Source organism: Bacillus cereus group sp. BfR-BA-01330 (assembly GCF_022663885.1).
GTDB lineage: Bacteria > Bacillota > Bacilli > Bacillales > Bacillaceae_G > Bacillus_A > Bacillus_A cereus.
Genome location: NZ_JAKUGK010000002.1, coordinates 400,373 through 458,043, shown reverse-complemented (window position 1 = coordinate 458,043; position 57,671 = coordinate 400,373). Strand labels below are relative to the sequence as shown.

The following is a 57,671-nucleotide window of genomic DNA, read 5'->3' as shown; positions in this document are numbered from 1 at the left end:
TGTTTCAATACTCACAACATTTTGCTTCGGTTGCGCTTTCGGAAACGTAACGTCTTGTTGTTCTGGTGGATCTTGCTGCTTTTTCATGTCTGTTTGCTCCTTTTCATAACCATATTGAGCTGCTTCTTTTTCTTCCGGTGTATCAAAAAAGAAGTATTTTACTTTTGACCAACTCATAATAAGATTCTCCTTCCTTTTACGCTTTTCCTACTAAAATCGTTCCCAAACGAATATATGTAGCCCCTTCTTCAATTGCAATTGTGTAATCGTTGGACATTCCCATTGATAATTCTTTACATGGCGCATGTAATAACTCTAGCTCCTGCACCTCTGTTTGCAGCATACGTAATTCCTTAAAACAGCGTCTGATTTCTTCCTCTTCTTCTGTAAATGGAGCCATCGTCATTAGTCCAACCACTTCAATTTTATCGAATTCTTGCAAACTTTGAATAAAAGAAACAACCTCTTCTATTGCCAATCCTTGCTTCGATTCTTCAGATGAGGTTTTCACTTGAATAAAGCATTTCACTTTCTTATCAGCACGTTTCTGAATTTCTTTCGCCAGCGAAAGACGATCTAACGAATGTAAATAATCAATTTCATTAATGATTTCTTTTACTTTTCTCGTTTGTAATGAGCCAATAAAGTGCCAATTAACTTTTGAACCGAAATGCTCGTATTTCTGTAAGAAACCTTCATTTCTATTTTCACCTAAATCGATAATTCCAGCTTCAATTACTTCGTTTGTTTTTTCAATCCCTACAGTTTTTGTAACTGCAACAAGTTTAATATCTTGCAACGAACGTCCAGCTCGAGCGCAAGATTCTTTAATAGCTTCATTTACAATTACTAAATTTTCTTGTACTGTCACTTGCTTCCTTCCTCCTTAAAACCTATGAAACTCAACATTCTTCCTGTCTTACCTTGATCACGACGATGAGAGAAAAATAGTTGCTCTTCACAGCTTGTACAAAGAGATGACATTACAATATGCTCTTCTTTTATGCCTGCTTGTACACATAATATACGATTAATTTCTTTTAAATTAATTGCGTACTGCCCGTCAGAAATTTTTTGATGAGGAACAGCACCGCTAACTACTTCCTGTGCTGCTGTTAATACACGATCATCCACAACATAACAACAAGATCCGATCGACGGCCCAATTGCAACATGAATTTCATCACTTGAAATACCTTCTGCATTCCACTTTTGAATCATTTCCTTTGCAATCTCTTGTACAGTGCCTTTCCATCCAGCATGCGCAAGTCCTATCATACCATGTGATGGTGCATAAAAATAGAGCGGAACACAATCCGCGTAACAAGACGTTAACAGAACATCTTCATTACTCGTATAAATGCCATCTGTTTTTGAAATGCCGTCCTCATATGAATAGACACCACTTCCCTTTTCCTGTTGCCCTACTTTTTCAACATGATGAGCATGAACTTGTTCAGAGCAAATCCAGTTTTCTAATGGTTTTTGTAACTTATTTGCTAAAATGCGTCTGTTTTCATGAACGTTCTCCACGATATCATTCACATGTAATCCTAAATTCATCGCATGAAAGGAGCCCGTACTTATCCCACCATCTTTTGTCGTAAATCCAGCAGTAATGTTTCCAAGTTCTTTCCACGCTTGTAAATACAGTATACCGTCCACATATTTAAATGGTTCTCTCATAATAAAGCGGCTCCTTTTAATTAAAATAACAGAAAAAAGCATGGTACTTCCTGTCTATTTTACCATACTTTTATTTTTTCATAATCCTAACAGAAAAAAAAGAGGAATTTGTAATATTCTTTATGAAATTGTCGGTGTTTGTATTGATTCTGTTACAGAATTAACAGGATTTACTCTTACAAGTATGACATCTTCCCCAATTTTCACAATTTCCTTCCAAGGAATTACAATCTCAACATCTTTTCCAAAAATACCTAGCATACGTGTCTGTTTGGAAATAATAACAGAACAAATTTTCCCTGTGTTCATATCAATTTCAATATCTCCAATATTCCCAATCCTTTTTCCATCTGAAATATTTATAACATCCTTCATCTGTAACTCTGAAATTCGTATCACCATTTTTATCCTCTCCCTTATATGACAAATTGGAAACTGTTTCTCATATTTACAGGAAGCCACCTATACGAAACACCATGCTAGTTTCATTATATGAACACTAATCCCCTACTATGAGCACAAACCATATTACATATAAAAAGGTCTCACCATAATTGGTGAGACCTTATCCTTGAATCGTTTTATTCATTTGTTTAATGGCTGACTTCTCTAAACGTGATACTTGCGCTTGGGAAATCCCAATTTCTTCTGCAACTTCCATCTGTGTCTTTCCTTGGAAGAAACGTTTTCTAATAATCATTTTCTCTCTATCATTTAAACGCTTCATTCCTTCTTTCAATGCTAATTCTTCAACCCACTGCTCGTCCTTTTGTTTTTCATCACTTAACTGATCCATAACAAAGATAGGATCTCCCCCATCATTATAAATCGGTTCAAATAATGAAACTGGATCTTGAATCGCATCTAAAGCAAATACTATCTCTTCATGAGTTACTTCTAGCACTTTTGCAATATCCATTGCTGTTGGTTCTTTTGAATTTTCTGCAATCAATTTTTCTCTTACTTGCAAAGCTTTATACGCAATATCTCGCAATGAGCGCGATACGCGAATCGGATTATTATCACGCAAATATCTGCGTATTTCCCCAATAATCATCGGCACAGCATACGTTGAAAATTTTACATTTTGGCCTAAATCAAAATTATCAATTGATTTCATAAGTCCGATGCAACCAACTTGAAATAAATCGTCAACATATTCTCCTCTGTTATTAAATCTTTGGATGACGCTCAGTACAAGACGTAAGTTTCCATTCACTAATTTTTCTCTTGCGCTTATCTCTCCACTTTGCATTTCACGAAATAATTTACGCATCTCTTCATTTTTTAATACTGGAAGTTTAGCTGTATCAACACCGCAAATTTCTACTTTGTTTCTCGTCAAAGTGTTCCCTCCTATCGGGAGTTGCTGTACAGTGTAAAGTATTTCCTTTGAAGGGGATTTTATGCATGTGGTTTTTTCACGATTTATTATTTAAATTATCTTTCCTAATACAACTAAATAGAATAAGACCAGCCTACATAACGGCTGGTCTTATTCTTTACACCATTTTATTAAATTCTTTTCGTAATCTTTTTATAATTCTTTTTTCTAAACGCGAAATGTATGACTGTGAAATCCCAAGCATATCAGCCACATCTTTTTGCGTCTTTTCCTCTCCTCCAGCAAGCCCAAACCGAAGTTCCATAATTTGTTTTTCACGATCATTTAATTGGTGTAATGCTTTCATTAAAAGGTGACGATCTACAGTAGCTTCTAAATCTTTTGTAATAATATCATCATCTGTACCTAACACGTCAGACAATAACAGTTCATTCCCATCCCAATCAATGTTTAGTGGTTCATCAAAAGAAACTTCCGAACGATTTTTGTTATTTCGACGTAAATGCATTAAAATTTCATTTTCTATACAACGCGATGCATATGTTGCTAATTTTATTTTCTTTTCTGGATTAAATGTATTTACCGCTTTAATAAGGCCGATTGTTCCTATACTAATCAAATCTTCAATATTTATCCCTGTATTTTCAAACTTTCTTGCTATATATACAACGAGCCTTAAGTTACGTTCAATAAGTAATGACCTTGCTGCCTGATCTCCTTTTGGCAATTTATTCAAAAGAACTTCCTCTTCTTCTTTTGTTAACGGTGGTGGCAACGCTTCACTTCCACCAATATAATAAATTTCATCGGTCTTAATTCCTAATTTCAGCAATACTTTATACCAAAGGTATACTAAATAAAATTTTAATTTCATCATATTATCCCGCCTCTCATTTATTAAGCGATCACCATTTTTTGCGAAATCAACATTTTTGGATGCACAATACATTGATACTCCCCATTAGTAGACAGCTGTTGTGTATTTAATCCAATTAATACTTTGTTTACAACAATAGAACTACCTTCATGGTCAACTTGCACACTGTCAGGCTTAATTGCCCACAAAAATTGACTCTCTACTCCTACTGCACGGAAAGGAATTAAGCGTAATTTGGTCGCCCAACCAGAATCATTTTCTGGTATTTGAGGAATTTCTGTTTTGGAATAAATTTGTTCTGTTAACCAAGATGGTAAGCAATGTTCTAATGATGAAACATGCATAATCATAACAGGTGTTTTTGTTAATGGGTCATAAAGTTGGTTCCCACTGTCAATAAGACCTGCGAGTTCTAGTTCTTCTTCGGCTAATTGAATTTTTACTTTCACAATTTGATCATAGTGTATTTTCGTGACCTCTACGCTTTCAATACGCTTTTTAGAAAAATAATAAATTACTGGAAAACCAAAAATAACAAATAACCAACTAATTGGATCACCGTAAGAAATTGACTGAGATTGAACCAATCCATTTACCATTTCATTCGTTTGCAAAAAGAAATGAGTTCCAATTAATCCTCCGCCAACCATAAAGGTTACAAAGTAAAAAGTAAAAACAGTTTGTGCATAATTTCTAAATGTCGTAAACCCAAATGCTGTATACACAATAAGTAACGAGTACAGTAGTTTCATAATTGGATGTGTCATCATAGAAGCAAAAGGAGTAAAGGCAAAAATAACAATAGTTGAACCTATAAATGCCCCTAACACAAGCCTCCATCTTTTGATTTTCTTTTTTAACACGGTAGCTGTTAATAAAAGCAAAAGAAAATCAATGCAGGCGTTTAACAACCAAACAACGTCGGCGTAAACAACCAAACAATTCACCTCTTTTTTCAAGTTGAGACTAGTATAATGCATATCCAATAGGAAAGTGTGTCAATTTGCGGAGGTGTTTTTTTGTTATTTTGTGATTTCTAGACATAATCTGTCGGTAAAAAATAAAAGTACAAATTCATAGAATGATATACTCTTATTTTCACAAACAAAATATATTGAAATATACGAAATAAAAAAAGACCTGCTTAGCAGGTCTTTTCCATAAAAAATAAAAAGGAGCATGAAAGCTCCTTTTTTTATCGTCTACGACGGTTACGTAAAAATGCTGGAATATCGATATCATCTGAATCTGAATGACGCTCATGTACAACTGGCTCTTCACGCTTCATTTCACGTTTTACTTCACGCTGTTTTGAAGGTTGAGCTACTGGTTGTTGCTGTTGTTGCGTGTGGTTCGCATTCGGACGAATAATTGGTTTTGGTGGTTGAGTTGCAATGCTATCATCAAAACCAGTTGCAATTACAGTTACAACGATATCATCTTTTAATCCTTCGTTAATAACAGAACCGAAGATCATATTTACTTCTGGATCTGAAGCTGAAGCTACGATGTCTGCCGCTTCTTGTACTTCATATAAGCTTAAGTTAGCGCCACCCGTAATGTTCATGATAACACCTTGAGCTCCATCAATAGATGTTTCTAGTAATGGGCTAGAAATCGCTTTTTTCGCAGCTTCTGCAGCACGATTTTCCCCATTACCAGAACCAATACCCATTAAAGCAGAACCTCTATTAGACATAATTGTCTTTACGTCTGCAAAGTCTAAGTTAATTAAACCTGGCGTTGCAATTAAATCCGAAATACCTTGAACACCTTGACGTAATACGTTATCAGCTTCACGGAATGCTTCTAACATTGGCGTATTTTTATCAACAATCTCTAATAAGCGATCGTTTGGAATTACAATAAGAGTATCTACATTTTCTTTAAATGCTGCAATACCAGATGCTGCTTGCGTCGCACGCTTACGTCCTTCAAAAGTAAATGGACGTGTTACAACACCTACTGTTAAAGCACCTAATTCTTTTGCAACTTGAGCAACAACTGGAGCTGCACCAGTTCCAGTTCCACCGCCCATACCGGCAGTTACGAAGACCATATCCGCACCACGAAGTGCTTCTTGGATCTGTTCTTTACTTTCTTCTGCAGCTTTTTTCCCTACTTCAGGGTTTGCGCCTGCACCAAGTCCACGCGTTAATTTTCCACCAATTTGCATTTTTGTTTCAGCTTTTGATAGATTTAATGCTTGTGCATCAGTGTTCACAGCGATAAAGTCTACACCTTGTACACCGTGTTCAATCATACGGTTTACAGCATTGTTTCCGCCACCGCCGACACCGATAACTTTTATATTCGCTAATTGATCTTGAGTAGTATCAAACTCTAACATGTCGAAATCCCCCTAGAACCTCATTTTTCGTGTCCAATTTTAATCCCATAAATAACGGAATACACGTTTTACTTTTGACATCATGCGGTCATCATTTTGATTATTATTGTTTTGATTACGAGTTTTTTGTTTCGTGGGTTGCTGTTGTACCGGCGTTGGTGCTGGTGCTGGTACTGGTTCAAAATGCTCTTGCTTTTCCTGCACATTTTTCCCACGTAATTTAGCTTTTTGATAAGAATGTTTAATTAATCCAACTCCACTTGTATATTGGGGCTCACGCACACCAATATAATCAGGAGTTGCTACACGAACATTTTCATGTAAAATATCATATGCAAGATCAAGAACACCTGGCATAGAAGCAATTCCGCCAGTTAGTACATAACCAGAAGCCACTTGCTTTACTCCTAACTTACGCACTTCATCTTGAACAAACATTAAAATTTCCTCTACACGAGCCTCTATTATATCCGATAATTCCAACTGAGAATATTGTTCTGTTTGATCACTTCCCATAATAGGAACCGTAAACATCTCTTCTTCAGATGCTGTATCATAAAAAGCATGTCCATATTTCAACTTAATTTGATCTGCATTTTCTGTTGAAGTTTTCAACCCAATCGCAATATCTTTCGTTATATGGTCTCCACCTAATGGTAATACGCTTGTCGCTTGTAACTCTCCATCTTTAAAAATAGATAAAGTTGTAGATCCTCCCCCCATATCAACAAGGGCTACTCCTCTATTTTTTTCATCTGAAGATATTGCAACTGTTGCAGCCGCTAAAGGTTGAAGACAAATATCAACAATTTCAAGACCTGCTTTTTCTACACAACGAAGTAGGTTATGTAGTAAAGTTCTCGAGCCTGTAATAAGTGTACCTTCCATTTCTAATCTTACACCGATCATCCCGCGTGGATCGTTAATCTCGTCAAGACCGTCTACGATGAACTGTCGAGGTACCACATCAATAAACTCACGTTCTGGAGCAATTGACACAACTTGTGCTGCATCTAGAACGCGTAAGACATCTTCATTCCCGATTTCACGATCTTCATTTGAAACAGCGACTACTCCGTGACAAGGAAGTAGCTGTACCTGGTTTGCATTGACACCTACTACAACTTGCTCAATGTGGATTCCCACCATGCGCTCAGCTTGTTCAATTGCTTTTTTAATTGATCGAACAGTCTCGTCTATATCAACTATCGATCCCTTCTTTAAACCATTTGATTTTACATTTCCAACACCAATAATGTTTAAGCTGTCATTAACCATTTCACCAATGATGACTTTAACATTGGATGTACCGATGTCAAGACTAACATATATTTCATTGCTGTTCATTCTTTGGCACCTCCTTCTTTATTTATACCATACAACTCAATATATGGAACAACAATCGCAACTTTACTATTTATAAGAAAAATATTCAACGTCTTTATACGTTTCCCTTTTTTAACCCTATATTTTTCTTATTTTTATTTAGCATTCAATTAAGAATATCGCAGTAAACTATGAATAACTGCTTATCTTGAAATAATTCTATTTCGAGTGTAAAGTTTACCGCCAAGTATAAGTCTACACTAAGATGTACTCATAGAAAAGTGAAACTTGTACCAATACTAGTATGAATCTAAGAATTTTTACATATTTTTCATCAAATGAACCATTCTTCTAAATTCGTATACACATAATAGAACATTCGTTTCGTTTTTTCTGCTATAAGTAACGAAAACTACCATTCTATTCTTTTTTTTCTTCCGCACCTAATTCTTTCGTATATGCACCTACTTCTAAGTCAATTAATACCTTCTTACCTGGCTCAATTGTTTTTAAAATAAGCGGATAGGCTTCCATACGTTTTGCGAAATTTTGAATTGTAGTGCTCACTTCATAACCTTCATTCATATATAAAGTAAGATGATCTTCATTCGCATTCGTTGGTGAATAGCGAATCTCCGAAATAGATTTTAAAATAGCTGGTGTTAATTTTTCTAGTTCAGCGATTAACTCCTTCATTTTCTCTTCTTTAAAAGGTTCGAAAATCGGTGCTGCAACAGGAAGTTTTCCATTAGGTAGTACATCAAGCGTTTTTCCATTCTCTAATAACGGTTGTAATTTTCCCTCTTTATTTATATAACCAATCGTTAAATATTCTTCGATATGAATATCAATATTGTTTGGAAAACGTTTTTTTACATTTACTGCTTTAATTTCTTTTCGCTTCGTTAAGTTTTCTTCAGCTTTATGTGCTGTCACTCGGAAATAACTTGTATCATATGTCACGCCTGAATCCTTCATTACTTGTTCATCCGTCATATAGTGATTTCCAAACACACTAATCTTTTTTATATTACTAAGCGGAGACCGAAAATAAATTAAAAAGAGCACTAATAAAAATAAAATTGATATGTATAAAATCAATCGATGATTAACATTTTTTTTGTTTTTTTTCTTTTGATTTTTCAATTTTGGTACACGATCTTGTAGTTTAATCACTTTACTATTATTCATGTACGATCCCCCTATGTAACATAAAGAACGGCATGTTCCTCATGCCGTTCTTATCTTCTTATTATAACATAAATGATAATGAGCGGAACGAATAACCGTTATCTTCCAATGATTTCTACTTCTGTGTGCATATCTACATCAAATTTATCCTTAATTGTATGTTTTATTAATTCAATTAAAGACAATACATCTTGCGCTGAAGCTCCCCCAGTATTAACAATAAAATTGCCATGCATTTCAGAAATTTGAGCTCCACCAATCCTATAGCCACGAAGCCCTGCTTTTTCTACTAAATCTCCTGCAAAATGTGGGATTGGATTCCGAAATACACTTCCTGCACACGGGTGATTCCATGGTTGCGTTTCACGGCGGTAATCTTTATTATTTTGCATGCTACGTACAATTTCTTCACGTTTCCCCGCCTGTAATTGAAACACCGCCTCTAAAACAATACCAGGACGTTTCGTTTGCAATACAGATGCCCGATAAGAAAACTCCAATTCTTTATTCGTTAACCAGTCAATTGCACCGTCTTCAAACAGAATGAGAGCCTTCGATAATACACTCGATATATCCGATTTATGTGCACCTGCATTCATATATACTGCACCACCGACACTTCCTGGAATACCGCTTGCAAACTCCAATCCAGCTAACCCTTGACGACTAAGTAAAGTTGACAATTTAATAAGAGGATATCCACTACCAACTCTTACCTTATGTTTTTCGACCTCTAAGTGATCTAATCCTTCTCCTAAACGAATAACAACACCTTCTATGCCTTGATCAGATACAAGAAGGTTTGAACCGCGACCAATTACAGTCCACTTCGTTTTGTATTGCTTTACTAACTGTAATGTTTTTTCAATACCGGCTACATGCTTTGGCACAATTAAAATATCCGCTGGGCCACCTATTTTCATAGTTGTATAACGTGCTAACGGCTCGTTAGCCAAAACACGACCAACGTCTGCTTCTATAAGCTCATTTACTAATTGTTCCATAGACAATCTCCCCCATATTAAGTCTCCTTATGACAATAATATGCAGGGCGTTCACCTAACGTTATCCCTCTATTTACGGGCAGTACAGCTCCTAAATCAAAATTAGGTGATAACAAAGAAATTAGGCGGAATGAGGATACCAGTAAACATCCGATTAGTGAAAGGTAATAATCAAAGAGAGAGAATCACTCCCCACTGATTAAAGCCTCACTTTATTTTTTTACAAGTTTATTCATTACTTCATACAGCTTATTTGCTGCATCTGGAATACCTAGTTGCTTAGCAGCTAGCTTCATATTTTGTAATGTTTGTGCATCTAATAAAATCTCATCAATATCACGAATAAGCGTTTCAGCTGTTAAATCTTTTTCAAGTAACATTTTTGCCGCTCCTTTATCAACAACTGAACGTGCATTCTTTTCCTGATGATTATTTGTTACATACGGACTCGGTATTAACACACTTGGTTTTCCTAACGCTGTTAATTCTGCAAGTGTTGTTGCCCCAGCCCTTGAAACAACAAGGTCTACACCAGTTAGTACCTCTGGCATATTATGAATGAACGGCTTAATAATAACATTGCTTGGGTTCCCTTTTTGCTTCACGGCTTCCATCACTTTGTCATAATGTACTTCACCTGTTACATATAGTATTTCGTAGCTTTTGTTCCCAAACTGTTCAATTGCTTCAACGAAGGCATCGTTAATCGGTCTAGCCCCACGACTTCCACCAAATATAAGTACAGACTTTTTAGGAAGAGAAAGCCCAACTGAACGTTTCCCCTTCATTCCATTTTGTTCCATTACCTCTGATGCTCGTGGATTACCTGTCATTACCACTTTTGACTCCGGAAAATGCTCTATAGCTGCTTCAAAACAAACAGCAACTTTATCAACATAACGGCTTAAAAACTTGTTCGTTACACCTGGTACACTATTTTGTTCATGTACAATAGTTGGAATACCTAATTTGGCTGCAGCGTATACAACTGGTCCACATACATATCCACCCGTTCCAATTACGATATCCGGATTAAAACGACGAATATATCGTTTACTATCCTGTACACCTTTTAGAAAACGCATTACTGTTTTCACATTATCTAATGATATTTTTCGTTTAAATCCACTTATAACAATAGATTGAAATGGTATACCTGCTTTTGGAACGATTGTACTCTCTAGTCCATTTTCCGTACCAATATATAAAAATCTTGCTTCTGGATTTAACTTTTTTATTTCTCTAATTAAAGCAAGAGCTGGATAAATATGACCACCAGTACCCCCACCACTCACTAATACACGCACTACTAACTCCTCCGCTTCTCTTTTCTTATTTCCATTATATTTATTTCTATATACATATTGCATTTTTACACACATACGAAAAACCCTGTCTTATAAACAGGGTTTAGTAGCGAGAATGGCGACTTATATTTAATAATACACCTACTGCCATTAACATTAATGTCAAACTTGATCCACCATAACTTAAAAACGGCAAGGTAATACCCGTAACAGGCATTAGTCCTGTTACAACACCAACATTAATCATTACTTGAATCGCAATCATCGCCACAATACCTACTGCTAAAAACGTACCATATAAATCTGGCGCTCCTAATGCGATACGAATCCCGCGCCATAATAATAGACTAAATAATAATAACACAAATGAACCACCAATAAAACCTAATTCCTCGGATAAGATCGCAAATATAAAGTCAGTTTGTGGTTCAGGTAAATAAAGAAATTTTTGTCTACTTTGTCCAAGTCCAAGCCCAAATAATCCACCAGGTCCAATTGCAAGTAATGATTGGATAATTTGAAATCCACTCCCGAGCGGATCTGACCACGGATCTAAATATGATGTAATGCGTTTCATTCGATACGGTGCTGATGCAATTAACCCTACAAATCCTGCTACACCAATCAAACCAAACATTGCAAAGTGAAAAACTCTCGCTCCCGAAATGAATATCATAATGATACATGTCCCAACCATTACCGTTCCTGTCCCAAGGTCTGGCTGTAACATAATCATCCCAAAAGCAAGAAACACAAAACTAAGAGCCGGTAATAAACCACGTTTAAAAGATGTAATCAATTTTTGCCGTTCTGCTAAAAACTTTGCCAAGAAAATAATCATCGCAAACTTCATAAATTCTGACGGCTGAATCGAAAATGCCCCGATTCCAATCCAACTTCGTGCTCCTCCTCGAACAAGACCTACTCCAGGAATAAGAACGAGAATAAGAAGAATGAAGCAAACTAGCAAAATCACTTTTGAATACGTGCGCCACACCCAATAATCAATTTTCATAATAAAAAACATAGCTACTACACCAAGACCCGCAAACAGTAATTGTCTTTTTGCAAAAAAGAATGAGTCCCCCATTTTATAAGAGGCCCAAACTGCACTCGCACTATAAACCATAATCATTCCGATTGTCAACAATGAAAGTGTTACGATGATGAGAATAAAATCAGGCGTTTTCTTCATTACCCACAAACACCACCTCTTTAGGCAGAACCTTTTGCCCTATGTAACAAAACATCAGTAGGTGTTAGCCTACTGATGTTTTGATTTACTTTATATAAGTTTATGCACAGCTTGTATAAAAATGTCTCCTCTTTCTTCAAATGTTTTAAATTGATCCCAGCTTGCACACGCTGGAGAAAGAAGAACGACATCACCATCTTTAGAATGAGCATAAGCTTTCACCACTGCTTCATCTAAAGTATCGACACTTTCAATTATATCTAATCCCGCTTTTTCTGCCGCTCTTACTAGTTTAGGAGCTGTTTGTCCAAATGTTACAATCGCTTTTACATTTTTGAAATACGGAATTAAATCATCGAATTCATTTCCGCGATCAAGCCCACCTGCTAGTAACACAATCGGTTGTGTAAACGCAGATAGTGCTTTCTCAGTCGCTAACATATTCGTTGCTTTTGAATCATTATAAAACTTACGGTTGTTAATCGTTGTTACATATTCTAAACGATGTTTTACACCCGTAAAACGTTTTAACACGACCGTAATTGCTTCATTAGAAGTACCTAATAATTTCGCAATACTCATCGCAGCTAAAATATTTTCTAGATTATGTTGACCAGGTAAAACGATATCGCTTACTTCAATAACTTTTTCACCTTTGAAATAAAGAGCGTTATCTTTTATACACGCACCATCTTCAATTTCTTTCGTTGTCGAAAACAGGATTTTTTGACCTTTAGAATACGCAGACAAAGCCATCACATCTGCATCATCCGCATTTATTACACTATAATCATTTTCTGTTTGGTTTTTAAAAATATTTGCTTTTGCTAAACCATATTCTTTCTTCGTCCCATGATAGTCTAAGTGGGCCTCAAATAAATTTAAAAACGCAGCAATTTTAGGTTGGAACAATTCTACTCCCATCAATTGAAACGATGAAAGTTCTGTAACTACAACTTCATTTTCTTTTGCATCCTGTGCTACTTCACACGCTACAGTTCCAATGTTCCCTGCAATTACAGGATGCTTTTGTCCTTCTTTTAGCATTTCAAATGTCAGCATTGTCGTCGTCGTTTTACCGTTAGACCCCGTAATCCCAACAAATGGTGCTTCTGAAATACGATATGCTAATTCAACTTCCGTAACAATCGGAATTTGCTTTTCTATCGCAGCAACTAATATTGGATTAGAATACGGGATTCCTGGATTTTTTACTACAAGAGAAATATTTCTCTCTAATAATTCTAAAGGATGACCACCGCATACAACGTCCATTCCTTTTGCTTGTAATTCTGCAGCAAGTACATTCTCTGCTAAAGGCTTTCCGTCATTTACAATAACATTTGCCCCTAACTTTTGTAACAATGTAGCTGCTGCATAACCACTTTTTGCAATGCCCAATACAAGAATATTCTTATTTTGAAATTCAGTTACAGTTTTCAATTACATCCACACCCCGATATAAATTCCTAACACAGCTAATAAAAATCCTGCAGACCAAAACGTCACAACAACACGCCACTCTGACCAACCACATAATTCATAGTGATGGTGTAATGGACTCATTTTAAAGACACGTTTTCCTGTTGTTTTAAATGAAATGACCTGAATGATAACCGATAAAGTTTCCATTACGAATACTCCGCCAATAATTACAAGTAGCAATTCTTGTTTTAATAAAATCGCTACAGCTGCAATGGCTCCACCTAAAGCTAATGAACCTGTATCTCCCATAAACACTTTTGCTGGATTCGCATTGAATACTAAAAATCCAAGTACAGCTCCTACAACTGCCATACAGAATATCGCTACTCCAAATTGCTCTTGTGCCACAGCAATAATACTAAATGCTCCAAATGCAATAGCAGCTGTTCCTGATAATAAACCATCTAAACCGTCAGTTAAGTTAACTGCATTTGATCCACCAATAAGCATAAATAGTACAAGTACGAAATACGCCCAACCTAATTCAAACTTAACATCCGTTCCCGGAATCATGATGTATGTGTGGAACGCTTGCCCTTTTCCAATTAAAAAGAATGCAATAGCAATAACAAGCTGACCTACTAATTTTTGCTTTGATGTTAAACCAAGATTTCTCTTCTTAACTACCTTTATGTAGTCATCTAAAAATCCAATCAATCCGTAACCAAACGTCACTAATAGTAATAACGAAACCTCTGCACCTAAATAATTAAACTTAATCGCCATAATAAGTGAAGTTACCATCATAGATACGTATATGACGATACCACCCATTGTCGGTGTCCCTGATTTTTTTTGATGTGACTTTGGTCCCTCATCACGAATACTCTGTCCGAACTTTAATTTTCTTAAAAATGGAATAAACAATGGCGAAAGGGCAACAGAAATTAAGAATGCTACCCCAGCCGTTACTAATAAACCTTGCTCAAGCACATGTAGTCCTCCTCTCACGTTGTTACTCTTCGTTGTTTAAACGCCCTGTAATTGCTTCTTTAGCAACTTCACGATCATCGAAATGATGAACTTCTTTACCAATAATTTGATACGTTTCATGCCCCTTACCAGCAATAATAATGATATCATCTGCTTTCGCTTTAGCGATTGCATGGTGTATTGCTTCTTTTCTATCAATGATCATTTCATAATTTTTCCCGCTTGCACCATGTACCATATCATCTAAAATAGCCGCTGGATCTTCACTTCTTGGATTATCTGATGTATAAATTGCATGAGTTGCATATTTTGTTGCAACACTTGCCATTATCGGTCTCTTCGTTCGGTCCCTATCGCCACCACAACCAACGATACAATACACATCACCTTTTGCAAATTGTTTTGCAGTTTTTAATACATTTTCTAAACTATCTGGCGTATGTGCGTAATCAACAATAACTGTATAATTTTGCCCTCCATCAACAACTTCAAAACGTCCTGGAACCCCAGCTAAATCCTTTATAACAGCAATGATTGTTTCTAATTTCACACCCGAAACAAGTCCTGCTGCTGTTGCTGCAAGTACGTTATATACATTAAATTTACCTATTAATTTCATCGTGACATTTACACTTTCATATGGTGTGACAAGCGTAAATGTAGTCCCGCCACTCGTCATAACGATATTTTTTGCCATAATATCACTTGTTGTATCAATACCATATGTTACAACTGTTGCTGCAGTACTTCTCATATACTCTTCTGTTACATTATCATCGCTATTCAGCACAGCGTACTTTTCACGATTATGATTATAACTATTGCCAAGCTGTGCAAATAGTAACCCTTTTGCATGTTTATATTCTTCCATCGTTTTATGATAGTCTAAATGATCTTGTGTTAAATTCGTAAACACCGCTACATCGTAATCACATCCGTGTACACGACCAAGATTTAACGCATGTGACGAAACTTCCATTACCGTGCTGTCCACACCTTGTTCAACCATTTTTGAAAACGTCTGTTGAAGTGTTAGTGCATCTGGTGTTGTATTTTTCACCTCAAATGTTTCATCACCGATTTTCATATTAATCGTTCCAATTAGCCCTGTTTTATGACCATGTGCTCGCATAATCTCATCCATAATATGCGATGTTGTTGTCTTTCCATTTGTACCTGTAATTCCGATTAAATGTAACTTGTGTGTCGGTTGACCATAAAAATAATCAGCTAAAACCGCTAACGAACGAAAAGTATTTTTCACAAGTACAACTGGAACGTCAACATCAATTGGTCTTTCCGCAACAATAGCAGCCGCTCCTTGTGCCGCTGCTTGCTTAGCAAAATCATGGCTATCAACCGTATATCCTTTCATACATACAAATAAGCTTCCCTCTTTCACTTTACGTGAATCAGCTTCTATAGATGTGATTTCTGGATTTTCTTTTGGAACAACTGGAAAATCATGCAAACATGATACAAGTGTATGCAACTTCATTTCACTAAACCCTCTCTACATTGTTTATTTATCTTTTTTCAGTAAGCAACACATTACCTCCTATATAAGGAGGTAAGTGCTACTGACCTATTTATGAATGAGACACTTACTGTCTCAAATTAAGTAACTGTTCTATAAAGAACTCACTTCCACCAATTGTACCATAAAACGTACTATGTTACCTTTAATTCCCGAAGTAAATTCTAATTTTTGAGCCTTCTTTTACTTTAGCTCCCGCTTCTGGTGATTGTTTAATTACTTTCTCTCCATCTCCACTTATATCAAGCTTCAAATCGACGAGTTGTGTTTGTAAGTCTTTCTTTTTCATTCCAATTAAATTCGGAACTTCCACAGTTGGTGTATCGCCCCATTTATATTCTTTCTCAACTTGTTCTTTTCTCGGTTTCACTCCCATAACAGGAAGCGCATCTCGAAGGATATTCCCGACAATCGGAGCTGCTACCACTCCACCAAACTGTGTAACCCCTTTTGGATTATCAACAGCAACATACACAACAATCTCTGGATCATCCGCTGGAGCAAATCCGATAAAAGATACTATATAATTATTCTCTAAATATTTACCATCTTTCACCTTTTGAGCAGTACCCGTTTTTCCACCTACACGATATCCATCAATATAAGCACCTTTACCAGAACCTTTCGCTACAACATTCTCTAATGCATAACGAACTTTTTCTGAAGTTTCCTTGGAAATAACTTTTCTTTTCTCAACAGGTGTCTTTTTACTAACAACTTGATTATTTTTCGGATCAATAAACTCCTTAGCTATATACGGCTGATACAATGTTCCACCATTTACAGCCGCCGCTACAGCTGCTACTTGTTGAATCGGTGTAACAGAAACCCCTTGGCCGAATGAAGTTGTTGCTTGCTCTACTGGACCAACTTTATCTAAATTAAATAAAATCCCACTGCCTTCACCTTGCAAGTCAATTCCAGTCTTCTGCCCAAAACCAAAATTACGAATGTATTTAAATAATCGGTCTTTACCAAGGCGATCACCAAGTTCAATAAATCCCGGGTTACATGAGTTTTGAACGACTTCTAAAAACGTTTGACTGCCATGACCTCCTGCTTTCCAGCATTTCAATCTAGCTCCACCTACTTCAGCTGCTCCATCATCATAAAACGTATCCTTCTCTAAGTCTACTAAATTTTCATTCAATGCTGCAGCTAATGTAATGATCTTAAATGTTGAACCAGGCTCATACGTACTCCATACAGGTAGATTTCTGTTATACACTTCTGGAGAGACACTTTGAAAATCCGCTGGGTCAAAACTCGGTCGACTAGACATACCTAAAATTTCACCATTTTTAGGATTCATTGCAATCGCAATCATACCGTCAGGATTATAAGTTGACTCAGCAATATTCATTTCTCTTTCCATAATCCTTGTAATACGCGCATCGATTGTTAATCCTAAATTTAAACCAGCTTCTGGCTTTTTGAAATCATCACCAACATTAGGCATCCTTTGTCCTTTCGCATCTGCAAAAAAACGCACATGACCTTTGTCCCCATTTAGCTCTTTATCATAATATTTTTCTAGTCCCATAAGACCTTGGTTATCGCTACCTGCAAAACCTAATACATGTGATAAAAAGTTTCCAAATGGATAGTACCGGATAGAATCCTCTGCGATATACACGCCCTTCAAACTTAATCCTCGTACTTCTTTCGCTTTGTCATGTGATATTTTCCTTCCGCCTTTATCTAACCTTACAATCGATTCTTTTTTTGTAATCCTTTTATAAATCTCATCTTTTTCCACACCTAATACTGCAGCTAACTTCTCTGCAGTCTCTGCTGGTTTTTCAATTTGCCTCGGTACAACAAAGACAGTTGGAGCACTTTTATTCGTGGCAAGTTCCACACCATTTCGGTCTAAAATTTTCCCACGTTCGGGTTCAAAAGTAATATTACGACTCCATGAATCTTTCGCACGATCCGTTAACATATTCCCAAGAAAAAATTGCACATATCCAAGACGAATATCGATAATAGTGAAAATAAGTATACCTGATATAAGTATAAAAATAAGTCGTTTTCTAACTGTTACATTTGATACACGCATATCGGAACAAGCCTCCCTTACGCCTAGCTTGTTCCAATATATGCTTGTACTTATTTAATTAGAACTTATTCTCTTTTACCATTACGGCTTTTCTGCTTCTTGCTGTGGTTCGAGTGGCGGTACGAGTGTGACACCTAATTCTGTACCAGGTTGTAATAATGTTCCTTCCGCCACACTTTGTTCTGTTACGTATCCTGTACCAGAAGGTTTCAAGTTAAGCTGTAATGTCTTCGCTAAATTCATAACATCACGCAGTGCCCATCCTTGTATATTTGGCATTGTAGGCTTATCTCCTACCAAGAAGACTCGGTCGCCTTTTAATGTTTGTTCAGTCGCTTTTGGTACTTGTTGCTGTACTTTCCCTTCACCTAGTACGATTGGACGAAGTTTTGCTTTATCAATCGCTTTCCCCGCTTCAGCCATCGTTTTACCAGTTACATCTGGAACAGTAGTTTGTTGTTCTTTCAGATGCTTTTTCGGATCTTTCACTTCATTTGGCTTAATCTTTAAATACTCTAAACTATTTTTTGTTACATATTTAAAAATATCAGCTAAAGGTTGTGCGCCGTTCTCATCATCTTTTAATTTCGGCTGTTTAACAGCTACATACACGACAAGTTGTGGATCGTCCATTGGTGCCATACCTAAGAATGAGAATATATAATTCTGTCTTCCTGTCATATAGCCGCCTTTTCCATCCGGAATTTGCGCTGTACCTGTTTTACCACCAACTGAATATCCATCAATTTTATAAGCTGTCCCTGTACCTTTCGGAGATGTAACAACACGTTCTAATAACTGTCTTACTTGCGCTGCTGTTTCCTTTGTAACAGGTTTTCCTACTTCTTCTGGCTTATGTTCTAATTTTACTTTGTCTGTTATCGGATCTACAATTTTATCAATTGCATAAGGTTTCATCATTTTCCCATCATTTGCAATGGCCGTTGCAGCTTGTACAAGCTGAATTGGTGTTACAGTGGAACCTTGTCCAAAAGCTGTTGTCACTTGTTGTATTTGCTGATCAAATAAAATTGTATTCGATCCTTCACCTGATAAATCAATGTTCGTTTTTTCATCTAATCCAAAACTATGAATATATTTTCGGAAACGTTCTGGACCAAGTTTTTGATCTCCTAAAATTGCAAACGCTACGTTTGAAGAACGCTCTACCCCTTCATCAAACGTGATAGAGCCCCAACCAGCACCGCCATTATGATCTTTTATTTTCCTATTTCCGACTTGATATGTCCCGGATTGATAATAATCTTGTCCTTTGTACACACCTTCATTAATAGCTGCCGCTAACGTAAAAATTTTCATTGTTGATCCAGGTTCAAATGCATTGGCAATCGCGTCATTGAAGAAATATTTAATTTGGCGATCATTAGGGTCATAACTAGGTTTAGTAGACATCGCTAATATTTTCCCAGTTTTCGGATCTGCAACAATCCCTATTAAACTTTCTGGCTCATATTGCTTACTTGCTGCTTTCATCGCGTCTTCTAAATAACTTTGGACACGTTGATCAATTGTTAAATAAGCATTATCTCCATTTTTAGGTGCCTTTACATTAACTTTTCCCCCATCAAGGGACACACCTTTACGATCACCTGTATATGCTACTTCTCCATTCGAAGCACTTAAGTATTTATCCAAGCTTTTCTCTATGCCAAATTGACCTACCGAGGTTCCATTCTCATTTGGTTTTGCATGACCTATAACGTAAGATGCAAAATCACCGTTTGGATACACCCTTGCATTTTCTGTAATAAAAGATATTCCCGGCAACTTCAACGCTTCTATTTGTTCCTTCTTTTCTTTCGTCAAATCCTTGCCTAACGTTCCAAATTCGACTTGACTTCTACCTTCCTTGTTTAAAGAAGCTAAAATATCCTCTTCGCCTTTTCCAAGTACTCCTGCAATTTTCTTTGCAGTATCTTCTTTATTCTCAACTGAGTTAGCACCTTTTAGTGCAGCTACCATTTTGTAAGAGTTTGCGTCTTGCGCTAACACATGACCGTTTTGATCATAAATGGTTCCTCGGTTCGCTTCAAGAACTCCTTTTTTACTATGCTTTTGTTTAGCAAGTGCATCTAAATCCTGATTATGAACGGTTCCTGTTGATTGTATGTAAAAAAATCGGGCTAATAACAGCAAAAAGAGCAGGAGGAAAAATATCATAAAATAACCTGCTCCCTTATTGGTATGAAATTTAGTCATATTCTTCTTCATCGTTCCTTCACACCTATTGCCTTATTTGAGGCCTTTCACATTATTCGCATTAATTTCTAGCCCATGTTTTTTTGCAACTTCAGCGATTCGTTCATAGCGACTTAACTTCTCTACTTCAGCTTGTAATTCTTGATTTTCTTTTTGCTGCTGTACAATTTTTTCTTCTATCGTCGCTGCTTCTACATTAACTTGATAAAGGCCTGCTTTATTTCCAATAAACGCGACACAGGCATACAATAAAAAGCCAATAAACGCTACATACAACAGTTTTTCGATTCTTGTAATTTTCGCTTTAACCTTCGGCTTAGCCATCTGCTGTGGGGGCGTTTGAATTTGCACCTCTTCTTGCGCTTGTTGTTTGTACTTTACAGCTAAATTAGTCATACCTCTCTCTCCCTTTTATCGTTTTTCAGCGATTCTCAACTTCGCAGAACGCGCACGATTATTTTCTTCTAGCTCTATATCAGAAGGTAAAATCGGTTTTCTTGTAATAAGCTTTAATTTCGGCTTAAATTCATCAGGAATAATCGGTAATCCTGGCGGCAATTGTGGCGTTGTACTATTTCGCTTAAACGTTGTTTTACAAATACGATCTTCTAATGAATGGAATGTTATAACACTAACCCTTCCACCTGGCTTAACCATCTCAATAGCAGATTCCAATGCTTCTTCAAATACTTTTAATTCATCGTTTACAGCTATACGAATTGCCTGAAACACTCGCTTAGCAGGATGCCCACCCGTTCTACGAGCAGGAGCCGGAATACCTTCTTTAATTAGCTCTACTAATTCTCCTGTCGTTTCAATAGCTTTATTCTCACGATAAGCTTCAATTTTTCTTGCAATTTGTTTTGAAAATTTCTCTTCACCGTATTGGAAGAAAATCCTTACAAGTTGTTCATATGACCAGCTATTTACAACATCGTACGCTGTTAATGGGGCATCTTGATCCATCCGCATATCTAGCGGTGCATCATGATGATAACTAAAGCCTCGTTCTGGTGTATCTAATTGTGGGGATGAAACACCTAAATCAAATAAAATACCGTCTACTTCTGTTATACCTATTTCCTGCAGTTTTTCAGCTAAATAACGGAAGTTACTCTTTACTGTTATAAACTGTTCACCGTATGAAGAGAACTTTTCTTTCGCGTTTTGAATCGCTATCTCATCTTGATCAAACGCTATTAATTTTCCACCTTCAGTTAATTGGGATAATAAATAAGAACTATGTCCTCCTCCCCCCAGTGTACAATCTACATATGTACCATCTGGCTTTATATCTAAGCCGTCTACTGTTTCCTTTAAAAGCACTGTTACGTGTTTAAACATTGTTGCACCTACTCTTTTTCCAATTAATTATGTTGAATGTATCCCTTCCTCTAAACACATATTTCACGCTTAGAGAATGAAATAATACGAAAGAACGACTCATTTAACTTACCAACAAAGGCAACATACTATACAAATCGCTATTTTCTTTTATTATATACTAAATTTTATCATCTTTTGCGGGAATTTAAATAAAAAACTGTCGAAAAAGCGAATAATACGTTTACATTTTGTGCTATTTTGTCATATGTTTAAGTATCCAACACAATTGCCATATTTAACACTTTTTTGATTGATAATTCAGAAAAAAATCACTTCACAGTAAATTCAACGGAATAAAAATAAAATCCTGCTCCAAAGAGCAAGATTTTATAGTTTTATAACATGATGTTTTCCGTCCCAAGAAAAAGGGTTTTCCATTACACGATCAACGAAATCCAAACCAAACTGATTTAAATAATAACATACATTCCACACACGTTCTTGCGGTGCACCTAATGGACGAAGTGCGAATTGTATACGGCGGAATTTATTTAGCTGAACCTCATACTTTTTCTCAACATTTCTTTTCAACATTCTTTCCAGCAGTTCAATTTGTTCATTAATTTTCAATTCGTTTTTCCCTGCAAACGCACCTAACCCTGGCTCTATTTTCTTTACAAATTGCTGTAAAGATGTATGAATATCGGCAATTTCTTTTTTCGCCTTTTCAAAATGATCATCAATCGGTTCCTCTATTTGATTAGACAACCAGTTTTCACGCAATTTATCGACATCATTTAAAAACGGATCACTTTCTCTCAATTGCAAATCAAATAAATCCGTCGCTATATCTCTCTCCACATAAGTAATTGTAAGACGAGGAACGACAGGTGGCATTTGAAAACCGACAGTATGGAATACTTGTTGTAATTCACTCCAATAAGCTAATTCTCCTGGACCTCCAATAAATGCGAGCGTAGGAAATACATACTCTTGCATAAGAGGACGTGTTACAACATTATTACTAAAACGTGCCGGATTTCTCTCCATCTCTTCAATCAACTCTTCGTATGAAAAGGAATGCGCCCCATCCTTTCCAACAAACTTACCTTGTTGATCTTCAAGCAATACTCGTTCATCATCTATTTCCATGAATATATGCACTGCATGAGACTTCGTTTCAATAATCGGTTTGTATCCTAGTTCTTTAATTACTTCTTGCTGATTACGAAGCCCCTCTTGTACCTCTTTATACTTACTTATAATTCGCTTGAAAAATGGAATTTCTAACTTTCTTAATTCAGGGTGATGTGAATCAACAAGGATTAAACCAGAATTAGCAAAGATTTTCGTAATAAGATGAGCAAAGAAATCTACATACGTATTCGATTTTTTCAAAGCATCATCAACAAATTTTAATACATCCTTTGTAAAATTTGTTTCTGGGTATGTTTTAAAAATCTCTTCAATCCAATTTCTACAATCTTCAACAGAAAGTTCAGACTCAGAAGCACTCGCCTTTTTCGGATTACGGTCATAAAAAATAGTTTTTTTCATCTTTTTATTTTTCGCTACAAAAGTATGGTTAATCTCATCCATATCATGGTCTTCACCCGCAATCCAGAAGACAGGGACAACTTTAACTCCTAAACTTTCTTCCTTTTCCTTTGCAAGCTGTAAAATTGAAATAACTTTATGAATTGTATAAAGCGGTCCAGTTAATAACCCTGCTTGTTGTCCAGCTATAACAACATATGTATTTTCATCTCCAAGCGCTTTTACATTTTGAAGTGTAGATTCTCCCGCTTGTAATTTTGTATTATATTCTAATAAATGCGCTACTAAATCTTGGCGGAAAAACTCCCTTTCACGCAAATCATGTAAACGTTGTTTAAAAGCATCTTCTGTTAACATATAATCAAAACATGACTGTATCTCTTTTTTACCGTTCATATAGTCCGCTACAACACCTTGTTGCGGAACAGAGATTTCTTTTATCTCCATATAATTCTTCCTTTCGTATCCAGTTCTCTCACCAATCCACATTGTAGTCAATGTTTCACGTAAAAGCAAAGAATAACACTTATACTCTTGTTTCTAACCCTTTTATTGCATCGAACAAAAATTGAAGTGTCGGAACTGGTAGTTGCTGTTTCTTAGCTTCTTCTAATACATATCCAACAATCGCATTAATTTCCGTCTGTCTATTCGCTCTTACATCCGCTAACATAGAGGATGTATTACGAGACGTTCCTTCACACACATTTCGTACCATTTGCCATACCATTTCTTTTTCTCCTCTAATAAGAAATGCGACCTCCTGAAACACTTGCTCCATCATTTGATAAAAAAAACGATTCGTGATTAATTCACCATTCTTAACTCCCAATAGTGCTGTCAATGGATTGATACATACATTTACTACTAATTTTTTGTGCATAATCTCTTCCCAATCCGTTTCTATTTGAACTGGAAAATAAGTAACAGGAAAATAACGGAATATTTTCTTGAAATGTATAGATTGACCACAAACCACTCCAAATTTTGTTACCCCTATCCCAGTATGATGAACGATATGCCCTCCCTCTTTTTTCGCACCATGTTCTACAATACCAACAGCTATATTTTCACTCCCTATTTTCAGCATCTTTTGAAGATGCGACATTCCGTTTTGCAAAAAGATTAATGATGATGCCCCTTCCACAAACGGTAGTACGTCATCTATATGATATTGCTTCACAGAAATAAATATATAATCTAAATTTTGTGCTACCATACTTTCTATCGGTAAAACAGATGGATATACTGTTTCACATCTTCCATCTCTAATACAAGTTACACCTGTTTCATTCAACTCTTCAGCCTGCTTAGCCGTTCTTGTAAACAACGTAACATCTTGGTTACTTTTTTGTAAATAAAATGTATACAATAGACCAATAGCACCTGGTCCGACAATTCCAATTTTCATTTTCACACAAGGGATTCACATTAAGCGCCCTTGCCTTCCCTCCTTTTTATATCTTTTTAAAGTACATGAGCACGCCCTATAATTTCGTTGTCCTCTGTCAAACAAATACACTCTCTTTTTTCGCTATGTATAATACTGCCTATTAATACACTTATACTCTTAGTTTAGCAAATCCTCAAAAAAATAATAAAAGAAATATACTATCTTCTTCATAAAAATAAAAAAATGAGTTATAATATTATTGTAAATATTTTTACTTTTCTGCATTCAACAAGATAACAAAAGGATGTGATGTAATGGGATTCCCAAAAGTTGAGCGCTTGCTCATCAATTATAAAACGTTAGATGAATTCAAAAAATTTAAAGGGTGCGGAGCCCAAGAACTATCTATGCTGGAAGAATTGCAAGCAAACATTATTGAAAACGACAGTGAATCTCCATTTTATGGCATTTATTATGGTGGATCACTAATCGCACGTATGAGTCTATATATGAAAAGAAACGGCGGAGAACCATTCGAAATTACAGGTCCTTACCTAGAACTTTATAAACTTGAAGTATTACCAACTTTTCAAAAACAAGGATTCGGGCAAATGCTTGTAAATCATGCGAAACAAATGCAATTTCCCATTAAAACAATAGCACGTATTCATTCAGCTGGTTTTTGGGATAAATTAAATTTCACCCCCGTATCAGTAACTGATGGTGATTTTTATATTTGGCATCCAGAAACAAATTTGAATGCGGTTACAAACGAAGAATCGGCTTAAAAAATAAAAAACAGCTGTATAACAGCTGTTTTTTATTTCTTAAGCTTCTCTAACTTCTCATTCGAGCGAGCATTGTTTCTTTCCGCTACCATTACACTTCTTTTTTGATCGATATAATCAAGTAATGTTCTATACTCTTCTTCATATACTGATAATCGCTCCAGAAGGCGCTCTCTTTCTGTTTGTAATGATTCAACTTGTTGTTGCAACACCGTTAAAGAGTTTTCATCTTTATAATTTTGCAAGAAATCAATAACATCATTCAACGTAATTGACGTAGGTTCTAACACCTTTGTCTCTTTCACTTCATAATGTTCTACTTTACGAAGTTGCTTTGCTTCCTCAATACGTTCTTTATATTGCTTTCTTACGTAAGAATTCCATCTAAACCCACATGCTGCTGGTGTACGAGATAAATTTTTTCCCACTTCCTTAAAGGCAGAAAGTTGTGTTCCACCTTCTCGAATATGCCGGAGTACTACTTCTGCCAGAAGCAAATCTTCATCATCAGTCCAAGCATCTTGTCTTGTTGTCGCCATCTCTCTAGTCCTCCCTATGCATTTTTTATTAAGCATATGCAGTTACTAGAAAAGATAGAATACAACAACTAAAGATTAAGACAAAAAAAAATAAACGCAGAAGATATCTTCTGCGTTTATTTTCCCGCAATTACTTGCTGATTACTTCTTTACCTTTGTAAGTACCGCATGCTTTACATACACGGTGAGCTAATTTCGCTTCACCACAGCTTGGGCACTCTACCATACCAGGTACTGATAATTTGAAATGCGTACGACGCTTTCTTTTTACTGTTTTAGAAGTTCTTCTAAAAGGTACAGCCATTCTTCCCACCTCCTTAAAAGAAATAGTTATTTTCATATGAAGGCCTGAACCAGTCTTCCGATTATTTGTCAAAAAACTTTGCAAGTCCTGCCAATCTTGGATCAACAGTCTTTTCTTTGTCTTCTTCCGAAATCACTTGCCAGTCTTGACCTTGCGTCGGTGCTCCACCAGAAACATCATCACTGAAAATTTGCATTGGAATCTCCAAAAGTATATTTTCCTTGATTACGGGCAGTAAGTCAAGTACTTCTCCTTCTAAAGAATGAATTTCAGCTTCAGTTTCAAATTCTTCTTGTGAAGTTTGGAACACCTCAGTTGTTTTAATGTCAAATGGTAATGTCACATCTACTAAAGAGCGAGAACATGGTAAAACCATGCTTCCAGTTATATGTAGATGAAACGTAAACTTACCGGAGCCAAAATCAACTCTTCCCGTTACATGAACAGGATTAATTTCACGAATATCTTTCTCGACCTCTTTTAGCTCACTTACATCTACCATCTCATCCAATGTCAATCCTTTATTTCTCAATTTATTCAATTGATGGATGGACCATTTCATATCATATCACCTCAAGGCAACAAACAAAATTATAGCTAGCCATTTTATATTTGTCAATGTTTTTTCTTTACACTATAATGAAGTCATCATAGTAAATAATATATAGAGTATCACGTTTTTCAAAAAGATGCTACATCGAAAGGAGAGATTACCATAAAAGCTGGTGGTATTGTTGTTGAATATAACCCTTTTCATAACGGTCATCTTTATCATGTGCAACAGACAAAAAAGTTAACACAATCCGATATAATAATTGCCGTTATGAGTGGTCCTTTTTTACAGCGTGGTGAGCCCGCACTCATTTCCAAATGGTATCGCACTAAAATGGCCTTAGCAAACGGCGTAGACCTTGTTGTAGAGCTTCCATACGTCTTTGCAACACAAAAGGCTGAAACCTTCGCAAATGGTGCTATTTCCATTTTAAATGCCCTACGTGTTTCCGAAATTTGTTTCGGTAGTGAGGATGGACAAATCGAAAATTTTTATAATACCATCTCCATACAAAAAAACGAAGAAGAGACTTTTAACTGCCTTGTAAAACAATTCATGGACGCTGGTAATAGTTATGCAAAAGCAACATCGGATGCTTTCTCACACATTTTAACATCTGAAAAAAACATAGATATGTCACAACCAAATAATATTTTAGGCTTCCAATATATGAAAGCAATTCTGTCACAAAATAGCTCTATACAAGCTCAAACTATAAAAAGATTTGCCTCTCATTATCATGATGAAACATTTAATGACCAACATATTGCAAGCGCGACAAGCATCCGAAAACAACTCTTTAGCGAAGAAGGATCATTTACAACAATTGAACCTTTTCTCCCACAGGCAACCACTTCGCTTTTAGCAAATTACAAACAAAACTACGGGATATTACATAATTGGGAACAATACTTTTCATTTTTTAAATATAGACTCATGACGATGTCTCCAGGGGACTTACGACATATATATGAAATAGAAGAAGGTTTAGAGCATCGTATTTTATCAAAAATACAAAACAGTTCCTCCTTCTATTCATTCATGGAAGCATTAAAAACAAAACGTTATACATGGACTAGATTACAAAGAGCTTGTACACACATTTTAACAAACACAACAAAAGAGGATATACGTAGCGCAAATATAGAACAACACGCACCATATATTCGCCTGCTAGGCATGTCACAAAAAGGACAAACTTACCTTTCAAAAAATAAGAAAAAAATCGAACTTCCAATCCTTACTCATACAAAAACATTCGACCATGCCGCTTTAGATATAGAGAAAAAAGCAAACTCTGTATATTTCTCCATCATGCACGAACCGTTACGCACACAACTATTAAAACAGGATATAACACACCATCCTATTCGCTATGATGAAACAACTACAAAATTCCTATAAAAAACCTCTCTATTTCAGAGAGGTTTTTTCCTTATCCATCTTTTCTAAATATGTTAACGCATCATCCAGCGTATCCACTGGTACAATTTTCATTTTTGTTTTAATATCCTTTGCAGTCTCAAGTGCATCTTTATAGTTCGATTTCTCCGCACCTTTTTCATTTGGCGCAAAGAACACTTCAGCCCCAGCATCGCTAGCAGCCACCACTTTTTGATTTATACCACCAATCGGGCCCACTTCTCCTTTTTCATTAATTGTACCTGTTCCAGCTATTTCATGTCCTTTCGTTAAGTCTTCTTCCACAAGTTGATTATATATTTCTAATGTGAACATTAAACCTGCGGATGGTCCACCAATTTCATTAGAATTAATTTTCACTTTCGGATCGACCACTAGTTCTCTTTCCGTAACGATAGAAACACCTATACCGACACGTCCATTCCCATTAGGAATCGTCTTTACATTTAAATTCTCTTTCAATTGTTTTCCATTTCTCATGTACTCAATACTTACAGCATCATTTTCTTTTTTCCCTGTCATATATTCAATAAATTGCTCCGTCTTTTCAAATGTTTTTCCGTCAACAGCTATAATAACATCACCAAGCTTAAGCTTTCCTTCTGACGGCATTCCTTTTGCCACACCAGCAACTAATACACCTTTATTTTCAAAAGATACTGAGCGATTTGCACGTTTATATGCATTATAAATCGCTGCATTTTGTGAATCTTTCATCGCATAATTTTGGCGAAATTGATATTCTTCATCACTCTCACCTTTTTGCAATATTTCTTCCGCTTTCGAAATATGTGTATATTTATTAAACTGTGCCGCTATTAAATTCACCACATTTGCTGGTCCCATTGAAACCGTAACAAGCATAAAATCACCAGATTCTTTCGTTCCACCCTCAACTTGAACATAAGGCTCTAATTTGGCAGCCATTCCTGGTTTTGTTATATAATACGGTAAACGTACGTAAACAAGTAACATCGCCAATATAACCCCTATTAAGATTGCATATATAAACCGAAAACGCTTAAACATTATGTTTCTCCTTCCACTGCTCAATTAATAAATAAATATTTGAAATATGTTTTTCTGCTTCTACTTCTCCAACTCGAATAATGTCTTCAATGTTTGTAAAAGCACGTGAACTAAATTGCTCTACAGCTGGTCGCATCATTAAATCCGATGCAATTTGCCGATTCATTACAAGCTCATGCTGCATAATTTCAATACTTTGCATGATTACGTCATAAATGGACGTAACATCGCCATTTACCTTAATTGGAGATACATCAACAGCGATAACAATATCGGCCCCTAACTCTTTCACAACCGATACTGGGATGCGATCAATGACTCCACCATCCACTAATAATCTTCCATCTATTTTTTCTGGTACAAACACTCCAGGAACAGATATGCTAGCCCTCACCGCATCTGCAACTGGCCCACTTGTAAAAACCACTTTTTCCCCCTTCAATATGTCAGTAGCCACAACAGCCGTCGGGATATCTAACTCTTCTAAATTTTTATTATATGTAAACATTTTAATCATATCTTTGACACGTTTTCCAGCAATAAATCCCATTTTCGGTACCGTGAAATCTAAATAATACTTCCGCTTAAAAACAGATGCTAATTTATACAATCTTTCAACGTTACTACTTGCCGCATAAAACGTACCTATTAGCGCCCCCATACTACTTCCTGCAATCATGTGAATAGGGATACCCGCTTCCCTTAAAACCTTTATTACACCAATATGAGCAAACCCTTTCGCTCCTCCAGACCCAAGTGCTAAACCAATCTTTGGTTCTTTCATTTTTCTCACCCTTTAATTTTTTTCATTCCTTTTTCATACTTATGGTCTAAATTCACTACGTATCCACGTATACTGAAATGAACGTTTTTTGGGACAAAGGGGGATTTACTTACATGTATGAAAAATGGAAAACCGCTTTCCTTACCATATCAACGCTATTTTTAACCTTTTCTCTTGTACTCCACCCCCAAGCCGCTTTGCAAGCTTCTATTCGCGGGTTAAATATATGGTGGGAAGTTGTATTCCCTTCACTACTACCGTTTTTCATCATTGCGGAACTTCTAATTAGTATCGGTGTTGTAAAATTTATTGGCGTTATATTAGAACCACTCATGCGCCCACTTTTTCGCGTTCCAGGGATAGGCGGATTTGTTTGGGCGATGGGAATGGCTTCTGGTTTCCCTGCAGGCGCCAAATTAAGCGCTAGACTACGAAAAAGCAATCTTTTAACTCAGATTGAAGCAGAGCGCCTCGTTTCTTTCACAAATTCTTCTAATCCACTTTTTATTTTCGGTGCTGTGTCTATCGGTTTTTTTAATAATCCGAAATTAGGAATTATATTAGCCGCTGCCCATTATTTCAGTAACTTTGCTGTCGGATTAATTATGCGTTTTCACGGCGATAATACCGCTTACAAAATTAACACACACACTACAAAAAAACGTCGCTTTCAAAACCCTTTTTTAATCCTTCACGAGACACGCTTACAAGAAAAAAGACCAATTGGTAAATTACTTGGGGATGCCATTGTTTCTTCTATTCAAACATTACTTATGATTGGCGGATTTATTATTTTATTCTCTGTGTTAAATAAAATGATTACTGTATTTCACATTACAGCAGCTCTTTCTTTTATTATGCAACATATTTTATCATTCTTCCAACTAAGTACAGATTTTAGTATACCTATATTATCAGGTATTTTCGAAATGACACTCGGAAGCCAAATGATTAGTCAAATAAATGAAACACCGCTCTTACAACAAGCTATGGTAACAAGCTTCATTTTAGCATTTAGTGGTCTTTCTATTCAGGCACAAGTTGCTAGCATATTAGCTGAAACAGATATCCGATTTAAACCCTATTTTTTCGCACGAATTATTCAAAGTATTCTTGCCCCTATTTTTACATTTGTATTTTGGACACCATTTTATGAGAAAGTGAGTTCTTTCTCGCCTATGCCAAAAGATATTCCTGTATTTTTATCCGAACATCCTTCTATACTACATGAAATTTGGACATCTTTTATACATTATGGACCAATTTTCACATTATTTTGTCTATACTTATATGTTATTTTATTATTTTTGCGCACATATAAAGAAAAACCCCGTTCACTTTAACGGGGTTTGAAACTTTTCTTTTAAAGCACGTTCTACAATAGGAGGTACAAGATCTACTACACTTCCTCCATACCTCGCAACTTCTTTTACAATACTCGAGCTTAAAAATGAATATTGATTGTTTGTCATAATAAAAAATGTTTCAATATTTTCATCTAATTTTCGATTCATAGAAGTAATTTGCATCTCATATTCAAAATCAGAAACTGCTCGTAAACCACGTAATATTGCATTTGCATTACGCATTTTTGCATACTCTACTAATAGCCCACTATGTGAATCTACTTTTACATTCGGGATATCCTTTGTCGCTTCTCGAATTAATTCTAATCGCTCTTCAACTGAAAAGAATGGTTTTTTTGATGAATTGTTTAAAACGACTACGTACACCTCATCAAATACTTTTGCTCCCCTTTTAATAATATCCAGATGCCCAAGGGTAATTGGATCAAAACTTCCTGAAGAAATAGCTATACTTGTCATTCTGTCCCCTCACCTTCATACTTATAAATCGATATTGCAGTAATCCCATAATTCTCAGCTCGTACTTTTACAAGCCTTCCTATTGAATTAGGTAAAACTACATCATTACCATGCTCTGCCATAATTAATCCATCACTATGTAGCAATCCATGTTGATCCATTATACTAATTAAAGATACAATTTTTTGCTCTTTATATGGAGGATCTATCAATATAAGATCGAATGACATTTCACGTTTTATTAGCGCCTTTACTGCACGTTCAGCATCATTTCGATATACTTCAGCTTGTTCCTGTACTCTACAACTTTCTAAATTTTGATGAATTACTTTTATCGCTTTACTATCCCGATCAACAAAAATTGCTTTATCAATCCCTCTGCTCAAAGCCTCAATTCCAAGACCACCACTACCACCAAATAAATCAAGGGCGATACCACCATCAAAATAAGGACCTATCATATTAAAAATAGATTCTTTTACTTTATCTGTCGTTGGACGTGTTGTATTACCAGGAACCGCTTTAAGTGGGTGTCCTTTACATTTTCCTGAAACTACTCTCATCTGTTGTCACTACCTTTATTTCAATCTATCGAGCGATTATAGAAAGCCATTCCCACTTCGGTAACCGTTAACAAACCACATTCACCTAACTATAGGAAAACTCGGCCTCAAATAACCTCTCGTTATTTTTATGTATTCATCTCATCATTCACTAATATGAACCCAATATGTATATTAGTTCCACTTTATCTTTTTTATCCTATCACAAAATAAAAAAAAGAAAAATAAAAAGCCCAACATAAAATTTAATTTCATTATGTATATCTTCATTTAGATTGGACATAAATAATTATAACAACATCACCTTCGATGTTGTTGCCAACCGCGGAGAAGACTTACGTTTCCCCATAAGTTCTTCCTCCGGTTTCTCCTCTCCCTTTGCCTTCTTACTAGTACATGCTAGTATAAGAAGGGCCCTGCTATGCAGGGTTTTTTTTCTTTGTGTGCTTTTCATTTAAAAAGTGAAATGGTACAGTAAAAGAAAGAGGAGGAAAAGATATGATTCAACGCTTTATAGAACTTGGAGAAGGCTACTCTGATTTATATGAATTACTTGAAATTGCCAAAACAAATCAAGAACGTATAGCACATATGTTACAATTTGAAACGATAAAAAACGATAAAAAAGTATGTTCGCTTGTTGTAATATTAAAACCAACTACTACTGGTGATTTCCAACCATTATACATATGTCGTGAAGGCATTCCTGTATTTGAAAATAAAAAAAGTAAACGTGTCATTTTATTTGAAGAAACGGCAGAACAACTCGGAAAAAAAGTGGCTACCTTTACTGTAAAACCATCTACAACTTTCCCAGAAAAAGAACTATTTTTTAATCATTTAATTGGTATTTTACGAATGAACAATTTCATTCCTCCGATGAAATAACACGTTATTTCAAGTGAAAAATCCCCGGCTAAATTTAGCCGGGGATTTTTTCTATTAGCTATAATCGTATTCTTTTGCTCGATCAGGACGCGAATTTTCAAATTCCGTTTTTAAATACGGGCGATACGACTGTTCTATCTTTTTCACAAAAGGAAGTTTGTTCAACTTATGCATCATATGCTCAATTTGTTCCATATCACAATATACTACAGCATATTTTAATCGTTTTGATATGTAATGTATGTTACCATATTTCCTTAAAATCTTGGCATGTTTCAATGAATGTAAATAAACAATCATACTTTGTCGTTGCCCGAACATAATCTTCTCCATCTTCTCCTTTTAAAAACATATATTTTATATTCTATGAAAACCAATCAGAAATTTATAACATTACAGGACAAACTCTGTATACGTTTTCTTCCAACTTCTAAAAAACGGGGTACATCACCCCGTTTTTTTACAACCACAACCTCCGCCAGTACCACAACCTCCACCACAGCCACCAGCATCAAAGAATGGATTTCCTGTTGGCACTTTAATGGAAGAAGACACTTCCGAACCGATTGCTACACTAACTTCGTCTAATAACTTCTGCAAAGCAGTTTCTGCTCTTTTAAAAGCTGCAACCTTATCATGTAAGTCCACAGAACGCTTTAATTCTCTCATTTTCATTGACACGGTAGTATAGTCAGGATGGTATTTTCCAAAACGCTGTACTTCCTCATACCGTTCTTTCATCGCTGTAAATTGCTGAATGAGCGTCTGAAGTTCCATATCTTCATGTAATTCTCTATAATACTTACGATAATCTTCTGCTATATCTGAACAGATAATCGCTTTTGCAAGCTGCTCTGCCTTATCTAATATTAATACGCTTTCTAGCGTCGCTACAATCATGAGAGACACCTCCGAGTATCCATCATACCACATTTAGATTAGAACTACTAATTGAAGTGACTTACTCAAAAGAAAGATATAATGAAACTATTTTTACACTATATCCGTACACACTTATACATTAATATGTTCCGCTATATTATATTTAAGAACATCCCACTTTCCACTATTTTGTTTCACATAACTAATACACGCATTTTTTAATGGTGTCTTAAATGTAATTTCATCTGGTTCAATGGCATGTAAAATCGCTTTTATCGCGTGTGAGTGAGCAACAATAATAATACGTTTGCCAAAATGAGTTGTCGCAACATCTTCTAAAGCAGCAAAGCAACGAGCTACAATCTCTTCATCTCGCTCCATACCTTCTACTTTACCTTCAGCAATCAACTCTCTAACAGCCGCAACCGGCTTCCCTGAAGCTTCTCCAAAATTCCGTTCAACAAATCGCTCATCTAATAAAATCGATTGTAATCCAACTGTCTTTGCAATTTCATTAGCCGTTTCTTGCGCTCTAATTAACGGGCTACTTATAATGATATCCCACGTTTCTTCTTGTAAAGCAGCTGCACTCTGACTCGCTTGCTTCTTACCAACTTCATTAAGCGGAATATCTTCTCGCCCCTGAATAATTTCTTGAAAATTCCAATCAGTTTGTCCATGTCGTACTAAACAAATTTCCGTCATGCTGCAACTCCTTTTTAAATAATCAACCTCTATTGTAACAAAAGTTCTGCATGACGGACATATTTTTCACTTCCAATTAGGTTGCATTTTGTTGCTTCATATACTGAAACATATCAATCATGATCGAAGCAACGGCCAATTGATTTTGAAACTTTTCCACTTTATCTGGTATTGTTTTTTTGAAATGTTGCATCGCCGCTAACTCAAAAGCCTCTTTTTCTTCAGGATTTCGTGTTAATTTTCTATACCAGTACGGTTGCTCTCTAATATAGCGAGATAAATCCTCATCAGCCTTTATAAACTCCATAATTTCTGCTCTCATCATCTTTCCCCCTAATCCTTTTGAAAGAAAAATGGGTTATTTTCTGAAGTACTTTGCTCTTGCTGCGTACGGTTACCTTGAAATTGCTGAATAACTTGTTGCACGCTCCCGATTGCACTCGTCACATTGGCTAAATGGTTCTGCATTTGTTCCACGTCCAACTTTTTAAAAAAAGAAAGCATTTGCCCCATCACATCAGCAGTTTTTTCCTCTTCAGTTCGATTATCTTTTTCTTTTTTATTTTCTTTTACCGAAGAAAACGCAGGCGCTCCATCCGGTCTATAAGTTGCCCATATTGGATCTTCTTCACCAAGTAAGTACCATTCTTCATAAAATTGTTGCCATGTTTTATGACCACTTCTAACCTCATGAACCATTTTAGGGTGATGGTTTACAAATTCTTTAAACTGTTGAACCGATGGATGTAACGGTCCTTTTGTTGTTGGCATAATCCTCACCTCTCCATGTATATCTACTATATAGTAAGAAAAAAAAGGCGCATGGTTCGCCTATTTTTAGACGATTCATGCACCTTTTTTTCTGCTATTTGCATACGGTCAGATTCCCACCTACAATTCAGTGAATACGAAGTAACTAATTTGGTGATGTTAACACCCCACCGCTTACAATTTCACTTTATTTTCGAATAAAGTTTTGTGTATAAAATTTATCGTATACACCAACACCTAATCCTGTAAATTGTTCATTTAATAAATTCTTTCTATGCCCCTCACTATTTAACCAACCTTGCACTGCCGCAATTCCATCACTATGTTGCGCCGCTATGTTCTCACCAGCAAGTTGAAATCCTACTTTCCCGCGCTGCAAACGATCTCCTAGTGTACCTAATGTAGGTGAGTCATGAGAAAAATAATTATTGTCTTTCATATCTTTACTGTGACCAACAGCAACATCTGCTGTTTCCTGATCCCATGTTAATAATGGTAATTTATGACGACTTCGAATGATATTTGTTAAATCAAAAATTTGTTGCATATTCCCATTTTCTACTTGTTTTATTTTTTCTGGAGTCAATGGTTGTTCTGCTATTAATTCACCTGAATAAACGAGCTGATACGGTCTTTGGCGTAATAAAGTTTCATCATCCATATAACGAACACCAATAAGCTCATGTGTAAATTGATCAAAATACAATTGCGCCCATCCATCTTCTACAGGTATTAACGGTTGTTCCATGACTTCGGTATCAGATAGCTCAAATTGATAACTATTTTTCCCTCTTTTTAATGAAATTTCATGCGAAAGCGGACTTTTTTTATATACTTCTTCATATTTTTCATTTATATAATAAGGTGGAACCTTAACTTGTTCACCAGCTGCGTATGCCGTTACAACTTTACGTTCAGAAACTCCAAATTGAACATACTGAGTTAAATCCTGGTTGTATACCCACCATTCATATCCGTATGCAGATGGCTCTATTCGAGAGGGTTCTCCCCACTTCGCTAATAAGTTTTCAGAGTCTTCACCAATCATATTTAAAACAGTGTCTGAGGAGTCTTCCTTAATTTGCTTTTTCTTTTTCACAATTTTATTTTCTTGCTTTGATTGAGATGGGGTTAATATATATTGTGAAACGAGTAATTTCCCGTATAAATCAACAGCTAAAATTAAAAATGTAATCATTACGATACGCAATAATTTCTTCAAACGATATACCTCCTGAACAAAACATAAAATTGAGATATACACAAATCCTTTTCTTTCTTTTTGTGTGTACCGTACTCTTTTCACTATATCATATTTTTGTGAAAAAAGTCTGGATTATCCCTTTTCTCTCAATATGAATTGCACTTTCTTATTATTCATACTATTATAAAAATAATGGTGTAACATTAAAAAAGGAGGTATTATATGCAATTTACAAATACGCAATTTAATGGAGCCGTCGTTGAATTAACTCTTTTAACTGAAATCATGGAAAACAACCACTTCGTACTTGCCGGACAGTGGGATTATGAGCGAGTTACATACGATTATAAATTTGAAATATTAAAGGATGTTTATTATTTACGAGTGCAAGGAGTTGCTGTTGAAGGTGACATTGGCAGTAGACACGCTGAAGTAAAACTACTTCCCCCCTTATTAGGAAAACATTATTATCCTCACGGCGTTGAATATGGTGATGATGAGACTTTCCCAACGAATGTACTTCAAAAAAGCGAACAACTCCTACAAAATGTCGAAAAAGAGTTAAAAGAATTTCAAATTATTGATTAACAAAAACAAGCGCATCAATATGATGCGCTTGTTTTATTTCCCTTCCCTAAGAATGAATCGTTTTTTTTACTGGATATCCATAAATAGATCCATCTTTTACTTTAATCTCATCTTCCCAAGGAACCTTATATTTACCTTCAGCTAAATCTTTTACAAACGTATATGGATTTTCTTTCACCCCACCAGGAGTTGCTACATATCCTCTTGAACCTAGATTATATATATTATTTTCCAATCCCCATCCTAATCTAGCCTGATCTGCTAGTTCTGGATATACTTCAGCAGTAACAATCTCCCAAGGATTTCGATGTCCCTGTACTAAAGTAGTCCCATCAAAATTACATACTTGTCCTTCACCAAAGTAATAAAATACGCCATCATAACCCGCTAAGTTTACCGACAATGTATACATTAAATTCTGCCATGCATTTGAACGATTGGTTAGCATCCATTGTTCACTAACTTGTGTACTATATCCAGAAATACGAATTAAGACATTTGCACCTTTATAGGCCGCTTCACGAGCTACTTCAGGGAACATGCCATCATGACAAATACAAACAGCTAATTTACTTCCTCCAGGTCCATCACAAACAGGTAAGCCTAAATCTCCAGCTTTCCAAGGCTCGACTGGCACCCAAGGATTTAGCTTACGATACTTCAAAATCATTTCACCTTGTGGATCAATAATAACTGCTGTATTATATGGCTCTCCACCATCAGGATTTTTCTCCATTATTGAAAAAACACCATATACTTTAGATTCTTTACATGCCTCAGCAAATAAGTCTGTTTCTGGCCCAGGCACTGTGCATAAAAATTCTTCTGTAGTCCATTTTTTTGTATTGAGCCCTTGTGTACTATATTCAGGAAATACTATCAATTCTAAACCAGGGTAACCTGATTTGGTCGAATGAATTGTTTTTATGATTTGTTGAATTTGTTTATCAATGTCTGCACGCGATTCTACTACTGGTACTGGATATTGAATTAGTGCTGTCAAAAAACCACTAATCGGCTTTACCATACTTCCACTACTACCCATTTAAACTCCCCCTTAAAATAGTTCGTGTTTATTAAAGATAACAATATATATTTGTAACTCTCTAAAAAACTTGCACTACATATGGAATTATTACGCATGAAAGCTAGTAGTAAATTTTATCTCCACTTTTAGTACACGCCTACACTAACTTAACATAAAAAATTAGAAAATTCAATCTTTTTAAGGTGGCTAAAACTAAGTAAAAAAAGCGCATGGAATCCCATACACTTTTTTTACTTAGTCTGTAAATACGGCGGCAATTGTTGCAACTGCTCCTTATCCTTTTCACGTTCTCTACGTGCCCATCTAAAGAATACATAGCCTATAATTGTACCGTACACTATTTCCTGGACAATTTTCATTATGATACCACCAGTTTGCTGGTCTTGTACGACTGGCATCCAGTGCAAAAATTCTGGTCCCGTTATATTTAAATCTGATAAAGTGCCCGCTGGTACACATAATTCCATCGCTTTCATCCAAGCAGCCGGATCCGTATACGTTGCAAATAACGGGGCTGTCGCAAAAATGATTAACGCACAAGCAGGCGTTAATAATATGCCATTAGCAAACATATAACCAAGTTTCTTTATATCACTTAATGTTTGATATTCTGGTAATGGATTTAACATCGGCCACCACATCATGATTGCTGTAAAAAACAATATAGCGAGACAAATAGGATGAGCTATTTGACTTTGTTTTACCGTATCAAAAACAACTGGTAAATGATAAAAAGAAAACAGGCCGTTAAATACAAATAACGCAATAAGCGGTTTAGCAAATGCCTTTAATATAATTTGAACAAACTTAAAAGAAGTAATGTAACGATATAACCAAATTGGTATACCAAGCAACAGTAACGGTGGAACTGCAATATACATGACTGCCATTTCAAACATATGAGCACTAAATATAATATGGCCAATTAAATCAATAGGCCCTCCCTTTACAAAATACAAAAGAACAATACCAGTCGTAAAATAAAAAATTTGCTTCTTACTTACCTTCGTCGCATTTTCAAATCGCATTCTATATGGTCCAATAATTAAGAAGTACCCAATAAGAATCGAAAGCATAAATAATAAAAAGATTGGACTCCATAAAGCCTGAAAACCAAATATCCACAAGTTACTCATTTTCACACCTACCTTCGTAAGGTTATCTCATAATATGAAGAGGGAGCTGTGACAACACAAGCTCCCTTATTTTTCACTTTTCAAATCCACACGATTGTCATAAAAGCTAAAATTGTAATTAACCCTATTAGCAGACCAGAGTAAAGAAAGAAACTTGCTGCTTCATGTCCTTTATGACTCATATGCATAAAATAATACAATTGAAAAATTACTTGTACCACTGCTAATAGTAAAATAAACGGTACAGAGAAAATCGGACTAAAAGTTTTTGGATACGCCACCGCTACAAATGCAACTAATGTTAAAAAAATCATTAATGCAAACGTAATAACTTGATGCCTCATTTCCTCCGCACTTTTTCTCTTCCGATAAACAAGATCAACTTTAGGATTATTCGTTTGCTTTATCGCCATTGTTTATCCCACCATTCCCATTAAATATACTACAGTGAAAATAAACACCCAAACTACGTCAATAAAGTGCCAATAAATCGATGCAACATAAAACTTCGGTGCATTGTATAAATTTAGACCTCTCTTCGCATTTCTAAAGATTAATGTTAGAATCCAACATAACCCAAACAATACGTGGAGTCCATGTGTACCAACAAGAGCATAAAACGCAGAGCCAAACGCACTACTTCTCATAGTATGCTTAAATTCATGTGTATAATGATAAAACTCATATATCTCAAACCCTAAAAACCCTAAACCTAGCAATACTGTTACTAGTAACCAAAGCTGCATTTTCTTAAAGTTAAAGTTTTTCATGTGATACATCGCATATACACTCGTTAAGCTACTCGTTAATAAAAGCATCGTCATAATGAAAACGAGTGGCATTTGGAACATCTCTTGAGATGTTGGTCCACCATTTGTAGAATTCTTTAACGCTAAATATGTTCCGAATAAGGAAGCGAACAACACTGTTTCGCCTCCAAGAAATAACCAAAAACCGACAAACTTATTTTTCCCTTCAAGGGTTGCTTTTTCAGGCTCTGCTGGAAATGTTTCATTCGTTAATTTTTCATCTACATGCATTATGCCTTGCCCCCCTTATCCTCTAAATCTTCTTTATGAATATGATACCCATGATCATCAATTACTGAACGTAGGAACATTGCGCCAAATGTAATGATTAAACCAATAATTGCTACTAATAACCAGAACTTATCTTTTCCGCCCTGCATATACATCGCACCAAATGCCGCTATAAACAATCCGAAAGAAATGACAAATGGTGAAAACGAAGGATTTGGCATATGAATATCACCAACTGGTTCCGCTGCTGTCATCTCTTTATTACCTTCACGTTTTTCAATCCAAAACGGATCTAATCCGCGAACAAATGGTAATTGTTTAAAGTTATATTCTGGTGTCGGTGCTGGCATTGTCCATTCTAATGTACGTGCATCCCACGGATCACGACCAGCTTTTTCTTTTGATACTGTCGTTTTAATTACATTGAATAGAAGAACAATCGTTCCAAGAGCCATAAACACCGCTCCGATGGAACTAATCATATTCCCCATTTCCAACCCTTGCCCTTCAAGATATGTGTAGTAACGGCGTGGCATACCAATCAAGCCAAGGAAATGCTGAATAAAGAACGTTAAATGGAAGCCGATAAAGAATAGCCAGAACGTTATCTTTCCTAATGTTTCATTTAATACTTTATTAAACATCAGTGGCCAATAATAATGAGCTCCTGCAAGTAAACCAAATACAACACCGCCAACGATTACATAATGAAAATGCGCTACTACGAAATAGTTATCATGAAATTGATAATCAGCTGGTGCAGATGCTAGCATAACCCCTGTAACTCCACCCATTACGAATGATGGAATGAAAGCTACTGCCCACATCATTGGTGTCGTAAAACGAATACTTCCGCCCCACATTGTAAAGAGCCAGTTGAATATTTTGATACCAGTTGGAACCGCAATCGCCATTGTTGCGACCGAGAAAATAGCATTAGCAACTGGACCAAGTCCAACAGTAAACATATGGTGCGCCCATACCATAAATCCTAAAAATCCAATTAATACAGTCGCAAACACCATCGATGAATAACCAAACAATCGTTTTTTCGAAAATGTCGCGAAGATTTCTGAGAATATTCCGAAAGCTGGGAGTATAAGAATGTATACTTCTGGATGACCGAAAATCCAGAATAAATGCTCCCATATAATTGTATTCCCGCCCAATGCCGGATTAAAGAAACTTGTTCCAAATAAACGATCTAACATTAAAAGTCCTAATCCTACAGTTAACGGCGGAAAAGCGAATAATATAAGCGAAGATGTTACAAATGTCGTCCATGTAAACATCGGCATACGCATGTACGTCATTCCTGGCGCCCGCATATTAATAATGGTTACAAGGAAGTTAATACCTCCAATTAATGTACCAATACCTGAGATTTGCAAGCCGAGTACATAGAAATCAACACCATGACCTTTAGAGGCTAAAGCTAAAGATGCATAAGATGTCCATCCTGCATCAGGTGCTCCACCTAAAAACCAACTTAAATTTAAAAATACTCCACCAAAGAAAAATAACCAAAATCCGAGTGAATTCAAAAACGGGAACGCTACATCACGTGCACCAATTTGAAGTGGTACAGCGGCGTTCATAAATGCAAACACGAGTGGCATAGCTGCGAGGAAAATCATTGTTGTACCGTGCATCGTTAATACTTGATTATAAGCATCCCCAACAAGAAAAGCGTTGTTAGGAATCGCTAATTGAAGGCGAATAAATAGAGCTTCTATTCCGCCTATTACAAAAAACAATCCACCTGCAATTAAATAGAGAATGGCAATCTTTTTATGGTCTACTGTCGTTAAATAATCCCATATGACAGCACCCATCCCCTGTTTTTTTGCTACAGAACTCACGTTTTCAACCTCCCCTTCGCGAATAATCCCTCTTTACTTTTCAACTTTTAACGTTTGTAAGTATGCATTTAATGCATCAATTTGATCATCCGTTAAGTTGCCATATTTGCCAGTCATTTTGTTTCCTGGCTTCATATTTTCAGGATCTTTCAGCCATTTTTTTAAGTTTTCTTCATTGTTTTCGGCAATACCGGCAACCATATCGCGATCCGCAAAGTTTGCTAAGTTTGGTGCGATACGAGCGGAAGGTGGTCTACTATCATTAGATCCAACTGCATGACAACCAATACAGCTTTTATTAAATATTTCTTGGCCCTCTTGCGCCTTTGTTGAAGCTACTTCTTTCTTCCCATCAATCTTCTTCATATCAGCAAGCCATTTTTTGTACTCGCTTTCATCTAAAGCTTTCACTTTAAATTGCATTAAAGAATGTGATGGGCCGCAAAATTCTGTACAAAAACCATTATAAGTGCCCGATTTATCTGCCTTTAACCACATTTTGTTCACATTGTCTGTATTTGTATCCATTTTCCCTGCTAAAGATGGAACCCAAAATGAGTGTTTAATATCGGCACCCTTCAAATTTAAATACACTTTCTTACCTGTGGGGATGACTAAATCTTGCGAAGTTACTATCTTTTCTGATTTATAAGAAAATTCCCACCAATAAAGATTCGCTGTTACATCAACAACGATAGTATCTTTATCAATATTCTTTTTCTCCATCGCACTTACATCAGCAAGTTTGAATGTATATGTAACTGTTGGAACAGCTAAGATTAGTAAAAGAATAATCGGAATAACTGTCCATATAATTTCTAGCTTGTGATTCCCTTCAACTTGCTCTGGAATATAATCTTCCTGACCTTTCTTTTGTCGGAAACGCACAATTACATATAAGAAAATAATAGTAACTACTAGTACTACTCCTACCATGATTGCACTCGCCAGTAGAAGTAAATCATATTGCATTTTTGCTACTTCTCCTTGCGGAATTAAAGTAGATTGAAAGGCTTTACCGCATCCCCCTAACAGTAAAGCCAGCAGTGAAACGAACGAAAGCAGTCGCCACTGTTTCTTCATACAAACAACCCCCACTTTCCTTGTGAATTAGATTGTACTTTATAGTTAAGTAAAGTAAATCTCAACGTAAAGAAATCCAATTATGTCGTTGTCTTAGAAGAATGTAACTACAATCATTGATACAAATAAGATTGTTAAATAATTTAGGGAATAAACAAACATTTGCACGGACCATTTGATGTCATCTTTCTTACGGAAGCCATAAAATCCTAAAACGATCCATCCGATGTTAAGCAGTGTTGCAATTACCATAAATGTTATCCCTAGTCCACTCATATAAAATGGTAGTGGTAATAAACATACTGTCCAAATCATAATTTGGCGTTTCGTAATTTCAAATCCATGAACTACAGGAAGCATTGGAATTCCTGCATTTCGATATTCATCAACACGTTTCATTGCTAATGCAAGGAAATGTGGGATTTGCCAAATAAACATAATTAAAAATAACATCCAAGCAATTGGATGGCCTAAAGATGGATCGATTGCTGCCCATCCAATTAAAGGAGGAACTGCACCAGATATACTACCTACAACAGTATTTAGTGTATACTTTCTCTTTGTCCATAAACTATATAGAACAACATATGTGAAAGCACCAATAAATCCCATTAAGACTGCCATTGGTGTTGTTAATAATAAAAATACAAAACCAAGAAGTAATATGACTAGTCCAAATGTAAGTGCAAATCCTGGTTTATACTTTCCAGTAACCGTTGGACGGGTCTTTGTTCTTTCCATTAATGGATCGATGTCTCGATCAATGTAGTTGTTTAAACAACATACCCCTGCCATAACTAATCCAGAACCAACGATTGTAAAGAATAACTTATCCAGATTGTCCATTACACTTAATCCATTAAAGTGTAATGCCAACCAAAATCCTGTAAATACAGTAAGTGTATTTGAGTTTACAATCCCCATTTTAACGAGTGCTTTTAAATCTTGTAACCGAGTTGTTTCCGGTACACTTGTAACAGCGGACTCATCATGCAGCTCACTTGTTGCATGGTTCATCACTCTAACCCCCTCTTAAAACTTTCATCTTTCTTTTTGCGCATATTTCAAATGAAATAATTCGCTTCTATATAGCAATATTATTACAGTAGAAACATTGTTAACCCATTCTACTACTAATCTACGCCCATACTCCAATATATTAAATCATATTTCCCGAACATTTTGTGAAGAAAACATGAACTTTTTGTGTCGAATATAAAAAACTTCATTCTGACTTGTCCTTATCATAACATGATGTTACCTTCTATAATAAACTATTTTGTCTTATTTAACACGTATTCTCCCCATTTCTTTTCAAAATAGCCTATTTTTCACCTAAAATTTTCCTTATGAACCCTGTTTTTACACCTATTTTCTCCCCCTTTCCTTCCCCCTCCATTTCTTTGCTATTTTATTATTTTTTATATATCATAGGAACTAGCGCGTTTTATTCTATACATAATGGAATGAAAATATTTCGCAATAACTTCATAGCAGAAAGATGGTGAAAGAGATTGCAACGCTTTATTAAATGGTTAGCAGTCATTACAAGCCTTGATTTATTAATAGTTTTATTAGGAGGCGCTTTAGTTACAAAAACAGGTTCTGGTCAAGGTTGTGGTAAATCATGGCCACTTTGTAACGGTGAATTTGTTCCATCTAATTTATCAATGGAAACTATTATTGAACTTAGCCACCGATTAACATCCGGATCAGCTGGAATTCTTGTCACTCTCCTTTGTATTTTGTCCTGGAAATATTATAAACATGTGCGTGAAACAAAAACGTTAGCAATTTTATCCTTCGTATTTTTAGTTGCACAAGCATTAATGGGAGCAGCAGCAGTTGTTTGGGGCCAAATGCCAGCTGTACTTGCTATCCACTTCGGTATTTCCTTAATTTCATTTGCTTCTGTCATTTTATTAACGTGTCTTATCTTTGAAATTGACCAAAAATTTGATGCACGTTCACTTATTATGGACAAAAAAATGAAATTTCATATTTATGGTGTAACAATTTACAGTTATATCGTCGTCTACACAGGTGCTTTAGTACGTCACGAACGAGCTAGCTTAGCCTGTCCAGACTTTCCTTTATGTAGCAAAAACAGACCTATGCCAACTCAACTACATGAATGGGTTCAAATGGGCCATAGAGTTGCAGCGATGTTAATTTTCGCTTGGATACTATACGCGATGATTCTCGCTATTCGCCATTACAAACAGCAACCTGTCGTATATTGGGGATGGATCATTTCATTTATCCTTGTTACACTTCAAGCTGTAGTAGGAGTTTTAGTTGTATTTACAAACGCTAGTTTAGCAATGGCATTGTTACATTCTCTATTCATTTCTTGCTTGTTTTCCGTACTATGCTATTTAGTTATGTTAGGAACAAGAAGTAAAGTGAATGCAAAAGAAGCCGAATTAACTTCTAAACAAACAAAATAATTTAAAACTAAAATCCCTTGCCAATTCGGCAAGGGATTTTTTGCAATAAAAAAAGAGCTGTATTTTACACAGCTCTTTTTTTATTTTAGTGATCTAATTCAATAAGTAAATCACCCGTTTGAATCGCATCACCATCGTTAACATATACTTTCTTCACTTTACCATTGAACGGCGCTTGAACTGTCGTTTCCATTTTCATCGCTTCTGTAATTGCCATAGAATCGCCTTTTTTCACTTCATCGCCTTCTTTTACAACTACTTTAATTACCGTTCCTGGCATCGTTGCACTAATATGATTTGGATTCTCACGGTTTCCTTTCACACGTTGTGCAACTGTTGCTTTTACACTCTCGTCTTTCACGATAATTTCACGTGGTTGACCGTTAAATTCCAAGTAAAGGACACGATTTCCATCCGGCTGAGGTTCTCCAATTGATACTAGTTTAACCATCAATGTTTTACCCTGTTCAATTTCTACATCAATTTCTTCACCTAGTCTCATACCATAGAAGAACGTCGGTGTATCAAGTACAGATACATTTCCATAAAGCTCAGCAACTTTTTCATAATCCATAAATACTTTTGGATATAAAGCATATGCAACTACATCAAAAATCGTTACTTCGCGTCCAAGTTTATGGAATAATTCTTCTTTTAACGCTTCGAAATCTACTGGCTCTAGTAATTCACCTGGTCTTACTGTTAATGGCTCTTTCCCTTTTAAAATAATCTTTTGTAATTCTTTCGGGAAACCACCGTACGGTTGACCTAAATCACCAGAGAACATTTCAACAACAGATCCTGGGAAGTCCATAGCATGTCCACGCTCTAAAACATCTTGTTCTGTCAGATGGTTTTGAACCATAAATAATGCCATATCACCAACAACTTTTGATGATGGCGTTACTTTTACAATATCTCCAAACATGTCATTCACACGGCGGTACATTACTTTCACTTCATCGAAGCGATCTCCTAAACCAACCGCCTTCGCTTGTTGCTGAAGATTACTATACTGCCCACCCGGCATTTCATGCATATATACCTCTGTATGAGGCGCATTCATACCACTTTCAAACGGTGCATAGTATTTGCGTACATCTTCCCAATAATGAGATAGTTTTTCTAAAGAATCTATATTAACATCTGGTTGTCTTTCGTTTCCACCTAATGCATAGTATAGCGTGTTCGCACTTGGTTGTGACGTTTGACCAGCCATAGAACTCACTGCTACATCGACGATATCAACACCCGCTTCAATTGCCTTCGTATACGTTAATATACCATTTCCACTCGTATCGTGCGTATGCAGGTGAATCGGAATCGACACTGTCTCTTTTAATGCAGAAACTAAATCATATGCTGCATTTGGTTTTAATAAGCCCGCCATATCTTTAATACCTAAAATGTGAGCTCCTGATGCTTCTAACTCTTTTGCTAAATTTTTATAGTAATTTAAATCATATTTACTACGCAGTGGATCATGGATATCCCCTGTGTAGCACATTGTTGCTTCTGCAATTTTACCAGTGTCTCGTACAGCGTCAATTGCAACTCTCATGCCTTCCACCCAGTTTAAGCTATCAAAAATACGGAATACATCAATGCCTGCTTGAGCAGAACATTCCACAAATTTTTGAATTAAATTATCTGGATAGTTTTTGTATCCAACTGCGTTTGAAGAACGAAGTAACATTTGGAATAAAACGTTCGGCATTTTTTCACGAAGATCTAGTAATCGTTCCCATGGATCTTCTTTTAAGAAACGATACGCAACATCAAACGTTGCACCGCCCCACATTTCCGCTGAGAATAGGTTCGGTAACATTCTCGCTGTTGGCTCCGCAATTTGATGTAAATCTTTTGTACGAATACGAGTTGCAAGTAATGACTGGTGTGCATCACGGAATGTTGTATCCGTTAAAAGTACACGTTTTTGATCCTGTACCCATTTTACTAATCCGTCTGCTCCACGCTCGTCCAAAATTTGTTTCGTTCCATTTTGGATTGGCTCTGAATGTTTTAAACATGGAATACGAGCATCTGGGAATATTGGTTTTTCTTTTTTACCTACTCCTGGGAAACCATTTACTGTTACTGTACCAATGTAATTTAACATTTTCGTTCCACGGTCTTTACGTTTCGGGAACAAGAACAATTCAGGTGACGCATCGATAAATGAAGTATCATATTCTCCTGATAAGAAGTTTTTATGTTTTACTACATTCTCTAGGAATGGAATATTTGTTTTAATACCACGAATACGGAATTCTTTTAAGTTACGTTCCATTTTTGCAGCAGCTTGCTCAAAAGTAAGTGCCCAAGTTGTAACTTTTACAAGTAAAGAATCGTAGTACGGTGTAATAACTGCACCTTGGAAGCTATTTCCTGTATCAAGACGTACACCAAAACCACCGCCTGATCGATACGCCATAATTTTTCCTGTATCCGGCATAAAATTATTTAGCGGATCTTCAGTTGTTACACGAGATTGAATTGCAAATCCATGTACAACTACTTCCTCTTGCTTCGGAACACCTACCATTTTGCTATGTAATGAATGTCCATCAGCTATTAAAATTTGTGATTGAACAATATCTACTCCCGTAATCATTTCTGTAATCGTATGTTCTACTTGAACACGTGGATTTACTTCAATAAAGTAAAACTCATCATCTTTTACAAGGAATTCTACTGTTCCTGCATTTAAATAATTTACATTTTTCGTTAACTTCACAGCAGCATCACAAATACGCTGACGCAGATCATCTGAAAGTGATACACTCGGTGCAATTTCTACAACTTTTTGATGACGACGTTGTACAGAACAGTCACGCTCGTATAAATGAACAACATTGCCTTCTTCATCTGCTAAAATTTGTACTTCTATATGTTTAGGTTTTTCAACGAATTTTTCGACGTAAACTTCATCATTACCAAAGGCTGCTTTCGCTTCTGATTTCGCTCGATTATATGATTCTCCTAATTCCTCACTAGTACGCACAATACGCATACCACGACCGCCACCCCCAAGGGATGCTTTAATAATAATCGGGTAATCATACTTTTCAGCAAATTTTTCGACTTCTTCTAATGAATTTACTGGACCATCACTACCAGGTATAACTGGAATTTGTGCTAGCTGCGCTTGTGTTCTTGCTTTCACTTTATCTCCAAACATATCTAAATGCTTACTTTTCGGACCGATAAAGATAATTCCTTCTTCTTCACAACGTTTAGCGAATTGAATATTTTCTGACAAGAAACCATATCCAGGGTGGATTGCATCTACATGATTACTTTTTGCAATCTCAATAATGCCTTCAATATCTAGATAAGCATCAATTGGTTTTTTTCCTTCCCCAACTAAATAGGACTCATCGGCTTTATAGCGATGATAAGAACCACTATCCTCTTTAGAATAGATTGCAACTGTTTTTAATCCAAGTTCCGAACAAGCTCGAAACACACGAATTGCAATCTCTCCACGGTTAGCTACCAATACTTTTTGAATACGTTGCAGCTTTGTCATGATTTTCCCCCTCTACTTTCCTACCACTCTAGAGATAAAATATATACACACCTTAAAAAGCGTGAAGTTCTTCACTTTCCACATTATATTATACTTAGAAAGCTTCACTTTATTTTTATCCATCATACCTTATTTTTTAACAAATGATAAGTTTTCTGTGCAATTTGTTTCACAAAAATAGTATAGCATACCTCTTCCTTTTCTAACAACTTAATTGTATATCACATTAAACTAAATGTGATATATTGTTTAACCTAAAGATATATTAATACATCACATTTAAAACTACTTAAAAATAAAAACACATCATGCTCTAAAGCACAATGTGTTTTTATTTTACAACTACAAGATGTGGTCCATTTTGTTCTTTTTCTTTCATTAATCCATTCTGTTGTTTCTCTTGTCGTTTCACGTGACTAGCAATATTGAGTAGTATCCCCATCGCAAGTAGATTAGCTATTAAGGAACTTCCACCATAACTAATAAACGGTAAAGGCACTCCCGTAAGCGGTATTAATCCAGACATACCACCAACATTAACAAAAGTTTGTACTCCTATTAAACTTGCAATTCCGATTGCAATTAAACTTCCAAAAGGATCGTTACATTTTTGAGCAATCCTGAATGAACGAATAATAATAAGTAGCAAGCAAATTAAAATAATAGCTACACCAATAAAACCTAATTCTTCAGATATAATAGCCATAATAAAATCTGTTTGCGGTTCTGGTAAATATCCATATTTTTGCACACTATTTCCTAATCCTCGACCATTTAGCCCTCCTGAAGCAATTCCAATAAAAGAATTTACTAATTGGAATCCATCATTCTGAGGATCATTGAATGGATCAAGAAAAACTGAAAAACGTGCCTTTTGATATCCACTTAATTTATAATTAGCCAAAAAATATAGAGCTGGAATCCATACTATAGAAGTTAAAACAATTCGTTTAATCCATAAATTAATCCTTACTCCTGAACAAAGAAACATAATCCCTACTGTTCCTGCAATTAACAAATCGGTACCTAAATCATTTTGCTTTAAAATTAAAAACATTGCCATTCCAACAAATCCAAGTGTAAGTCCCGACCCTTTAAAAACAGGTGTATTTGTTTCTTGTCTCCTTGCAAAAAAGCGAGCTAATATAATAATAATCGATAGTTTAACAAATTCAGCAGGCTGTATACCTAATATCCAACCTTTTGCACCATTTATTTCCTTACCAAAAATCAAGGCTGCTGCTAGTAAAGCAATACTCCCTAGCCCCATCGCGGATAAAATTATTCGTTTCCTCCAAAACTTATAAGGTAACGAAGCTACAATTACTAACAATACCGTTCCAATAGCTAAAGTTATTAATTGTTTTTTAAAAAAGTAATTTGCCGGCCAGTTATGCCTCGAAATCGCAACAATGGAACTAGAACTATATACCATTATTACTCCCAGCACACATAAGATAACAAGAGGAAGTAATAATGAATAATCCATTGATTTCCATACTTTTTTCATTTCATTTCCTCTTTCTGTTTCAATTTAATTATTGTTGTATTCCATATGTACATTGATTCTTCCTGCTTTATTATACAAATAAAAAGCTCAAACTAATTTAGTTTGAGCCCCCTTATTTGAACCCGTTATTGTTGTTTGTTTGTAAATGCTTCATGAAGTGCAGATAACTCACGTTCGAGCTCACCTAACATTGCTTTCCCTTGTTCTTCTGCAATAAGACCAAGGCGAACTGCAAAATCGACCTCGCGGGATAGTCCAAACATTTGTGTGTCTAACACTTCTTCATATAATGGACATTGCGGCATTGTAAGATGGTCCATTTGCACCTTAATAAGTCTTAAAATCTTCTCTGCATCCGCTTGTAGAAGGGCTAGTGCCTTTTCCTGATGATTTGCTACTGTCTCAGACGCCAAATTGATTCCCTCCGTTTCCGTCCTACTCTCCTCTATCCTATCTATTAATATTAGCGATAGTTTTAATAAATTGCAATAGAAACATTTTTTGTGACAACAGTGTCTAATACTATTATACTGAAAAGTGGGAGTATAACACAAATGGGGGAACAACAATGAGCGAAATTTTATTTATTAACGGAAAAGTACGTTTTCCAATCACTATTGATCCAACTGTTTGGATCTTTGATGATCGAAAAGTAGATTTGACAACTTACTTTGATGAAACTAGAGAAAACACGTCTGAACTAGAAACTTATTTAAAAAACACTTCAGAACATTGGGATCGCGAAATCCGTGATGGTGCCGCTTTTCCTCCAATACAACAAAGTGTGAAGAAATATAAAAAAGAACAGCTGATTACTGGAACATTTGGTATACCATTTCATCCATTCCTTGCTAACGCTGAAATTTTAGAGGACGCTACGCAAGTTGAAATTGAAACGGTAGATCATACAATGACACTTCCATTAGAAACTGTCAAAAATGCTATACTAGGCTTTTCAAAAGAAGGAAAACCATTAAAAGAAGACGGGCCTGTTCATCTCTATTTCAACGATGGATCTAATCAACAAAATCCAATCCGTAACATCCGTAAATTTACAATTATTTAAAGAAAAGGAGTGAGCTTAAGCTCACTCCTTTTTACAATAAATCTGCTGCTAGTTGAGCTAAATTAGATCGCTCCCCTTTAACAAACTTCACATGACCACTAATACGCTGTTCTTTAAACTTCTCTACAACATACGTTAAGCCATTATTATATTCATCTAAATATGGGTGATCAATTTGCTGAGGATCTCCCATCAATACAATCTTACTCTTTTCCCCTACCCTAGTTAATATCGTCTTCACTTCATGCTTTGTTAAATTTTGTGCTTCGTCAATGATAATGAACTGATCTGGAATACTTCTCCCGCGTATATAAGTAAGGGCTTCTACTTCAATCGAACCCATTCCAGCTAAAATAGCATCTAACTCTCCTGGCTTTTTCGTATTAAATAAATACTCTAGGTTATCAAAAATTGGCTGCATCCATGGTCTTAATTTTTCTTCTTTTTCTCCTGGTAAATAACCGATATCTTTTCCGACTGGAACAATTGGTCTTGCCACAAGTAATTTTTTATATAACCCTAAGTCTTCTGTTTGCATAAGTCCCGAAGCTAACGCAAGTAACGTTTTTCCTGTGCCGGCTTTCCCCGTTAACGTTACAAGCGGAATATCTTCACGAAGCAACAATTCTAATCCCATAATTTGCTGCACGTTTCGTGGTCGTATCCCCCACACTTGTTCATTGTGAAAAATAAGTTTCTTTACCTTCTTCCCTAAGTGATCCACAATGCCAAGCGCAGAACTAGAGCCCCCTAATGCATCTTTCATTACTACAAATTGATTTGGGTAAAAAGGATGATTCGCAATTTCAGATAGAGGCAATTCACCTTTCTCATAAAAATAATCCAATTGTTCTTTTGATATATATCCTTCTAGAAAACCAGAATATATATTTTCTACTTCAATTACGCGATCACTTAAATAATCTTCAGCCTTCAAACCAATTGCATCAGCTTTTACCCTTACGAGTACATCTTTACTTACTAAAATAACAGACTTCCCGTCCTCTTTTTCCTGTTCTTCTAAAGATAGATTTTTTGCTACAGCTAAAATTCGATTATCATTTGTTTTTTCTACAAAAATATCTTGTAGTTGCACAAATGAACGATGGTTCAATTCAATACGAAATGTTCCGCCGTTTTCTAGCGGGATACTTTCATGCAGCTTTCCTATTTCACGAAATTTATCTATTAACTTAGATACATAACGAGCGTTTCTTCCTACTTCATCCATATAACGTTTTTTCGAATCAACCTCTTCTAATACAACTGCTGGAATCACTACTTCATTGGTTTCAAATGAAAAAATAGATAAAGGATCCTGCAAAAGTACATTCGTATCTAACACATAAATTTTATCCAACCTGTTACCCCCTGACTCCACTTTTAAATTTGTAGAACAAGGGTTTCATCCATAAAATATGGACGAACCATTGTTATAATTATATGTACCGTGTAAACGAGGTAGAATCGAAAATCATAGTCATTAAACCTTTTATTTATTCTTTATTCATTTCTATTCAATATATTACTTTTTATTATAATTATTAACGTTAAATCACAATAACCGACTACAAAAGTGAATAAACGAATTTCTTATTTAGCATCTTTATAATTCTCTTATCCCTACTAACACTTCGTTATCCAGCTTTTTCGCTGCCCGAAGATCATATGTTTTTTCATATGTTGGTTCAATTGCAAGTTTCGCTCCATAAAACATAACATCACGCACTTCTTGCACCTTTACTTCTATTACAGTTAATTTTAGAGAAATACCTTCCATTCTATCTGTCAAAATTTCACCTGCACCACTTATAGAAAATACGGATTCATTCGCCATTATAGTCAATACCACACCTGTATTATGACGTATATTTTCCACAATACGTGAACGTTGATCTACTGCAAATCGAATACTAGTTTCACTCACTGCATACACCCAAGAAATAGCACTTACGTTAGGAACTTGTTTTTCGAAATCTGTCGTTGCTATCATAACAATACACTCTTTACGCAACGTTTGTACTAAATCCTCTGTTAAGGTAGGCTCTACTACATTCGCCATATTTTCACCTCCAAATATACTTGGTATATCCTTATCATAACTTATTTTTTGAATTGCGAAAATATTATTTTTTCCCACTATTATTCAAAAACATTATACTTCCATGATATACTTATACTGATAGAATTCGTATTGAGGTGACGAAATGAGAGTCAAATGTATGATTTGTGATAAAAAAGATATGTTAGATGATGAAAATCCTATGGCAAAAAAACTGCGTAATCGCCCTATTCATACATATATGTGCATGGAATGTTCGGAACGAATTGCAGAGCGTACAATGGAACGTCATGCAAGTGGTAATTTCCGATTATATCGTGATAAAAAAATCGAAGATGATTGGTAAAATGTAAATAAGTCCTTACTCATATAGATAAGGACTTATTTATATTTTTCTGGTTCACGATTCATCTGATCCAAAAAACAATCAATGGCTTCTAACGGAAACCTTGCAGATTTCCGTTCTCCATTTATTTCATATGTAATTAAATACATTTCCTCGTTCTTTTCGACTTCCACATTTCTTAATTTATGTTCTTCATATACCATATTTTGAAATAACAAATATGTTTCTTTTGCAGCACTATCATCTGGACGTGCTTCCGCAACTGTTTTAATTGTTAACCAATTATATAGTGCATCTTGTACTGAACGCATGAAAACTCCCCTTTCTTATCCTGCTTTTTGTTGTTTCGCTTGACGCAAACGCAGTCTATAAATTCCAAGTACAATTGCCGCTACAACAAGTCCTTCTCCAACAGGTAAAAACACAGCAAAAAAGGTTAATACTGTGCATCCAATTGCTAATGATATGTATATCACAATATTTTTTAGTACAGACAACTTTCTAGCAAACCCTAAATTATAAACGAGAGCACTTAATATAATAATCGTCCCATAAAGTAACCACATTCCTAACTCTGGATTTTCATCTACCTTACACAATTTTGCAAAAAAAGACATCCTTTCTAACACACTCTTCCCCCCCTAGCAGTAAAATGCAATTTTCTTTATACACTTAATACAAGAGTAACTCGCAAAAAAAATACTGTCCACAAAAAAGAGTAAATATTCTAAAAAATAAACAAAATAAAAAAACAACGCCCTTTATAAAGGGCGTTGTTTTTTTATTTTTACGCTTCAACAGATTTCTTTTTCTTAGCAGCTCTTTCGCGCTCACTCTTATCAAGAATCTTTTTACGTAGACGAATTGATTCTGGAGTTACTTCACAGAACTCGTCATCGTTTAAGTACTCTAATGATTCTTCTAAAGTCATTAGGCGTGGTTTCTTCATTGTTGAAGTTTGATCTTTCGTCGCAGAACGAATGTTAGTTTGTTGTTTCATTTTCACAACGTTAACTGTTAAGTCGTTCTCACGAGTGTGTTCTCCGACAATCATACCAGCATATACTTCTGTACCTGGTTCAACGAAGATTACACCACGGTCTTCAACTTGCATAATACCGTATTGTGATGCTTTTCCTGTTTCAAGTGAAACTAGAACACCTTGGCGACGTCCACCAACTTGTCCAGCGTGTACTGGTTGGTAGCAATCGAATGTATGGTTTAAAATACCGTAACCACGAGTTAATGTTAAGAATTCTGTTGTGTAACCAATTAAACCACGTGCTGGAACCATGAAAGTAAGACGAACTTGACCGTTTCCGTTATTCACCATATCTAACATTTCACCTTTACGTGCACCCATAGATTCCATAATAGAACCAGTGTATTCTTCAGGTACATCGATTTGTACGCGCTCTACAGGCTCACATCTTACGCCATCAACTTCTTTAATGATTACTTCTGGCTTAGATACTTGTAATTCATAACCTTCACGACGCATGTTTTCAATTAAGATAGATAAATGTAGTTCCCCACGTCCAGATACGATCCACGCATCAGGAGAATCTGTATTATCTACACGTAAACTTACATCTGTTTCTAATTGTGAACGAAGACGCTCTTCAATTTTACGAGATGTAATGTATTTACCTTCACGACCTGCAAATGGGCTGTTATTTACAAGGAACGTCATTTGTAGTGTTGGCTCATCAATACGTAATAATGGTAACGCATCTTGATGTTCAACTGGACATACTGTTTCACCTACGTTAATGTCTTCCATACCAGAAACGGCTACTAAGTCCCCTGCTTTTGCTTCTTCAATTTCTTGACGTTTTAATCCCATGTAACCGAATAATTTCGTTACGCGGAATTGCTTCACGCTTCCGTCTACTTTCATTAAAGCAACTTGTTGTCCAACCTTCATTGTACCGCGGAATACGCGACCAACTCCAATACGTCCAACGTAGTCGTTGTAATCAAGAAGTGCTACTTGGAATTGAAGTGGCTCTTCGCTGTTATCAATTGGTGCTGGAATATGTTCGATAATTGTATCGAATAATGATTTCATATTCTCTTCTTGATTTGCTGGATTTGAATCTAAGCTTGCTGTTCCGTTCATTGCTGATGCAAATACAACTGGGAACTCTAATTGATCTTCGTTTGCACCAAGCTCAATGAATAAGTCGATTACTTCATCAACTACTTCATCTGGACGAGCGAAGTCACGGTCAATTTTGTTTACAACTACGATTGGAGTTAAGTTTTGCTCAAGAGCTTTCTTTAAAACAAATCGTGTTTGTGGCATACAACCTTCATATGCATCAACAACAAGTAAAACACCATCAACCATTTTCATGATACGTTCTACTTCTCCACCGAAGTCAGCGTGACCAGGTGTATCTAAAATGTTAATTCTTTTATCTTCATAGTGAATCGCTGTATTTTTCGCTAAAATTGTAATACCGCGTTCTCTTTCTAGATCATTTGAATCCATTGCGCGTTCTTCAACGTGTTCGTTCGCACGGAAAGTCCCCGCTTGACGTAATAACTGGTCAACAAGTGTTGTTTTACCATGGTCAACGTGGGCAATAATTGCTATATTACGTAAATCTTGTCGTTTTTTCAACATGTCCAACTCCTAATGTCTTTTTAATCCTTCTCTATTATAAGAGCGAAGGGGATACAATAGCAATTAAAATAAAAGCAAGAATGAAAATATAGTTGTATTCTTACTTTTGTGAAAGTAAAATGAGATTGGAGGGTGAAGAAATGGAACACATTCAATATCGCTTTTTATTAACTGCAATTATCGGTGTTATTTTCTTAATCGGTATCGGCATTATGATTGCTGAAAATAGTCCAATCGGTATTATTATTTGCATTATCGGCACAT

Annotated in this window: 59 protein-coding genes (2 of these 59 running past the window's edge); 9 read left to right on the top strand and 50 right to left on the bottom strand. The window is 35.8% G+C overall.

What is annotated here, in order from left to right:
• The 22 genes from MR112_RS08265 to panE form a co-directional block, all read right to left on the bottom strand.
• Positions 1-177: the 5' end (the start) of a cell division protein SepF gene (locus MR112_RS08265; protein ID WP_000119129.1), read on the bottom strand. It extends 294 nt beyond the left edge of the window; only the first 177 of its 471 coding nucleotides appear in the window; its start codon is at positions 175-177; its stop codon lies off the left edge, out of view.
• A 19-nt stretch (positions 178-196) separates the two neighbouring features.
• Complete coding sequence (locus tag MR112_RS08260; protein WP_000218005.1) at positions 197-871, bottom strand: YggS family pyridoxal phosphate-dependent enzyme; 675 nt, start codon at positions 869-871, stop codon at positions 197-199.
• Positions 868-1,686: a peptidoglycan editing factor PgeF gene (pgeF, locus tag MR112_RS08255; RefSeq protein WP_001209008.1), complete on the bottom strand. Its 819-nt coding sequence runs from the start codon at positions 1,684-1,686 to the stop codon at positions 868-870. The genes MR112_RS08260 and pgeF overlap by 4 nt, the downstream gene beginning before the upstream one ends.
• Before the next feature lie 120 nt (positions 1,687-1,806).
• Positions 1,807-2,088 (bottom strand): YlmC/YmxH family sporulation protein, encoded by a 282-nt coding sequence (locus MR112_RS08250; RefSeq protein ID WP_000236745.1) that lies wholly within the window; start codon positions 2,086-2,088, stop codon positions 1,807-1,809.
• A gap of 163 nt (positions 2,089-2,251) precedes the next feature.
• Positions 2,252-3,031, bottom strand: coding sequence for an RNA polymerase sporulation sigma factor SigG (sigG, locus tag MR112_RS08245; RefSeq protein WP_000197755.1), 780 nt, complete (start codon positions 3,029-3,031; stop codon positions 2,252-2,254).
• Between the two features lie 157 nt (positions 3,032-3,188).
• Positions 3,189-3,908 (bottom strand): RNA polymerase sporulation sigma factor SigE, encoded by a 720-nt coding sequence (gene sigE / locus MR112_RS08240; RefSeq protein ID WP_000976948.1) that lies wholly within the window; start codon positions 3,906-3,908, stop codon positions 3,189-3,191.
• Positions 3,909-3,928: 20 nt separating this feature from the next.
• Positions 3,929-4,846, bottom strand: coding sequence for a sigma-E processing peptidase SpoIIGA (gene spoIIGA, locus MR112_RS08235; RefSeq protein ID WP_000261975.1), 918 nt, complete (start codon positions 4,844-4,846; stop codon positions 3,929-3,931).
• A 257-nt stretch (positions 4,847-5,103) separates the two neighbouring features.
• Positions 5,104-6,258 carry a cell division protein FtsZ gene (ftsZ, locus tag MR112_RS08230; protein ID WP_000888984.1) on the bottom strand — a complete coding sequence of 385 codons (1,155 nt, stop codon included), beginning with the start codon at positions 6,256-6,258 and terminating at the stop codon, positions 5,104-5,106.
• A 39-nt stretch (positions 6,259-6,297) separates the two neighbouring features.
• Complete coding sequence (ftsA, locus tag MR112_RS08225; protein ID WP_001087558.1) at positions 6,298-7,605, bottom strand: cell division protein FtsA; 1,308 nt, start codon at positions 7,603-7,605, stop codon at positions 6,298-6,300.
• Between the two features lie 399 nt (positions 7,606-8,004).
• Entirely contained in the window at positions 8,005-8,775 is a 771-nt protein-coding gene (divIB, locus tag MR112_RS08220) for a cell division protein DivIB (protein WP_001065793.1), read from the bottom strand.
• Between the two features lie 98 nt (positions 8,776-8,873).
• On the bottom strand, positions 8,874-9,779 hold the full coding sequence (gene murB / locus MR112_RS08215; protein ID WP_000437018.1) for a UDP-N-acetylmuramate dehydrogenase: 906 nt from the start codon (positions 9,777-9,779) through the stop codon (positions 8,874-8,876).
• A gap of 212 nt (positions 9,780-9,991) precedes the next feature.
• Positions 9,992-11,086: an undecaprenyldiphospho-muramoylpentapeptide beta-N-acetylglucosaminyltransferase gene (murG, locus tag MR112_RS08210; RefSeq protein ID WP_025689214.1), complete on the bottom strand. Its 1,095-nt coding sequence runs from the start codon at positions 11,084-11,086 to the stop codon at positions 9,992-9,994.
• 103 nt (positions 11,087-11,189) lie between these two features.
• Positions 11,190-12,281 carry a stage V sporulation protein E gene (spoVE, locus tag MR112_RS08205; protein ID WP_000753520.1) on the bottom strand — a complete coding sequence of 364 codons (1,092 nt, stop codon included), beginning with the start codon at positions 12,279-12,281 and terminating at the stop codon, positions 11,190-11,192.
• Positions 12,282-12,371: 90 nt separating this feature from the next.
• On the bottom strand, positions 12,372-13,724 hold the full coding sequence (gene murD, locus MR112_RS08200; RefSeq protein ID WP_000860111.1) for a UDP-N-acetylmuramoyl-L-alanine--D-glutamate ligase: 1,353 nt from the start codon (positions 13,722-13,724) through the stop codon (positions 12,372-12,374).
• Positions 13,725-14,699, bottom strand: coding sequence for a phospho-N-acetylmuramoyl-pentapeptide-transferase (gene mraY / locus MR112_RS08195; RefSeq protein ID WP_000893060.1), 975 nt, complete (start codon positions 14,697-14,699; stop codon positions 13,725-13,727). It lies immediately after the preceding gene.
• A 22-nt stretch (positions 14,700-14,721) separates the two neighbouring features.
• Positions 14,722-16,197, bottom strand: coding sequence for a UDP-N-acetylmuramoyl-L-alanyl-D-glutamate--2,6-diaminopimelate ligase (gene murE, locus MR112_RS08190; RefSeq protein WP_000766320.1), 1,476 nt, complete (start codon positions 16,195-16,197; stop codon positions 14,722-14,724).
• 184 nt (positions 16,198-16,381) lie between these two features.
• Positions 16,382-18,298: a stage V sporulation protein D gene (locus MR112_RS08185; RefSeq protein ID WP_001266234.1), complete on the bottom strand. Its 1,917-nt coding sequence runs from the start codon at positions 18,296-18,298 to the stop codon at positions 16,382-16,384.
• 81 nt (positions 18,299-18,379) lie between these two features.
• Positions 18,380-20,530 (bottom strand): penicillin-binding protein, encoded by a 2,151-nt coding sequence (locus MR112_RS08180; RefSeq protein WP_000739960.1) that lies wholly within the window; start codon positions 20,528-20,530, stop codon positions 18,380-18,382.
• Positions 20,531-20,551: 21 nt separating this feature from the next.
• Entirely contained in the window at positions 20,552-20,914 is a 363-nt protein-coding gene (ftsL, locus tag MR112_RS08175) for a cell division protein FtsL (RefSeq protein WP_000182804.1), read from the bottom strand.
• Between the two features lie 15 nt (positions 20,915-20,929).
• The gene (gene rsmH / locus MR112_RS08170; protein WP_000472508.1) at positions 20,930-21,862 is read right to left on the bottom strand and encodes a 16S rRNA (cytosine(1402)-N(4))-methyltransferase RsmH; all 933 of its coding nucleotides are present in this window, start codon (positions 21,860-21,862) and stop codon (positions 20,930-20,932) included.
• A gap of 369 nt (positions 21,863-22,231) precedes the next feature.
• Positions 22,232-23,848, bottom strand: coding sequence for a bacillithiol biosynthesis cysteine-adding enzyme BshC (bshC, locus tag MR112_RS08165; protein ID WP_000403038.1), 1,617 nt, complete (start codon positions 23,846-23,848; stop codon positions 22,232-22,234).
• Positions 23,849-23,927: 79 nt separating this feature from the next.
• Positions 23,928-24,812 (bottom strand): 2-dehydropantoate 2-reductase, encoded by an 885-nt coding sequence (gene panE, locus MR112_RS08160; RefSeq protein WP_002182931.1) that lies wholly within the window; start codon positions 24,810-24,812, stop codon positions 23,928-23,930.
• Between the two features lie 296 nt (positions 24,813-25,108).
• On the opposite strand from panE, the gene MR112_RS08155 reads away from it, so the two are divergent.
• The gene (locus MR112_RS08155) at positions 25,109-25,582 is read left to right on the top strand and encodes an N-acetyltransferase (protein ID WP_000506696.1); all 474 of its coding nucleotides are present in this window, start codon (positions 25,109-25,111) and stop codon (positions 25,580-25,582) included.
• A gap of 32 nt (positions 25,583-25,614) precedes the next feature.
• Here MR112_RS08155 and MR112_RS08150 read toward each other — a convergent pair whose 3' ends face one another.
• From MR112_RS08150 to MR112_RS08140, 3 genes are all read right to left on the bottom strand, one after another.
• Positions 25,615-26,121, bottom strand: a complete 507-nt coding sequence (locus MR112_RS08150; protein ID WP_000246467.1) for an RsfA family transcriptional regulator — start codon at positions 26,119-26,121, stop codon at positions 25,615-25,617.
• Positions 26,122-26,251: 130 nt separating this feature from the next.
• A complete protein-coding gene (gene rpmF / locus MR112_RS08145) occupies positions 26,252-26,425 on the bottom strand; it encodes a 50S ribosomal protein L32 (RefSeq protein WP_001984764.1) in 174 nt (57 codons plus the stop codon).
• Positions 26,426-26,486: 61 nt separating this feature from the next.
• A complete protein-coding gene (locus MR112_RS08140) occupies positions 26,487-26,987 on the bottom strand; it encodes a YceD family protein (protein ID WP_000872149.1) in 501 nt (166 codons plus the stop codon).
• A gap of 213 nt (positions 26,988-27,200) precedes the next feature.
• Between MR112_RS08140 and MR112_RS08135 the strand changes: the two genes are divergently transcribed.
• On the top strand, positions 27,201-28,382 hold the full coding sequence (locus tag MR112_RS08135) for a nucleotidyltransferase (protein ID WP_002182932.1): 1,182 nt from the start codon (positions 27,201-27,203) through the stop codon (positions 28,380-28,382).
• A gap of 9 nt (positions 28,383-28,391) precedes the next feature.
• Here the strand turns inward: MR112_RS08135 and MR112_RS08130 are convergent, their stop codons facing one another.
• Both MR112_RS08130 and MR112_RS08125 read right to left on the bottom strand, forming a co-directional pair.
• The gene (locus tag MR112_RS08130; protein ID WP_000476281.1) at positions 28,392-29,429 is read right to left on the bottom strand and encodes a SepM family pheromone-processing serine protease; all 1,038 of its coding nucleotides are present in this window, start codon (positions 29,427-29,429) and stop codon (positions 28,392-28,394) included.
• Entirely contained in the window at positions 29,422-30,213 is a 792-nt protein-coding gene (locus MR112_RS08125) for a patatin-like phospholipase family protein (protein WP_000662588.1), read from the bottom strand. Before MR112_RS08125 ends, MR112_RS08130 begins: the two co-directional genes overlap by 8 nt.
• A 113-nt stretch (positions 30,214-30,326) precedes the next feature.
• Between MR112_RS08125 and ylbJ the strand changes: the two genes are divergently transcribed.
• Entirely contained in the window at positions 30,327-31,556 is a 1,230-nt protein-coding gene (gene ylbJ / locus MR112_RS08120) for a sporulation integral membrane protein YlbJ (protein WP_071741395.1), read from the top strand.
• Here ylbJ and coaD read toward each other — a convergent pair.
• Both coaD and rsmD read right to left on the bottom strand, forming a co-directional pair.
• Positions 31,548-32,039 (bottom strand): pantetheine-phosphate adenylyltransferase, encoded by a 492-nt coding sequence (gene coaD, locus MR112_RS08115; protein WP_000200601.1) that lies wholly within the window; start codon positions 32,037-32,039, stop codon positions 31,548-31,550. The two genes, ylbJ and coaD, sit on opposite strands and share 9 nt — an antisense overlap.
• Complete coding sequence (gene rsmD, locus MR112_RS08110; RefSeq protein WP_001266978.1) at positions 32,036-32,602, bottom strand: 16S rRNA (guanine(966)-N(2))-methyltransferase RsmD; 567 nt, start codon at positions 32,600-32,602, stop codon at positions 32,036-32,038. The genes coaD and rsmD overlap by 4 nt, the downstream gene beginning before the upstream one ends.
• Positions 32,603-33,100: 498 nt before the next feature.
• Here rsmD and MR112_RS08105 point away from each other — a divergent pair, with 498 nt between their 5' ends.
• Complete coding sequence (locus MR112_RS08105) at positions 33,101-33,490, top strand: DUF7147 family protein (protein WP_000616017.1); 390 nt, start codon at positions 33,101-33,103, stop codon at positions 33,488-33,490.
• A gap of 54 nt (positions 33,491-33,544) precedes the next feature.
• On the opposite strand, the gene MR112_RS08100 is transcribed toward MR112_RS08105, so the two are convergent.
• The 6 genes from MR112_RS08100 to MR112_RS08075 all read right to left on the bottom strand — a co-directional run bounded on the left by MR112_RS08100 (position 33,545) and on the right by MR112_RS08075 (position 37,070).
• Positions 33,545-33,811 carry a YlbG family protein gene (locus MR112_RS08100; RefSeq protein ID WP_002082261.1) on the bottom strand — a complete coding sequence of 89 codons (267 nt, stop codon included), beginning with the start codon at positions 33,809-33,811 and terminating at the stop codon, positions 33,545-33,547.
• Positions 33,812-33,937: 126 nt separating this feature from the next.
• Positions 33,938-34,390: a YlbF/YmcA family competence regulator gene (locus tag MR112_RS08095; RefSeq protein ID WP_000634366.1), complete on the bottom strand. Its 453-nt coding sequence runs from the start codon at positions 34,388-34,390 to the stop codon at positions 33,938-33,940.
• A 114-nt stretch (positions 34,391-34,504) separates the two neighbouring features.
• Positions 34,505-35,077 carry a histidine phosphatase family protein gene (locus MR112_RS08090; protein WP_000134946.1) on the bottom strand — a complete coding sequence of 191 codons (573 nt, stop codon included), beginning with the start codon at positions 35,075-35,077 and terminating at the stop codon, positions 34,505-34,507.
• A 76-nt stretch (positions 35,078-35,153) separates the two neighbouring features.
• The gene (locus tag MR112_RS08085) at positions 35,154-35,399 is read right to left on the bottom strand and encodes a YlbE-like family protein (RefSeq protein ID WP_001200990.1); all 246 of its coding nucleotides are present in this window, start codon (positions 35,397-35,399) and stop codon (positions 35,154-35,156) included.
• Positions 35,400-35,410: 11 nt separating this feature from the next.
• Entirely contained in the window at positions 35,411-35,848 is a 438-nt protein-coding gene (locus MR112_RS08080) for a YlbD family protein (protein WP_001143346.1), read from the bottom strand.
• Between the two features lie 187 nt (positions 35,849-36,035).
• Positions 36,036-37,070, bottom strand: a complete 1,035-nt coding sequence (locus MR112_RS08075; protein ID WP_000735375.1) for a CAP domain-containing protein — start codon at positions 37,068-37,070, stop codon at positions 36,036-36,038.
• 204 nt (positions 37,071-37,274) lie between these two features.
• On the opposite strand from MR112_RS08075, the gene MR112_RS08070 reads away from it, so the two are divergent.
• Positions 37,275-37,640: a YugN family protein gene (locus MR112_RS08070; RefSeq protein WP_001160952.1), complete on the top strand. Its 366-nt coding sequence runs from the start codon at positions 37,275-37,277 to the stop codon at positions 37,638-37,640.
• Between the two features lie 46 nt (positions 37,641-37,686).
• Here MR112_RS08070 and MR112_RS08065 read toward each other — a convergent pair whose 3' ends face one another.
• From MR112_RS08065 to ctaB, 7 genes are all read right to left on the bottom strand, one after another.
• Positions 37,687-38,685 carry a formamidase gene (locus MR112_RS08065; RefSeq protein WP_000535802.1) on the bottom strand — a complete coding sequence of 333 codons (999 nt, stop codon included), beginning with the start codon at positions 38,683-38,685 and terminating at the stop codon, positions 37,687-37,689.
• Between the two features lie 233 nt (positions 38,686-38,918).
• A complete protein-coding gene (gene ctaG, locus MR112_RS08060; protein ID WP_000069023.1) occupies positions 38,919-39,824 on the bottom strand; it encodes a cytochrome c oxidase assembly factor CtaG in 906 nt (301 codons plus the stop codon).
• 80 nt (positions 39,825-39,904) lie between these two features.
• The gene (gene ctaF, locus MR112_RS08055) at positions 39,905-40,237 is read right to left on the bottom strand and encodes a cytochrome c oxidase subunit IVB (RefSeq protein WP_000985706.1); all 333 of its coding nucleotides are present in this window, start codon (positions 40,235-40,237) and stop codon (positions 39,905-39,907) included.
• Between the two features lie 3 nt (positions 40,238-40,240).
• The gene (gene ctaE, locus MR112_RS08050) at positions 40,241-40,864 is read right to left on the bottom strand and encodes a cytochrome c oxidase subunit III (protein WP_000557861.1); all 624 of its coding nucleotides are present in this window, start codon (positions 40,862-40,864) and stop codon (positions 40,241-40,243) included.
• Positions 40,864-42,699 (bottom strand): cytochrome c oxidase subunit I, encoded by a 1,836-nt coding sequence (ctaD, locus tag MR112_RS08045; protein WP_153579316.1) that lies wholly within the window; start codon positions 42,697-42,699, stop codon positions 40,864-40,866. The genes ctaE and ctaD overlap by 1 nt, the downstream gene beginning before the upstream one ends.
• Before the next feature lie 60 nt (positions 42,700-42,759).
• The gene (gene coxB / locus MR112_RS08040) at positions 42,760-43,809 is read right to left on the bottom strand and encodes a cytochrome c oxidase subunit II (RefSeq protein WP_000745268.1); all 1,050 of its coding nucleotides are present in this window, start codon (positions 43,807-43,809) and stop codon (positions 42,760-42,762) included.
• Between the two features lie 93 nt (positions 43,810-43,902).
• On the bottom strand, positions 43,903-44,826 hold the full coding sequence (ctaB, locus tag MR112_RS08035) for a protoheme IX farnesyltransferase (protein WP_001015058.1): 924 nt from the start codon (positions 44,824-44,826) through the stop codon (positions 43,903-43,905).
• A gap of 497 nt (positions 44,827-45,323) precedes the next feature.
• Between ctaB and ctaA the strand changes: the two genes are divergently transcribed.
• Positions 45,324-46,259, top strand: coding sequence for a heme A synthase (gene ctaA / locus MR112_RS08030; RefSeq protein WP_242244879.1), 936 nt, complete (start codon positions 45,324-45,326; stop codon positions 46,257-46,259).
• 85 nt (positions 46,260-46,344) lie between these two features.
• Here ctaA and pyc read toward each other — a convergent pair whose 3' ends face one another.
• The 3 genes from pyc to MR112_RS08015 form a co-directional block, all read right to left on the bottom strand.
• Entirely contained in the window at positions 46,345-49,791 is a 3,447-nt protein-coding gene (gene pyc, locus MR112_RS08025; protein WP_000164087.1) for a pyruvate carboxylase, read from the bottom strand.
• 331 nt (positions 49,792-50,122) lie between these two features.
• Positions 50,123-51,301, bottom strand: coding sequence for an FtsW/RodA/SpoVE family cell cycle protein (locus MR112_RS08020; protein ID WP_000758411.1), 1,179 nt, complete (start codon positions 51,299-51,301; stop codon positions 50,123-50,125).
• A 125-nt stretch (positions 51,302-51,426) separates the two neighbouring features.
• Positions 51,427-51,714 carry an Fpa/YlaN family protein gene (locus MR112_RS08015; protein ID WP_000135694.1) on the bottom strand — a complete coding sequence of 96 codons (288 nt, stop codon included), beginning with the start codon at positions 51,712-51,714 and terminating at the stop codon, positions 51,427-51,429.
• 155 nt (positions 51,715-51,869) lie between these two features.
• Here MR112_RS08015 and MR112_RS08010 point away from each other — a divergent pair, with 155 nt between their 5' ends.
• Positions 51,870-52,367, top strand: coding sequence for a molybdopterin-binding protein (locus MR112_RS08010; RefSeq protein WP_001289809.1), 498 nt, complete (start codon positions 51,870-51,872; stop codon positions 52,365-52,367).
• A gap of 31 nt (positions 52,368-52,398) precedes the next feature.
• Here the strand turns inward: MR112_RS08010 and MR112_RS08005 are convergent, their stop codons facing one another.
• Complete coding sequence (locus MR112_RS08005; protein ID WP_000358083.1) at positions 52,399-53,727, bottom strand: PhoH family protein; 1,329 nt, start codon at positions 53,725-53,727, stop codon at positions 52,399-52,401.
• A gap of 246 nt (positions 53,728-53,973) precedes the next feature.
• Positions 53,974-54,429 carry a pyridoxamine 5'-phosphate oxidase family protein gene (locus MR112_RS08000; protein WP_000024593.1) on the bottom strand — a complete coding sequence of 152 codons (456 nt, stop codon included), beginning with the start codon at positions 54,427-54,429 and terminating at the stop codon, positions 53,974-53,976.
• A gap of 145 nt (positions 54,430-54,574) precedes the next feature.
• On the opposite strand from MR112_RS08000, the gene MR112_RS07995 reads away from it, so the two are divergent.
• Positions 54,575-54,775 (top strand): YlaI family protein, encoded by a 201-nt coding sequence (locus tag MR112_RS07995; RefSeq protein WP_002082250.1) that lies wholly within the window; start codon positions 54,575-54,577, stop codon positions 54,773-54,775.
• Positions 54,776-54,810: 35 nt separating this feature from the next.
• On the opposite strand, the gene MR112_RS07990 is transcribed toward MR112_RS07995, so the two are convergent.
• The 3 genes from MR112_RS07990 to typA form a co-directional block, all read right to left on the bottom strand.
• Complete coding sequence (locus tag MR112_RS07990) at positions 54,811-55,086, bottom strand: hypothetical protein (protein WP_001258151.1); 276 nt, start codon at positions 55,084-55,086, stop codon at positions 54,811-54,813.
• A gap of 15 nt (positions 55,087-55,101) precedes the next feature.
• Positions 55,102-55,404, bottom strand: coding sequence for a YlaH-like family protein (locus MR112_RS07985; protein ID WP_000893662.1), 303 nt, complete (start codon positions 55,402-55,404; stop codon positions 55,102-55,104).
• A 158-nt stretch (positions 55,405-55,562) separates the two neighbouring features.
• Positions 55,563-57,407: a translational GTPase TypA gene (gene typA / locus MR112_RS07980; RefSeq protein WP_000914762.1), complete on the bottom strand. Its 1,845-nt coding sequence runs from the start codon at positions 57,405-57,407 to the stop codon at positions 55,563-55,565.
• 140 nt (positions 57,408-57,547) lie between these two features.
• Between typA and MR112_RS07975 the strand changes: the two genes are divergently transcribed.
• Positions 57,548-57,671, top strand: the 5' portion of a protein-coding gene (locus MR112_RS07975) for a DUF5325 family protein (protein ID WP_000400127.1). It continues 56 nt past the right edge of the window; 124 of the gene's 180 nt are visible here — the first part of the coding sequence; it begins with the start codon at positions 57,548-57,550; its stop codon lies beyond the right edge, outside the window.

Coding starts and splice junctions, on each gene's coding strand:
- pgeF (WP_001209008.1), bottom strand. CDS start 1,686: ATGAGAGAACCATTTAAATATGTGGACGGTATACTGTATTTACAAGCG.
- MR112_RS08250 (WP_000236745.1), bottom strand. CDS start 2,088: ATGGTGATACGAATTTCAGAGTTACAGATGAAGGATGTTATAAATATT.
- sigE (WP_000976948.1), bottom strand. CDS start 3,908: ATGATGAAATTAAAATTTTATTTAGTATACCTTTGGTATAAAGTATTG.
- ftsZ (WP_000888984.1), bottom strand. CDS start 6,258: ATGTTAGAGTTTGATACTACTCAAGATCAATTAGCGAATATAAAAGTT.
- ftsA (WP_001087558.1), bottom strand. CDS start 7,605: ATGAACAGCAATGAAATATATGTTAGTCTTGACATCGGTACATCCAAT.
- divIB (WP_001065793.1), bottom strand. CDS start 8,775: ATGAATAATAGTAAAGTGATTAAACTACAAGATCGTGTACCAAAATTG.
- murB (WP_000437018.1), bottom strand. CDS start 9,779: ATGGAACAATTAGTAAATGAGCTTATAGAAGCAGACGTTGGTCGTGTT.
- spoVE (WP_000753520.1), bottom strand. CDS start 12,281: ATGAAGAAAACGCCTGATTTTATTCTCATCATCGTAACACTTTCATTG.
- murE (WP_000766320.1), bottom strand. CDS start 16,197: ATGAAGTTGCATACACTTGTATCATGTTTGCATGATTTTCCAGTTGTT.
- MR112_RS08185 (WP_001266234.1), bottom strand. CDS start 18,298: ATGCGTGTATCAAATGTAACAGTTAGAAAACGACTTATTTTTATACTT.
- MR112_RS08180 (WP_000739960.1), bottom strand. CDS start 20,530: ATGAAGAAGAATATGACTAAATTTCATACCAATAAGGGAGCAGGTTAT.
- ftsL (WP_000182804.1), bottom strand. CDS start 20,914: ATGACTAATTTAGCTGTAAAGTACAAACAACAAGCGCAAGAAGAGGTG.
- rsmH (WP_000472508.1), bottom strand. CDS start 21,862: ATGTTTAAACACGTAACAGTGCTTTTAAAGGAAACAGTAGACGGCTTA.
- bshC (WP_000403038.1), bottom strand. CDS start 23,848: ATGGAGATAAAAGAAATCTCTGTTCCGCAACAAGGTGTTGTAGCGGAC.
- panE (WP_002182931.1), bottom strand. CDS start 24,812: ATGAAAATTGGAATTGTCGGACCAGGTGCTATTGGTCTATTGTATACA.
- MR112_RS08155 (WP_000506696.1), top strand. CDS start 25,109: ATGGGATTCCCAAAAGTTGAGCGCTTGCTCATCAATTATAAAACGTTA.
- MR112_RS08150 (WP_000246467.1), bottom strand. CDS start 26,121: ATGGCGACAACAAGACAAGATGCTTGGACTGATGATGAAGATTTGCTT.
- rpmF (WP_001984764.1), bottom strand. CDS start 26,425: ATGGCTGTACCTTTTAGAAGAACTTCTAAAACAGTAAAAAGAAAGCGT.
- MR112_RS08140 (WP_000872149.1), bottom strand. CDS start 26,987: ATGAAATGGTCCATCCATCAATTGAATAAATTGAGAAATAAAGGATTG.
- MR112_RS08130 (WP_000476281.1), bottom strand. CDS start 29,429: ATGTTTAAGCGTTTTCGGTTTATATATGCAATCTTAATAGGGGTTATA.
- MR112_RS08125 (WP_000662588.1), bottom strand. CDS start 30,213: ATGAAAGAACCAAAGATTGGTTTAGCACTTGGGTCTGGAGGAGCGAAA.
- ylbJ (WP_071741395.1), top strand. CDS start 30,327: ATGTATGAAAAATGGAAAACCGCTTTCCTTACCATATCAACGCTATTT.
- coaD (WP_000200601.1), bottom strand. CDS start 32,039: ATGACAAGTATAGCTATTTCTTCAGGAAGTTTTGATCCAATTACCCTT.
- rsmD (WP_001266978.1), bottom strand. CDS start 32,602: ATGAGAGTAGTTTCAGGAAAATGTAAAGGACACCCACTTAAAGCGGTT.
- MR112_RS08105 (WP_000616017.1), top strand. CDS start 33,101: ATGATTCAACGCTTTATAGAACTTGGAGAAGGCTACTCTGATTTATAT.
- MR112_RS08100 (WP_002082261.1), bottom strand. CDS start 33,811: ATGTTCGGGCAACGACAAAGTATGATTGTTTATTTACATTCATTGAAA.
- MR112_RS08095 (WP_000634366.1), bottom strand. CDS start 34,390: ATGATTGTAGCGACGCTAGAAAGCGTATTAATATTAGATAAGGCAGAG.
- MR112_RS08090 (WP_000134946.1), bottom strand. CDS start 35,077: ATGACGGAAATTTGTTTAGTACGACATGGACAAACTGATTGGAATTTT.
- MR112_RS08085 (WP_001200990.1), bottom strand. CDS start 35,399: ATGAGAGCAGAAATTATGGAGTTTATAAAGGCTGATGAGGATTTATCT.
- MR112_RS08080 (WP_001143346.1), bottom strand. CDS start 35,848: ATGCCAACAACAAAAGGACCGTTACATCCATCGGTTCAACAGTTTAAA.
- MR112_RS08070 (WP_001160952.1), top strand. CDS start 37,275: ATGCAATTTACAAATACGCAATTTAATGGAGCCGTCGTTGAATTAACT.
- MR112_RS08065 (WP_000535802.1), bottom strand. CDS start 38,685: ATGGGTAGTAGTGGAAGTATGGTAAAGCCGATTAGTGGTTTTTTGACA.
- ctaG (WP_000069023.1), bottom strand. CDS start 39,824: ATGAGTAACTTGTGGATATTTGGTTTTCAGGCTTTATGGAGTCCAATC.
- ctaF (WP_000985706.1), bottom strand. CDS start 40,237: ATGGCGATAAAGCAAACGAATAATCCTAAAGTTGATCTTGTTTATCGG.
- ctaE (WP_000557861.1), bottom strand. CDS start 40,864: ATGCATGTAGATGAAAAATTAACGAATGAAACATTTCCAGCAGAGCCT.
- ctaD (WP_153579316.1), bottom strand. CDS start 42,699: ATGGGTGCTGTCATATGGGATTATTTAACGACAGTAGACCATAAAAAG.
- coxB (WP_000745268.1), bottom strand. CDS start 43,809: ATGAAGAAACAGTGGCGACTGCTTTCGTTCGTTTCACTGCTGGCTTTA.
- ctaB (WP_001015058.1), bottom strand. CDS start 44,826: ATGAACCATGCAACAAGTGAGCTGCATGATGAGTCCGCTGTTACAAGT.
- pyc (WP_000164087.1), bottom strand. CDS start 49,791: ATGACAAAGCTGCAACGTATTCAAAAAGTATTGGTAGCTAACCGTGGA.
- MR112_RS08020 (WP_000758411.1), bottom strand. CDS start 51,301: ATGAAAAAAGTATGGAAATCAATGGATTATTCATTATTACTTCCTCTT.
- MR112_RS08010 (WP_001289809.1), top strand. CDS start 51,870: ATGAGCGAAATTTTATTTATTAACGGAAAAGTACGTTTTCCAATCACT.
- MR112_RS08000 (WP_000024593.1), bottom strand. CDS start 54,429: ATGGCGAATGTAGTAGAGCCTACCTTAACAGAGGATTTAGTACAAACG.
- MR112_RS07995 (WP_002082250.1), top strand. CDS start 54,575: ATGAGAGTCAAATGTATGATTTGTGATAAAAAAGATATGTTAGATGAT.
- MR112_RS07990 (WP_001258151.1), bottom strand. CDS start 55,086: ATGCGTTCAGTACAAGATGCACTATATAATTGGTTAACAATTAAAACA.
- typA (WP_000914762.1), bottom strand. CDS start 57,407: ATGTTGAAAAAACGACAAGATTTACGTAATATAGCAATTATTGCCCAC.